Genomic DNA, 54,950 nt, shown 5'->3' with positions numbered 1-54,950 from the left:
GGGCGTCATCTTCGTCGACACCGACACCGCGCTGAAGGAGCACGAGGAGCTCTTCAAGGAGTACTTCGGCACCGTCATCCCGGTCGGCGACAACAAGTTCGCCTCCCTGAACACGGCCGTGTGGTCCGGCGGCTCGTTCATCTACGTGCCGAAGGGCGTGCACGTCGAGATCCCGCTCCAGGCCTACTTCCGCATCAACACGGAGAACATGGGCCAGTTCGAGCGGACGCTGATCATCGTCGACGAGGACGCCTACGTCCACTACGTCGAGGGCTGCACCGCCCCGATCTACTCCTCGGACTCGCTGCACAGCGCCGTGGTCGAGATCATCGTCAAGAAGGGCGGCCGCTGCCGCTACACGACCATCCAGAACTGGTCGAACAACGTCTACAACCTGGTGACCAAGCGCGCCGTCGCCTACGAGGGCGCCACCATGGAGTGGGTCGACGGCAACATCGGCTCCAAGGTCACCATGAAGTACCCGGCCGTCTACCTGATGGGCGAGCACGCCAAGGGCGAGACCCTGTCCATCGCCTTCGCGGGCGAGGGCCAGCACCAGGACGCCGGCGCCAAGATGGTCCACATGGCCCCGAACACCTCCTCGAGCATCGTCTCGAAGTCGGTGGCGCGCGGCGGCGGCCGCACCTCCTACCGCGGTCTGATCGAGATCGGCGAGGGCGCCCCCGGCGCCAAGTCGAACGTCCTCTGCGACGCGCTGCTCGTCGACACGATCTCCCGCTCGGACACGTACCCCTACGTGGACGTGCGCGAGGACGACGTGACCATGGGCCACGAGGCCACCGTCTCCAAGGTCTCCGAGGACCAGCTCTTCTACCTGATGCAGCGCGGCCTGACCGAGCAGGAGGCCATGGCGATGATCGTGCGCGGCTTCGTCGAGCCGATCGCCAAGGAGCTGCCGATGGAGTACGCGCTGGAGCTGAACCGGCTGATCGAGCTGCAGATGGAAGGCGCGGTCGGCTAAGAGCCCCGCCTCCTCGCACGCAGCGACCGATTTCTTTTTGACGCAGGAAGAGAGCAACACGACAGCCATGGCTGACGCCCAGAACATCCCCGCGGGCTCCACCACCGCGGGCTCGATCGCGGTGGCCGCCGAGTCCACCGTCGCCACGCGCATGAGCGCCCCGCCGTCCTTCGACGTCGCGGACTTCCCCGTCCCGCACGGCCGCGAGGAGGAGTGGCGCTTCACCCCGCTGGAGCGGCTCCGCGGCCTGCACGACGGCACCGCAGTCGCCACCGGCGAGGGCGTCCGCGTCGAGATCGAGGCCCCCGAGGGCGTCACCGTGGAGACCGTGGGCCGCGACGACGCGCGCCTCGGCAAGGCCGGCAAGCCGGTCGACCGCGTCGCCGCCCAGGCGTACTCCTCCTTCGAGAAGGCGTCGGTCGTCACCGTCGCCAAGGAGGCCGTGCTCACCGAGCCGATCCGCATCTCCGTGCACGGCCAGGGCGGCGTCGCCTTCGGCCACCAGGTGATCGAGCTCGGCGCCTTCGCCGAGGCCGTCGTCGTCATCGACCACACCGGCGACGGCGTGCTCGCCGCCAACCTGGACTACGTCCTGGGCGACGGTGCCAAGCTCACCGTCGTCTCCGTCCAGGACTGGGACGAGAAGGCCGTCCACGTCGCCCAGCACAACGCCCTGGTCGGCCGCGACGCCTCCTTCAAGTCGGTCGTCGTGACCTTCGGCGGCGACGTGGTCCGCCTCCACCCGCGTGTCGAGTACGCGGCCCCCGGCGGCGAGGCCGAGCTCTTCGGCCTGTACTTCACCGACGCCGGGCAGCACCAGGAGCACCGCCTCCTGGTCACCCACAACACCCCGCACTGCAAGTCCAACGTGGCCTACAAGGGCGCGCTGCAGGGCCAGGACGCGCACGCCGTGTGGATCGGTGACGTCCTCATCGAGGCCAAGGCCGAGGGCACCGACACCTACGAGCTCAACCGGAACCTCGTCCTCACCGACGGCGCCCGGGTCGACTCGGTCCCGAACCTGGAGATCGAGACCGGCGAGATCGCCGGCGCCGGCCACGCCTCCGCCACCGGCCGCTTCGACGACGAGCAGCTCTTCTACCTGATGGCCCGCGGCATCCCGGAGACCGAGGCCCGCCGCCTCGTCGTCCGTGGCTTCTTCGCCGAGCTGGTCCAGCAGATCGGCATCGCCGACGTCGAGGAGCGCCTGATCGCCAAGATCGAGGCCGAGCTGGAGGCGTCCGTCTGATGGCCTTCGTCCGCGCCTGTGCGCTGAGCGAGCTGGCCGAGGACACCCCGAAGCGGGTGGAGCTCGACGGCACGCCGGTGTCCCTCGTCCGCACCGAGGGCGAGGTGTTCGCCATCCACGACATCTGCTCGCACGCGAACGTCTCCCTCTCCGAGGGCGAGGTCGAGGACTGCCAGATCGAGTGCTGGCTGCACGGCTCCGCGTTCGACCTGCGCACCGGCAAGCCGTCCGGCCTTCCCGCGACGCGCCCCGTCCCCGTATACCCCGTAAAGATCGAAGGGGACGATGTGCTCGTCTCCGTCACCCAGGAGTCCTGAGTCACCCATGGCAACGCTTGAAATCCGCGACCTGCACGTCTCCGTCGAGGCCGAGAACGGCCCCCGGGAGATCCTCAAGGGCGTCGACCTGACCGTGAAGCAGGGCGAGACCCACGCCATCATGGGCCCCAACGGCTCCGGCAAGTCGACCCTGGCGTACTCGCTGGCCGGCCACCCGAAGTACACGATCACCGGCGGCACCGTCACCCTCGACGGCGAGGACGTCCTGGAGATGTCGGTCGACGAGCGCGCCCGCGCCGGCGTCTTCCTGGCCATGCAGTACCCGGTCGAGGTCCCCGGCGTCTCGGTCTCCAACTTCCTGCGCACCTCGGCCACCGCCATCCGTGGCGAGGCCCCGAAGCTGCGCCTCTGGGTGAAGGAGGTCAAGGAGGCCATGGAGAAGCTCCAGATGGACCCGGCCTTCGCCGAGCGCAACGTCAACGAGGGCTTCTCCGGCGGTGAGAAGAAGCGCCACGAGATCCTCCAGCTCGAGCTGCTCAAGCCGAAGATCGCGATCCTCGACGAGACCGACTCCGGCCTCGACGTCGACGCCCTTCGCATCGTCTCCGAGGGCGTCAACCGCGTCCGCGAGACCGGCGAGGTCGGCACCCTGCTGATCACGCACTACACGCGCATCCTGCGCTACATCAAGCCCGACTTCGTGCACGTGTTCGCGAACGGCCGCATCGTCGAGTCCGGCGGCGCCGAGCTCGCCGACCAGCTGGAGAACGAGGGCTACGACAAGTACGTGAAGGGTGGCGCATCCGCGTGACTTCCGCCCATCAGGGGCTGACCGGCCTCCTCGACACCGAGGCGATCCGCAAGGACTTCCCGCTGCTGGATCGTCTGGTCCACGACGGCAAGAAGATCGTGTACCTGGACTCCGCGGCGACCTCGCAGAAGCCGCGCCAGGTCCTCGACGCTCTCAACGCCTATTACGAGCGGCACAACGCGAATGTCCACCGTGGCGTCTACACCGTCGCCGAGGAGGCCACCGCGCTGTACGAGGGCGCCCGCGACAAGGTCGCCGCCTTCATCAACGCGCCGAGCCGCGACGAGGTGATCTTCACCAAGAACGCCTCCGAGTCGCTCAACCTCGTGGCCAACATGCTGGGCTGGGCCGACGAGCCCTACCGCGTGGACCACGAGACCGAGATCGCCATCACGGAGATGGAGCACCACTCCAACATCGTGCCCTGGCAGCTGCTCGCGCAGCGCACCGGCGCGAAGCTGAAGTGGTTCGGCCTCACCGACGACGGTCGCCTCGACCTGTCGAACATCGAAGAGGTCATCACCGAGAAGACCAAGATCGTCTCCTTCACGCTGGTCTCGAACCTGCTGGGCACGATCAACCCGGTCGAGACGATCATCCGCCGTGCCCAGGAGGTCGGCGCCCTCGTCTGCATCGACGCCTCGCAGGCCGCCCCGCACATGGTGCTCGACGTGCAGGCGCTGCAGGCCGACTTCGTGGCCTTCACCGGCCACAAGATGTGCGGCCCGACCGGCATCGGCGTGCTGTGGGGACGGCAGGAGCTCCTGGAGGACCTGCCGCCGTTCCTCGGTGGCGGCGAGATGATCGAGACCGTATCGATGCACTCGTCCACCTACGCGCCGGCCCCGCACAAGTTCGAGGCGGGTACGCCCCCGATCGCCCAGGCCGTCGGCCTCGGCGCGGCCGTGGACTACCTGTCGGCGATCGGCATGGAGAACATCGCGCGCCACGAGCACGCGATCACCGAGTACGCCGTCCAGCGCCTCCAGGAGGTGCCGGACCTGCGGATCATCGGCCCGACCACGGCCGAGGACCGCGGCGCCGCGATCTCCTTCACGCTCGGTGACATCCACCCGCACGACGTGGGCCAGGTCCTCGACGAGCAGGGCATCGCCGTCCGCGTCGGTCACCACTGCGCGCGCCCGGTCTGCCTGCGGTACGGAATTCCGGCGACCACGCGAGCGTCGTTCTATCTGTACTCCACTCCGGCCGAGGTCGACGCCCTGGTCGAGGGCCTGGAGCACGTCCGTAACTTCTTCGGATAGGGCGGCTGACCTGTGAAGCTGGATTCGATGTACCAGGACGTCATCCTGGACCACTACAAGCACCCCCACGGGCGGGGCTTGCGGCCCGGCGACGCCGAGGTGCACCACGTCAACCCGACCTGCGGTGACGAGATCACGCTCCGGGTGAAGTACGACGGCGAGCGCATCGAGGACGTGTCGTACGAGGGCCAGGGCTGTTCCATCAGCCAGGCGTCGGCCTCCGTGCTCAACGAGCTGCTCGTCGGCAAGGAGCTGGCCGAGGCGCAGAAGATCCAGGGCACCTTCCTGGAGCTGATGCAGTCCAAGGGCCAGATCGAGCCGGACGACGCCATGGAGGAGATCCTGGAGGACGCGGTCGCGTTCGCCGGCGTCTCCAAGTACCCGGCCCGGGTGAAGTGCGCGCTGCTCAGCTGGATGGCGTGGAAGGACGCGACCGCCCAGGTCCTGGGTGGGGACGACCAGAAGTCTGTGAGGAAGTCGGCATGACCGAGAACGCCGAGGCCGTCATGAAGCCGGCCTCCGAAGAAGAGATCCGCGAGGCGCTGTACGACGTCGTCGACCCCGAGCTGGGCATCGACGTGGTCAACCTGGGCCTGATCTACGGCATCCACATCGACGACTCGAACGTCGCGACGCTGGACATGACCCTGACGTCGGCGGCCTGTCCGCTGACCGACGTGATCGAGGACCAGGCGAAGGCCGCGACCGACGGCATCGTCAGCGAGCTGAAGATCAACTGGGTCTGGATGCCTCCGTGGGGCCCGGACAAGATCACGGACGACGGGCGCGAGCAGCTGCGCGCGCTGGGCTTCAACGTCTGACGGTCGCAGGTCGTACGAAAGGGCCGCACTCCTGTGGGAGTGCGGCCCTTCGTGCTGTTCGGACGGCGCTGTTCAAACGGCGCTGTTCGGACGGCGCTGTTCAGACGGCCTGCTGGGCCAGGACCGGGCCCAGGTTCTCCTTGCGGATGCGCTGGTCGACGTAGAGCAGCGCGTTGACCAGCGGCTGGAACGGGGCGAGGACGGCCTGTACGAGCATCTGGACGAAGCCGAGGACCAGCATCGAGCCGAACACGGCGGAGAGCACCTCGCCGGGGGTGGCGGTCCGGCCGGGCGCGTACACGGGCATCGAGAACGCGCTGCCCAGGGAGAGGACCTGCTGCAGCAGGAAGCTGACGAGGCCCACGATCAGGGCGGCGACCAGGCCGTAGCCGAAGATCCGCCACCAGTCGCCGCGCACCAGGGTGGAGGAGCGGCGCAGCGAGGCCATCGGGCCCTGGTTCTCGATGACGGCGACGGCCGGGGCCAGGCTGAACTTCACCCAGAGCCACAGGCAGACCGGGACGGTCAGCAGGGCGAGGAGGAAGAGCAGGCCGCCGACGCCCGCCAGGGCTGCCGCGGGCGGGGCGTCGGACTCCGAGGAGCCGATGCCCGCGATCATGCCCACGATCAGCAGGACGAAGCCGGCCATGAAGAGCAGCATCGGGACGAGCGTGGCCAGCGCCGAGAGCAGCACCGAGCCGATCACCGAGCCGAGCCGCGACCAGGCGCGGCGCCAGACCGCCACGAAGCCGATGGGGCGGCCGAGCACCGCCTCCTGGACCACGGCGGGCGCGGCGGCGCCGACGAGACCGGTGGTGACGAGCAGACCGAGCATGCCCACGAACCAGACGCAGCCGAAGGCGACGACCAGCGACTGGACGTCGGCGAAGTCCGGGCTCGTGTGCGCGGGCAGGTGGGTCAGCCGGTCGAGGTCGTCCTTGACCGCGTTGTAGGCGAGCAGCAGGCCGCCGCCGACCAGGACCGCCTCGCCCGCGTACGCCGCCACCGCGACCCCGATCAGCGGCTTCCAGTAGCGGCCGTAGGTGCTGAAGGCCCCGGTCAGGAGCTCGCCGAGGCCCAGCGGGGCCAGGGGTATCACGCCGGGCTTCGGCGGGGGCGGCGGAGGCGGGTAGCCGTAGCCGTACGGTCCTGGGGCGTATGTCATGGGCACACCGTATCGGCAGCCCATGCGTACGGGCGTACACATGCATGCGTACACTCGTACACATGGGATACGGACTGCTCGCGGGCGCCATCGCGGCGGAGATATTCGCCACCACCTCGATGAAGTACAGCGAGGGCTTCAGCAGGCTCTGGCCCTCACTGCTCACCGGCGCCGGCTATCTCGTCTCCTTCGTGCTCCTCTCCCGGGCGCTCAAGACGCTCCAGGTCGGCACCGCCTACGCCATCTGGTCCGGCGTCGGCACCGCCGTCGTCGCCGCCATCGGCTACCTCTTCCTCGGCGAGAGCCTGGGCGCCGCCAAGATCGCCGGCATCGTGCTGATCATCGCCGGCGTCGCCGTCCTCAACCTCGGCGGCGCGCACTGATGGCCCGCCCCCGCCGCCACGACCCCGACCGGCGCGAGCGCATCGTCGACGCCGCGCTGCGCGTGGTCGGCCGGGCCGGACTCGCGGGCCTCAGCCACCGCACCGTCGCCGCCGAGGCCGACGTGCCGCTCGGCTCCACCACGTACCACTTCGCCTCCCTCGACGAACTCCTCGTCGCGGCGCTCCACCGGGTCAACGGCACCTTCGGCGCCCGCCTCCGGCAGGGCCCCGAGATCGCCGCGCCCGATCTGGCCGCCGGCCTGGCCGCGCTCATGGGGGAGTGGCTCGCCGCCGAACGCACCGGCGTGGAGCTGGAGTACGAGCTCTACCTCGCCGCCCTGCGCCGCCCCGCCCTGCGCCCCGTCGCCGCCGAGTGGGCCGACGAGGTCGTCTCCGCACTCGCCCCGCGCACCGGACCCGCGACCGCCCGCGCCCTGGTCGCCCTCGTGGACGGCATCAGCCTCCAGGTGCTGCTCACCGGTGCGCCGTACGACGAGGAGTACGCCCGGGAGATGCTCGCCCGGATCCTGAACGAAGACCCGAAGGCGCGGGCCGGGACCTCGTCGGAACCGCCCACGGAGCCGACCGCCACCTGAGACCGGTTGGCCCGCGCCCGGCCCCGACCGTTAGGTTTTCCGTCATGACCACTGCTCCTCGCTCCACCGGCGCCGTCGCCGCCGGCCTCGCCACCATCGCCGGTGACGGCACCGTTCTCGACACCTGGTTCCCCGCCCCCGAGCTGACCGACGCCCCCGGCCCGGCCGGCACCGAGCGGCTCGACGCCGACGCGGCCGTGAACGCCCTCGGCGAGGGCGCCGCCAAGGCCCTCGGCGTGGACGCCCGCCGCGGTGTCGAGGTGGTCGCCGTCCGCACCGTCATCGCCTCCCTGGACGACAAGCCGCTCGACGCGCACGACGCCTACCTGCGTCTGCACCTGCTCAGCCACCGCCTGGTCAAGCCGCACGGCCAGAGCCTGGACGGCGTCTTCGGCCTGCTCGCCAACGTCGCCTGGACCTCGCTCGGCCCGGTCGCCGTCGACGACATCGAGAAGGTGCGGCTCAACGCCCGCGCCGAGGGCCTGCACCTCCAGGTCACCTCGATCGACAAGTTCCCCCGCATGACCGACTACGTCGTGCCCGCCGGCGTCCGCATCGCCGACGCCGACCGCGTCCGCCTCGGCGCCCACCTCGCCGCCGGCACCACCGTCATGCACGAGGGCTTCGTCAACTTCAACGCCGGCACCCTCGGCACCTCCATGGTCGAGGGCCGCATCTCCGCCGGCGTCGTGGTCGGCAACGGCTCCGACATCGGCGGCGGCGCCTCCACCATGGGCACCCTGTCCGGCGGCGGCAACGTGATCATCTCCATCGGCGAGCGCTGCCTGATCGGCGCCGAGGCGGGCGTCGGCATCGCGCTCGGCGACGAGTGCGTCGTCGAGGCCGGTCTGTACGTCACCGCCGGCACCCGGGTCACCATGCCCGACGGCGAGATCGTCAAGGCCCGCGAGCTCTCCGGCGCCTCCAACATCCTCTTCCGCCGCAACTCGGTCACCGGCGCCGTCGAGGCCCGCCCGAACAACGCGGTCTGGGGCGGCCTGAACGAGATCCTGCACAGCCACAACTGAGGCTCGGCGCCGTGAGACGGCCCGTCGCCCCCGGAAATTCACCGCCGGGGGCGGCGGGCCGTCTGGCATGATCCCCCTGCGCGACAGGAGGACATGGAGAAACTGCAATGAGTGAACAGCGCGTCGCCCTCGTCACCGGTTCGTCCTCCGGGATCGGAGCCGCCGTCGCCCGCCGTCTCGCCGCCGCCGGCTACCGGGTCGTCGTCAACTCCGCGCGCTCCGTCGAGGCCGGCGAGAAGCTCGCCGCCGAACTGCCCGGCGCCCACTACCTCCAGGCCGACGTCTCCGACGAGGCGCAGGCCGCCCGGCTCGTCGAGGAGACCGTGGCCCGTTTCGGCCGGCTCGACCTCCTGGTCAACAGCGCCGGGACCACCTGCTTCATCCCGCACGACGACCTCGCCGCCGCCTCGCCCGACGTGTGGCGGCTCCTCTACGACGTCAACGTCATCGGCGTCTGGCAGACGATCACCGCCGCCGTCCCGCACCTGCGCGCCACCCGTGGCGCGATCGTGAACATCTCGTCCCAGGCCGGCGTCCGGCCCGGCGGCAGCTCGATCCCGTACGCGGTGAGCAAGGCCGCCGTCAACCACATGACGAAGCTGCTCGCCAAGACCCTCGGCCCCGAGCTGCGGGTCAACGCGGTCGCGCCCGGGCTCGTCGACACCCCGTGGTTCGACGGCGTCGAGGGCGCCGACGCCGCCAAGGAGCACGTCGCCTCGGTGGTGCCGCTGCGCCGGGTGGGCCGCCCCGAGGACATCGCCGAGGCCGTTCACGACCTGGCGAACGCCTCGTACATCACGGGCGAGGTGCTGCTGGTGGACGGCGGCGGGCACCTGCTGGGCTAGCCCGGTCAGAGCAGCAGCTTGAAGCCGTCGTGGCTGCGGGCGAAGCCCAGGGAGTCGTAGAAGCGGTGGGCCTCGGTCCGGGACTTGTTGCTGGTCAGCTGGACCAGCCCGCAGCCACGGTCGCGGGCCCGGGCGATCGCCCGGCGCATCAGTTCGCGGCCGAGCCCGCCGCCGCGGCGGTCGGCCCGGACGCGTACGGCCTCGATCAGGGCCCGCTCGGCGCCGGCCTTGCCGAGGCCCGGGATGTACGTGGCCTGGAGACACCCGACGACCAGGCCGTCGTCGTCGACGAACACCAGCATCTCGTTGCGCGCGTCGGCCTCGATGTCCGCGAACGCCCGCTCGTGGGCGGGCGTCACGGTCACCGAGGCCGGGTCCACCACCCGCTCCTCGTCGGCGAGCAGGGCGAGGACGGCGGGCAGCTCGGCACGGGTGGCGGGGCGCAGGATCACGGCCGCAGTCTCGCACACCCGTGCGTTTCGCCTCCGGTTACGGGCGGAAGCGGAGCACCTGCGGGTCGTGGTCGCTGTTCTGGTCCGCGAACTCCGCGTTGATGTGCACCGAGTCGTACTCGAAGTGGTGCACGCCGGGGCTGGTCAGGATCTGGTCGAGGACCTGGCTGTTGCCCTGGTAGACGTACGAGTAGCGCTCGCTCTCCGGCAGCGACAGCATGGCCGGGTAGAGCGCGCCGCCGTCGGTCATCGCCTGCGTGGTGCCGGAGAACTCGAAGTCGTTCATGTCGCCGACCACGAGCACGTTCGCCTGCTTGTCGACGGCCTCGATGTCCTTGACGAAGGCGTTGACGGCCTGCGCCTGGAGCAGGCGCTTGGCGTCGGAGGAACGGTTCGGCGGCTGGTGCTGGGAGACGATCGACTCGTCGCCGCCCTTCGAGGTGAGGTGGTTCGCGACCACGATCACCGTGCGGCCGCGGAAGCGGAACTCACCGGCGAGCGGCTTGCGGCTGTTCTCCCAGGCGGTGTTCGCCGGGTCGATGCGGCCGGGGGAGAGGGTGAGGTGGGCGTCGCCCTTCGTGCCGGTGACCGCGACCGGGGTGGTCGCGTCGCCGCCCGGGCGGTCCACGAAGGAGACCCGCGCGGGGTTGAAGAGGAAGACCTGACGGATGTTGCCGCCGGGCTCGCCGCCGTCCTTGCCGTTCTGTGGGTCGATCGAGCGCCACTCGTACGCCGGGCCGCCCGCCGCCGCGATCGCCGCCGTGAACTTCTTCAGCGTCTCGCCGGCCGTGACCGTGCCGTCGTTCTTGGCGCCGTTGTCGTCCTGGATCTCCTCCAGGGCGACGATGTCGGGCGAGGCGAGGTTCTCGACGACCGCCTTCGCGAGCGCGTCGAACTTCTCCTGCGGGTCGGTCGGGTCGAGGTTCTCCACGTTGTACGTGGCGACCGCCAGCTCGTTCTTGTGCTGGCGCTCCGTCACCTCGCGCTCCAGGCCCATGTCCACGTGCTCGCCGAGCGTGCGGGCCACCAGCGTGTAGCCGCCGAACTGGTTGAAGTCCAGCGGGCCCTCGGTGGTGCCGGTCAGCCAGTCGCCGACGTTCGCCTTCGGGAAAGGCGCTTGCGAGATCGGGGCGAGCTGCTGGATCTGGAGCCGGCCCGTGTTCTGCGCGTCGTACGAGCCGTAGACCGTGCCGCCGCGGCTGTTGTCGTTCTCGAACGGCTTCACCGTCACCCACAGCTCGGAGTACGGGTCGGTGGCGCCGACCACGCGCGAGGAGCCGATCTCGACGTTCATGCCCTCCAGGGACTCGTAGTAGTCCAGGGCATACGTCTCCGGGTCCAGGGTCAGCCCGTTGATCGAGCCGCCGGCCGCCGGGTCGCCCGCCGGGGCGTACGCCTCGGGCACCGAGCCGGACCAGATGGTGACCGGGGCCGGGACCGCGTTGCCCTTGGAGACGACCTTGATGACCGGCTTGGAGATCTGGGTCAGCGACTGGTTGCCGGAGTTCAGGCCGCCGGGCACGTACTCGGTCACCGTGCCGTTGACGCTCACCGCGTCGCCGACGGCGACGGTCGGGACGGAGCTGGTGAAGACGAAGATGCCTTCGCTGGTGGCCGGGTTGTCATCGGCGTCCGGGTCCTGGATCCAGAATCCACGCGAACCGTAGGTGCGCACCCCGGTGACGACACCGGTCACCCCGGTCACCTGCTTGCCGACCAGCGGCGAGGTGCGGGTGGTGCCCTGGATGTCGTGGATCCGGGCGGGCACGGCCGCGCCGGCGACGGTCGCGGCGGTCACCGCCTCGTCGGCGGAGGCCGCCGTGCCGCCGAGCAGACCGGCGGCGAGGGCGGCGGAGACGACGGCGGCGACGGCCGCGGATCTCGGTATGGAGGAAGGCATCAAGGCACTCCGTGGGGATTTGGACGAACGATCGAAAGATCTACGCGCGTCAATTTCGATGCAGAGCAGCCCCCTTGTCAAGGGTCGACGGGTGTACGAAGGCTGACGCCCCGATGAACCGGCGGACCGCCCCCGGAATGCGTCTACGCTGAAGGCCGCGCCGCCCTGCCGCCGCGCCGGCGCGCGACCGTCCCGTCCCCGCCCTCCCCCGTGGCCTCAACGGCACGGGAGGTACCCCATCGCCGAGGAGAACACCCGACATGGCACCGGACCACCCGACCCTTCCCCCCGTTCGGCTGCCCTCGGACGCGGAGCTGGCGCGGGAGGCCCTGGCCGCCCCCCTCCTCACCCGCGCCGTGCGGCTCGCCCGCTGGGCCGGCCCGGAGACCCGGGTGGGCGCCGGCGGCGAACTCGTCGACGAGCAGCTGCCCGCCGCCGCCGAGGCCCTCGGCCTGGCCGGCGACGAGGACGGCGAGGCGTACGCCAGCGAGGCCTGGCGGGTCGCCGTCGACACCGGACTCGTCGAGGTCCACGACCCCGAGGACGCCGACGACACGGCCGACGGCGAGGGCCCCGCGGGCAGCGGGGAGGAGGAGGCCGGCACCGTCACCGTCGGCGAGAACCTCGGCCTGCTCACCGCCGGTTCGCCGCAGGACGTCCTCGCCATCTGGCTCGACGGCTTCGACGCCGTCTTCTCCGACGCCGCCGCGCCCTACTTCGACGACCTCGACGCGCTCGTCGGCCCCGACGGCGAGATCGACTTCGAGGCCCTCGACTGGGACCCGGAGGGCGAGGCCGAGTTCCTGGAGGGCGTGCTCGGCAACCTCTACCTGCTGACCGTCACCGAAGGCGGCGCAGGCGACGGGCCCGTGCCGCTGCCCGCGCTCGCCGCCTCGATGGTCGTCCCCGACGACATGAGCGAGCCCACCGACGCCGTCCTGGAGCAGGTCTCCGACGCGATGATGCGGCTCGACGAGCAGTTCCGGATCCTGGAGCCGATCGGCCTCGTCGAGTACCGGCCCGTCGACGAGGCCCTGATGGTCGAGGAGGGCGAGCAGGGCACGGCGGAGGCCGCCGCGCCCTTCGACGACGAGGACGTCAGCCGCTACGGCATGGTCCGGCTCACCCCGCTCGGCCTCTACGGCGTCCGCGCCCGGATGCTGGAGGCCGGCCTCACCGCTCCCGCCGTCGGCGAACTCGCCGACAAGGGCGCCGACGTGCTGCTCGACGGCCTCGCCCACTACCCGCAGGCCGCCGCCCGCGCCGAGACCGCCGGCTGGCTCGCCGCCCGCGACGCCGCCACCGCGGCCGGCGAGCTGCTCGCCGCCGCCCGCGGCAGCGACCCCGGCGCCCCGCTGCGCCGGCTCCACGCCCAGCAGGCCCTCTCCCTCGTCGGCCCGGACGCCGAACCGGCCGTTCGGGAGGTCCTCGGCGACCCCGAACTCGGCGGCCTCGCCCGGGTCTGGCTCGCCGAGCGCGGCGCGGCGGACATCCCGGCCCCGCCCGAGTCGATGATCTTCTGGCTGGCCGTCGACACCATCGCCGCCCACCTCGACGCGGACGGCGACCTGGAAGAACTCCAGGACCTCATCGAGGGCCTGACCGGCCGTCACGGCGGCTTCTTCGAGGAGGTCTGGCGCGTCGACCACCCGGCCACCGCCGACGTCCTCGACGCCATGGGCCGCCTCCACCGCGACAAGCCGTCGGCGAAGGAGGCCCGCAAGGCGGCCTTCAAGGCGAGGTCGCGGGGCTGACGGTCGGGGTGTAGCAGGGCCCGACCCCCGGCTCGTGGGCCGGCGCCGTGAGGCCGTCGCGCTGCACGTACGAGGGGACGGGCACCGTCCGTCGTGGGTTGTGCCCACCCGTCCCTCCCCCTAGGGCTTCGCCCTGGGGGGGACCCCCAGCGGGACGAATGCCCACAACACGTGGACGGGCGCCCTCCCTCGTCACGTCCGCAGGTACGACGCCCCGTTCATGTCGAGCACCGTCCCCGAGGCCCACTCGGCCTCCGGGGACGCCAGCCACAGCACCGCCGCGGCGATCTCCTCCGGGCTCGCCACCCGGCCGAACGGCGACTGGGCGAGGATGGCCTCGCCCTCCGGGCCGCTGAGCCTCGGCGCCACCCGCTCCGTCGCGAAGAAGCCGGGCGCCACCGAGGCGACCGCGATGCCGTGCGGGGCGAGGGCGACGGCCAGGGACTGGCCGAGCGCGTGGACGGCGGCCTTCGTGGCGCCGTACGCCGGGTGGTCGGGCTCGCCGCGGAAGGCGCCGCGCGAGCCGATGTTGACGATGCGGCCGCCCGCGCCGGCCTCGATCATCCGGTGCGCCGCGCGGTGGCTGAGGTACGCGGTGCCGAGCAGGTTCACGGAGACGTGCCGTTGCCACAGCTCCGCCCACTCCTCGTACGGCGTCGTCGCCGGAGGGTGCGGCAGGTTCACGGCCGCGTTGTTGACCAGGACGTCCAGGCCGCCGAGCGCCTCGGCCGCCGCTTCCGCGACCCGGGCGGCCTCCGCCGGGTCGGCGAGGTCGCCGGAGACCAGGGTGTGGCCGGTGCCGTCGAGGGAGTCGAGGGTCGCGCGGGCCTCGTCGGCGCGCGAGCCGTAATGCACGCACACCCGGTCGCCGTTGGCCGCGAAGGCCCGGGCCACCGCCCGGCCCAGGCCGCGCGACGCGCCGCTGACCAGTACGCGCCTACCGTGCGGGGGCAGGTTCATGGAGGATCGCCTTTCTGTTCAAGTGCCGTTTATACGGGGGCGCGACCGTGTGCCGCGACACCGGGTGACGACAGGGAGAAGACCGTCATGTCCCTCAACCGCAGAGAGTTCGCCAAGCAGTCCGCCGCGGCGGGCGCCGGCCTCGCCCTCACCGGCGCCGTCGGTGCGCTCGCCACCGCGCCGCAGGCCCTGGCCGCCGACGAGTACGAGGTGAGCAGCGGCGCCGCAGACGGCAACGGCCATGGCCGTCCCCTCGGCTACGGCGAGCTGGTCGCCGACCCGGAGGGCATCCTGGCCCTCCCCGAGGGCTTCACCTACCGGATCATCACCCACAGCGGCGTCACCCGCCTGGAGACCGGCGAGTTCACGCCGTCCAACCACGACGGCACCGCCACCTTCGACGGCCCGCGCGGCACCACGTACCTGGTCAACAACCACGAGCTCAAGGGCCCGCGCGCCAAGTGGACCTACCCCGTCCCGCTCACCGAGGGCCTGGTCTACGACCCGGCGGCCGCGGGCGGCTGCACGGTCGTCGAGGTGCACCGCGACGGCACGGTCGCCGAGTGGGTCGGCATCGCCGGCACCTCCACCAACTGCGCGGGCGGCCGCACCCCCTGGGGCACCTGGCTCACCTGCGAGGAGACCGAAGACCTGGCCGGCAAGAACGGCATGACCAAGGACCACGGCTACGTCTTCGAGGTCGACCCGCACGACCAGGGTGCGAACCTCGACCCGAAGCCCGTCAAGGCCTTCGGGCGGTACGCCCACGAGGCCGTCGTCATCGACCCCAAGCGCGGCCACGTCTACCTCACCGAGGACGCCGCCGGCCCCAACGGCCTGTTCTACCGCTGGGTCCCGCCGCAGGGCTTCGAGCACGGCCGCGGACAGCTGGCGACCCTCGCCGACGACGCGGGCCGGCTCCAGGCGCCCAGGTGCTTCGACTCCGCCGGGCAGTACGTCGACGACCTCTCCCGCGCCACGAGGATCGGCACCGTCTACGGCGTGGACTGGGTCGACGTCGAGGACCGCGACGCCCGTACGGTCCCGGTGCGCAAGCAGTTCGGCGAGGGCGAGGTGACCCGCGCCCGCAAGCTGGAGGGCATGTGGTGGGGCGACGGCGGCGCGTACGTCGTCTCCTCGTACGCCCGCGCGGAGAGCCCCGTCGCGCACGACGGCCAGGTCTGGTTCTACGACCCGAAGCGCCGCACGCTCACCCTCCAGGTGCTGCTCGGCGTCAACGCCGCCCCGGAGCAGGACGGCGCCTTCGACGGCCCCGACAACATCACCGTCTCCCCGTACGGCGGCCTCGTCATCGCCGAGGACGGCGAGGGCATCAACCACCTCTTCGGCGCGACCGAGAGCGGCCGCACCTACCCGATCGCCCGCAACGACCTCAACGACAGCGAGTTCACGGGCGTGACCTTCTCGCCCGACGGCGAGACCCTCTTCGCCAACATCCAGACCCCGGGCATCATGCTCGCGATCACCGGCCCCTGGCGCCGCCAGCCCCGCCGCTGAGCCGACCGCCCGCCGGGCCTCGCGCACGCCCGCGCGAGGCCCGGAGCGCCTCAGAGCACCTGGGCGGCGGGCTTCACCATGCCCCGCACGGTGCGGGACTTCACGAAGTCGCCGATCGCCGTCATCTCCCACTCGCCGGAGAACTGGCGGATGAGCTTGGCCATCATCACGCCCGTCTGCGGCTCCGCCGTGGTCAGGTCGAAGCGGACCAGCTCCTCGCCGGTCGTCCCGTCGATCAGCCGGCAGTACGCCTTGGCGACCTCGGTGAACTTCTGGCCGGAGAAGGAGTTGACGGTGAAGACCAGGCCCGTGGTGTCCGCGGGCAGCCGGCCGAGGTCGACCACGATGACCTCGTCGTCGCCCGCGCCCTCGCCGGTCAGGTTGTCGCCGGAGTGCTTGACGGCGCCGCCCAGGATGGACAGCTTGCCGAAGTAGCAGCTGTCGATGTGGTTGCGCTGCGGGCCGTACGCGATGACGGAGGCGTCCAGGTCGATGTCCCGGCCGCGGTAGGCGGGCTCCCAGCCGAGGCCCATCTTGACCGTGGAGAGCAGCGGGCGGCCGCCCTTGACCAGGGACACGGTCTGGTTCTTCTGCAGGCTCACCCGGCCCTTGTCCAGGTTGATCTTCCCGGCGCCGACGGGCGGCGCGGGCGGCGCCGCCGGGGGAGCGGGGGGAGCCGGGGGCGCGGTCGGCGGAGTCGGCGGGGTCTGCCAGGACGGCGGCGCCGACGGCGGGGCGGCCGGGGCCTGCGGGGGCGCGGGGACGGCGGCGGGCGCGGGTGCCGGCGTGGGCTCCTCGTCCACCGACACACCGAAGTCGGTCGCGATCCCGGCGAGCCCGTTCGCGTACCCCTGACCCACCGCGCGGGCCTTCCAGGCCCCGCCCCGCAGATAGATCTCCATGACCACGAGCGCCGTCTCGGTGGCGAGCCGCGGCGGGGTGAAGGTGGCGAGGACGCTGCCGTCGTCCGCGTTCCGCAGCGTCGCGGTGGGCTCGATGCCCTGGAAGGTCTGGCCCGCGGCGTCCGGGCTCGCGGTCACCACGATCTTCTCGACGCCGGCCGGCACGGCGGAGGTGTCCACCAGGATGGCGTCCGGCGCCGCGCCGCCGCCGGAGCGGTACGTGACACCGGGGCCTGACGGCTGGTTGTAGAAGATGAAGTCGTCGTCGGAACGCACCTTGCCGTTGGCGCCGAGCAGCAGGCCCGAGACGTCGAGCCGCACCGGGGCGGCGACGTCCACCGCCACGCGCGCGGCGGTGAGAGGGATGTTCGAGCCGGGGGTCATAGCGGTCATGCCCCGGGTAACGAACGACCTCCCTTTGCCGTTCCCTTACCTGCGCCCGGTTCGGCCACCCCGGTGAAATATTCTTTCGACTCGTGGGTGGGAGCTCTTTTCGGACACGGGACGTGGACGAGGCGCGCGAGGAGATCGCGGCGCGCTATTACGCCAACTTCATGGATGTCATCGACGGGCGCGAGGGACGTCCCTTCGCCGCGCGCTTCGACACCGTCGCCCTCGGCCCGCTGATGATCGGCGACCTGAGCTGCGGCGCGGACGTGCGGATGCGCTTCGGTGAACTCGGCGCGTTCCACCTCAACGCACCGATGAGCGGGACCATGGAGGTGCGCCAGGGCAGGAGCGGACGCCGGCTGCTCGCCACCCCCGAGGAGGCGATGCTGCTCGACCCGTCGGGCGACACCTTCCTCGACCGCTGGACCGGGGACTGCCGCTCGCTTTCGGTCAAGATCAGTGCGGCGGCCCTCGAAGAGCGTCTGGAGGCGCTGCTCGGGCGCCCGCCGGGCGCCCGGCTCACCTTCGGCCCCGGGCTCGACATCACCCGCGGCCCGGGACTCAGCTGGGTGACCTTCGCCCGGCAGGTGGCGGCCGGGGCGCTCGTCGGCGACGGTCTCGCCACGCACGAACTGGTCGCCCGCCCGCTCCAGGAGGCGCTGCTCAACGGCCTGCTGCTGGCCGCCGACCACGCCTGGCGCGACGAGCTGGACCGTCCCGCCGGCCCGGCCAGGCCGGCGCCCGTCAAGCGGGTGATGGACGCGGTGCGGGCTCGCCCCGAGCACCCCTTCACCACCACCGAACTGGCCGCCCTCGCCCGCGTCAGCGTGCGCCGGCTCCAGGAGTCGTTCCGCGAGTACGTGGGGATGTCCCCGATGGCGTACGTGCGCCAGGTGCGCCTCGACCGGGTCCACGAGGAGCTGCGGACGGGCGACCCGGACGGGCTGGCCGTCGGCGAGGTGGCCTGGCGCTGGGGCTTCACCCACCCGGGCCGGTTCGCGGCGCAGTACCGCGCCCGGTTCGGCGAGCCGCCGTCGCGCACCCTGCGCGGCTGAGGGGGCAGGACCGCGGGCCGGGGCCTGCGCCTGGGGTCTGAGGGTGACCGGGATGTCCGTGGCGCGATCGGATTCGTACTTGGCACGGCCAGTCATGACCGATTCGATCTCGTTCGATGACCGCTCGGGAGCGAATCCGTCGCGTTTTGTGGACAGTGGCCGCGCTTCGCGGCTCGCGACGATCTTGACCGCGTCCTATCGTCGCTTTGTCCGCGTGCCTCCGAGCATGCGTCGACCCGGGCCCCGGCCGGCTCCCCCGCATTGTCCGGCCGGGCCTGTGCTTTCCTCTCCCGGCTTCGCCCGCGCCAGCAGCGCCGCACCGGCGAGCCCCGCGGCCCCGAGGACGGGCAGCAGCACCGTGACGTCCACCACTGCCAGCAGGCCCGCGCCGAGCGCGATGGCCACCGCGTTCGGCACGAAGACCAGGGTGTTCGCGGTCCCGGCCGCGCGGCCCACGGCCTCCGCCGGAACGTTCCGCTGGACGGCCGTCATCGCGGCGATCAGGACCCACGGCAGGCCCACGCCGACGAGCACGCTCGCGGCCCAGGCGGTCGTGTCGTACGGCAGCGCCCGCCCCGCCGCGCCCAGGGCGAAGAGCCCGAGGCCGGCCGCCGCGAGCGCGCGCTCCGGAAGGCGCCGCAGCAGCGGCCCCGCCGTGAGGCCGGCCGCGACGGACCCGGCGCCCTGCACCGCGTAGAGGACGCCCGCGTACGCCGGGGAGTGGCCGAGGCCCCGGTCGACGACCGCGTAGACGGCGGCCCCGTTGAGCCCCGCGAGCAGCATCGTGAAGCCGCCCGCCGCGACGAGCAGCCGCAGGAGCGGCGACTCCCACAGCAGCCGGGCGCCGTCGGAGACCCGGGGCCGCCGCTCCGGCGCGGGCGGCTCCTCCCGCACCCGCAGGAGCGCGAACACCCCGGCCGCCAGGGCGAAGGTGACCGCGTCCAGGACGGCGACGGGACCGCCGCCGAAGCGGGCGAAGAGCCCGGCCGCGACGAGCGGGGCGAGCAGCTTCATCGCCTCGTTGACGGTCATCCGCAGCCCGTTGAGCTCCCCGAGCCGCCCGGGGTCGAGAGCGCCCGCCGCGAGCGCGGCCTCCGCCGCGTCGTGGACGGCGCCCTGTGTCCCGTACGCCAGGAGCACGACGAACAGCAGCCACACCCTCCCGGGCCGGTCGACCCAGAGCAGCAGGGGCAGCAGCGCCGCCATGGTCAGGTTCACGGCGACGAGCAGCGGCCGCCTGCGCACCCGGTCGACGAGCGAGCCGAGCAGCGGCCCGAGCAGCGCGGGCGCCCACAGGGCGAAGGCGGTGAGGGCGGCCAGGCTGTCGGAGCCGGTGAGCGACTTGACCCAGATGCCGGAGACGAGCCACATCGCGGTCGTGCCGAAGCCGGACACGAGCACGGCGGTCAGATAGAGAGGAACGGAGAGAGGAACACGCATGTCGGCAGGCTGGCGTCTGAGGTGCCCGCGCCGGATCGGTCACCTGCCCTAATCCCGTCCGGAATCCCGTCCTACCGCGTTCCGTAGGACTGCAGCTCGATCAGCTGCCCGTCGGGGTCCCGCAGATGGGCGCTGCGCATGCCGGGGCCCCACTCGGGCCGGTCGGCCGGGGCGAGGACCGGGCTGCCGCCGTGGTCCAGGCAGTGGGCGAAGCGCCCGTCGACGTCGTCGACCACGAACACCAGCATCGCCGTGTCCTGGGCGGGCTGTTCGGGCCGGGCGGGCAGCGCCGCCGTGCCGAGGGCGGCGGCCATCGCGCCGCGGTCGAACAGCGCGAGCACGGGCCGGCCGCCCTCCGCCTCCCAGTTGGCGTAGGGACCGTCCGGCGTGCCCTTGTCGAGGGCGGCGCCGGACAGCTCCGGCAGGACGGCGTCGTAGAAGCGGAAGCAGGCGGAGAAGCGGGTGACGAGCAGACGGGGGTACGGGGCGAGGGCATCCACGAACGGCTCCTGGGAACGACGGGCGCGCACGCGCGCGCCAAAAATAGTGGGTGGAGACCCACTATAGGGACGCACCCTAGAATCCGTGCCATGGTTTCCGAGCCCGCCGCCACCCCACCCGCCCCGCCGACCCTCCTCGGCCTGACCATCTATCTGCTCTCCCGCGTCGGCAAGACCGCCCGCGGCCGGCTCGCCGAACGTCTCGCCCGACGCGGGCTGCGGCTCTGGGACATGGCGGTGCTCGCCGCCCTCGCCGACTTCGGGCCGCACGCCCAGCGCGACCTGGTCCTGCGGCTCGGCGTCGACCCGAGCGACATGGCGAAGGTGGTCGACCACCTCGCCGCCGGGGGCTACGTGGACCGGGCCCGCGACCCGCACGACCGGCGACGCGTCTCCGTCACCCTCGCGCCCGCCGGCCGCACCCTCCTCGCCGACCTCGACGCCGAGGCCCGCGCCGTCCAGGACGAGGTGCTCGCCCCGCTCGACGACCGGGAGCGCCGGGTCCTGCAGGAGCTGCTGCTCCGCGTCCAGCGGGGGCTGGCGGAGGGCTGAGCCCCGCGCGCGGGGCCGGCGTGTCCGGGGAGCGGCCGGGTGGTCATGCCGCCGCGCCCTGCCGCGCCGCACGGCGCGTCTCGCACCACAGGGCCGCGCCCGTCACCAGCGCGCCCGTGCCCTCCCAGAGGCCCACGCCCAGGAAGCCGGACGGGGCGCGGTCCGTGACGACCGCGAGCGTGAAGACGGTGCAGGTGAGGAGACGGAAGGGGACCGTCCAGCGGAAGAAGGGCTTCCAGTCGGCGAGGGCGGCGAGGACGTAGTAGACGCCCATGTTGAGCGCCGCCATGGAGGACGCGGTCAGGAAGAGGAGGGTGTGGTCGTCGGCCGCGCGGCTCGCCTCGGATATGGGCGTCAGGCCCATGAGGCGGATGGTGGTGTCGGGCGAGACCAGGCCCACCACGCCGAGGACCGCGGCGAGGACGCCGAAGACGGCCATGGTCCAGCCGGACAGGGAACGGGGCAGACGCACGGCGGGTCCTCCGGGGGCATGAAGTGTCGCGAACATATGCGTGGGGCATGGACAGGACACCTGCATACCGTGCGGTGGGGGCCGATCCCGCATCGGCCCCCACTTTTACGTCACTTCAGCCCGTTGCTTCAGCCCGTCGCCTCAGTGCGTCACGTCAGCCCGTCACTTCAGAGCCGCCTTCATCATCTTCTGCGCCACCGGCGCCGCCAGACCGTTGCCGCTGACCTCCGAGCGCGCCGCGCCCGAGTCCTCGATCATCACCGCGACGGCGACCTCCTTGCCGGTGGCCGGGTCCTTCGCGTACGAGGTGAACCAGGCGTACGGCGTCTTGCTGTTGTTCTCGCCGTGCTGGGCCGTGCCGGTCTTGCCGCCGACCTCCATCCCGGCGATCGACGCGTTCGAGCCGGTGCCCTTCTCGACCACCGTCCGCATCGCGCTGCGCAGCTGCTCCGCCGTCCCGGACGACATGATCCGCCGGGTGTCGCCGTCCTTGTAGTTCTGGAGCGGGTCGCCGTCCGAGTCGACGACCTGCGACACCATGTGGGGCGCCGCCATGAGCCCGTCGTTGGCGATGGCCGCCGACACCATGGCCATCTGCAGCGGCGTGGCCGTCACGTCGAACTGGCCGATGCCCGTCAGCCCGGTCTGCGCCTTGTCCATGCCCGACGGGTACACGCTGGCGTAGGCCCGTACGGGCACGTCCAGCTCCTTGTCGTTGAAGCCGAACTTCTCCGCCATCGCCTTCACCTTGTCCTGGCCCAGGTCGACGGCCATCTTCGCGAAGACGTTGTTGCAGGAGTAGCGCAGCGCGGTGCGGATCGTCGCGTTCTCGCACGGCGCCGACGCGTTCTCGTTGGGCAGCACGGTCCGGGTGCCGGGGAGCGTGTACGGGTTCGGGCTGTCGGTCGCCGTGTCCACGGAGCCGTACAGCCCGTCCTCCAGCGCCGCCGCAGCGACGACCAGCTTGAACGTGGAGCCCGGCGGCAGTGGCTGCCGCAGCGCCCGGTTGACCAGCGGCTTGTCCTCGTCCGCCATCAGCCGCTGCCACTCCTTGCCGTCCGTGAGCCCGGCGATCTTCGACGGGTCGTACGACGGCGTGGAGACCATGCCGAGGATCCGGCCGGTCTTCGGGTCGATGGCGACGGCGGCGCCCTTCTTGTTGCCGAGCGCCTTGTACCCGGCCTTCTGCACGGCCGGGTCGATGGTCGTGAGGACCGTGCCCGGATCCGTCTGCTTGCGGGTCAGCGCGTCGAGCGGGTTCTGCAGCCGGGAGTCGGTGCCGTCGAGGACGTCGGCGTAGATGCCCTCCAGCTGGGTCGCCCCGTACGCCTGGGAGCTGTAGCCGGTGACGGCCGCGTAGAGCCTGCCGTCGGTGTAGTCGCGCTTGTACGCGAGGTCGCCGCCCTCCGTCCGTTTCGAGCCGGTGACCGGCGAACCGGCCACGACGATGTTGCCCAGCGGCTGCGCGTACTGCGCGATGGTCTTCCGCCGGTTCTTCTTGTCGTTCGCGAGGGCCTTGCCTTCGTACCCCTGCACCCAGGTGGCCCGGCCGAGCAGGGCCAGCACCAGGAGCAGCGCGAAGACCGAGGCGCGCCTGATCGTCTTGTTCATCCCGAATGCGGGACGAACGGGCGGCCGGGCGGCGTTCCGGGTCCGTCCGGTTTCTCAGGGAAACTTCATGCAGGATGCACGCACCGTCCCGGGCGCTCACCCCGGCGTGATGAACCCCGACTCGTACGCCGCGATCACCGCCTGCGTACGGTCCCGGGCGCCCGTCTTCGCGAGGACGGCGGCCACGTGCGTCTTCACCGTCGCCGCGCCCACGCCCAGCAGACCGGCGATCTCCGCGTTCGTCAGGCCCTTCGCCATGTGCCGCAGCACCTCCGCCTCCCGGTCGGTGAGCCGGGCCGCCCAGGCCGGTGCGGCCGGCGGATTGCGGCGGGCGTGCTCGGCGGCGAGGCCCCGCACCGCCGCCGGGTAGAGCAGCGAGTCGCTGCGGGCGACCAGCCGCACCGCGCTCACCAGCTCCTCCGGCGCGGCCCGCTTCAGCAGGAAGCCGGCGGCGCCGACGCGCAGCGCCTCGTACACATAGGCGTCGTTCTCGAAGGTGGTGACGACCACGATCCGGGGGCCGTCCGGGAGCCCCGCGAGGATCTGCTCGGTGGCCCGGATCCCGTCGATCTCCGGCATCCGCACGTCCATCAGGACCACGTCCGGCCGCAGCTCCCGCACCACCGACACCGCCTCCGCGCCGGTCGCCGCCTCGCCGACGACCGTGAGGTCCGGCTCGGCGTCCAGGATCACCCGCAGCGCCGTCCGCACCATCCGCTCGTCGTCGACGAGCACGATCCTGATCCGCGCGCCCGCAGTCCCCTCCGCCGTTCCGTCCGTCATCCCGTCCACCGTCCCCTCCGCGTTCCCGCCTGTTGTCGCCCCCGTCATCCCGCCCGCCGTCCCGCCCGCCGTCCCGGCCGCCATCCCGCCCGCCGTCCCGGCCGCCATCCCGCCCGCCGTCCCGGCCCCCATCCCGCCCGCAGTCCCCGCCGCCTCCGCCTCCGCCGCCGCCTCCGCCTCCGTCGTCCCGCCCGTCATCGCGCGCCTCCCACCGGCAGCCGGGCCGCCAGCCGCCACACGCCGTCCACCGGGCCCGCCTCGGCCGTGCCGCCGAGCAGCCGGGCCCGCTCGGCGACGCCGCGCAGCCCGCGCCCGCCGTCCGGGCGGGCCACCGGCGCGGTGCGGCCGCCGTCGGGCAGCGGATTCTCCATGGTGATCTCCAGTTCGTCCCCCGACAGCGCGATCCGCGCCGTCACCGTCTCCTCGCGCGCGTGGCGCACCGCGTTGGTCAGGCCCTCCTGCACGATCCGGTACGCCTCCCGCGACACCGCCTCCGGCAGGTCGGCCAGCTCCCCGCGCACCGTCAGCGCCACCCGCGCGGCGCCCGGGTCCGCGCCCCGCACGAGCGCGTCGAGCGCCTCCAGACCGGGCGCCGGCAGCGTGCCGTCGTCCTCGCCGCTGCGCAACAGGCCGAGGACGGCGTCGAGTTCGCCGACAGTGCGCCGGGTGGTCTGCTCGATGGCGGTGAGCGCCTCCCGTACGAAGTCCAGGTCGGCCGCCGCCGAGCGCGCGCCGGAGTCCAGCACCCGGCGGGCCGCGCCCGCCTGGAGGGTGACGGCGCTGAGCGCGTGTCCGACGGAGTCGTGCAGCTCGCGGGCGAGCCGGTTGCGCACGGCCAGTTCGGCCGCCCGGCGCTCGGCCGCGGCCAGCCGGTCGGCCGGGCTCGGCCCGAGCAGCCGGGGCGCGGCGGCGGCGAGCAGCCTGCCGGTGGCGGCCGCCACGGCCGCCAGCGCGAGCAGCATCAGGATCCCGAGCGGCAGCCCCGCCCAGGCGAGCCAGCCCTGGTCCAGATGCCACAGGCGGCCGAGTTCGGAGCGGCGCAGCCCGGCCGAGAACGACAGCGCCGCCACGGACACCGCGAACGGCGGCAGCGCCAGGCTGGCCCCGCTGAGCAGCGCGCCCGCGCCCAGGTGCAGCGTGTACCAGCCCGCCGTGCGGGCCCGCGCGCTCCGCCCGCGCGCCGGGCCCTCCGCGAACCGCCCGGCCTCCACCCCGCACAGCGCCCGCGCCGCCGCCACCGACATCGGCCGGGTCAGCGGGAAGAGCGCGGTGACGGCGGCCAGCGGCAGGCCGACCCCGTACGCCCCGAACTGCACGGTGAGGCTGCCGGCGAACAGTCCGCCGCCGCCGGTGAGCGCGCCCACGACGACGGTGCCGACCAGCCAGTACGGCATGAACAGGGCGCCGCCCAGGATCAGATGGAGCCAGCGCCGCCGGGCCGTCTGCCCGAACAGGGTGCCGCAGAGGCGTCTCATGCGGTTCCGCTCCGGCGGCGGTCCAGCCGGGCGAGGACCACGGTCAGGCAGCCGGCCAGCAGGAATCCGGTGATCATCTCGCCAGCGTAGGCGGTGATCATCTGCGCCGACGGGCGTTTTCCGGCTTCGTTCACGGGCAGCAGCATCACCAGCGTCATGTACGCGCCCCAGCACCCCGCCGCGCCGGACCCCACCCAGGCCGCGGCGAGGACCGTCCGCAGCCGCAGTCCGGCGGGCCGCCGCCAGACCAGGCAGAGGGACGCCGCCGCGGCGAGGACGAGGAACAGGACCCGTACGACATCGACGGTCGCGTGGTCGCTGTCGTACTCCGCCGCGAAGGCGGGCGAGAGTCCGGCGGTCACGCCACAGGCCCACAGGGCGTGCAGCGCGGCCGGTACGAGCGCGAGGACGGAGCCGGCCACGGCGACGGCCCGGGTGCGCGGGCCCACGAGTCCCGCGGGCAGTCCGCCGAGCCGCCCGGCCCAGACATGGCCCCAGCGGTCGCGGGCGTACAGGACGAAGAGGGTGCCGAGGCTCAGGCCCTGGAGGATGAACCCGCCGTACACGACGGGGAAGACCCACGCGTCCAGGAAGGGCTCCCGGGTGGCGGCCGGCGTGGACACGGGCCCGGACCCGCCGAGGAGGGAGGCGATCAGCTGGCCCGGATAGCCCGTCATGATCGGCGCGAGCAGCCCGGTCGCCGCCCACATCGGGAAGGCGAGCAGCCAGGCCCGCACCCGCGTGCCCCACGGCCGGGTGAGCAGCAGCGCGAGCAGCACCACGATGGCGTCGGCGAGCACGGAGAGGGAGTTGGCGACGACCATCAGCGTGTGATGGTCGAGCAGTACGCTGCCGGCCGGGATGCCGACCCGGCTGCCGGCCACCCAGGCGACCTTCAGGCCGATGTACGGGAGGCAGGCGACCATGGCGAGGACGCGCAGCGCCGGGCGGAGGGCGCGGGTGCGCCCGGTGGGTGCGGTGGTTGTCGTCATGCCCTCACCCTCGCGTCCGGACCGGGTCCGCCGCGTCCTGCCGTACGGCGAACCGCCTCCGCCGCACGGGGGAGAGGCGCGACCGCACGGACTAGAGCCGGCGGGTCGCGAGGGCGAGCCGGTCGCGGGCCTCGAACAGCGCTTCCTTGACGGCCCGTTCGCGCTCGGGCGACAGCCGGGCCACCGGAACCGAGCAGCTGATCGCGTCGCGCGCCGGGGAGCGGTAGGGGATCGCGATGCCGAAGCAGCGCAGGCCGAGGGTGCTCTCCTCGCGGTCCACCGCGTACCCCTGCTCGCGGATGCCGCGGAGCTCCTCGATCAGCCGCTCGCGGTCGGTGACCGTGTGCTCGGTGACCGCGGGCAGCGCCTCCGGCAGCAGCCTGCGCACCTGCTCGTCGCCGAGGGTGGCGAGCAGCGCCTTGCCGAGCGCGGTGGAGTGCGCGGGCAGCCGGCGGCCGACGCGGGTGGACGGCCGCAGATGATGCCGTGACTGACGGGTCGCCAGGTAGACGACGTCGGTGCCGTCGAGCCGCGCCAGATGGATGGTCTCGGTGGTGTCGTCGGAGAGCCGGTCGAGGGTGGGCCCGGCGGCGGCCACCACCTCGTCGCCGTCCACGTACGACGTGCCGACGAGCAGCGCCCGCACCCCGATGCCGTACCGGGTGCCGGTCGCGTCCGTCTCCACCCAGCCGAGCTCGACCAGGGTGCGCAGCAGCATGTAGAGGCTGGACTTGGGGTAGCCGACGGCTTCCTGGACGGTCGCGAGCGAGTGCATGCCGGGCCGGCCGGCCAGCCACTCCAGCAACTCCACCGTCCGCACCGCGGACTTGACCTGGCCCCCGCCCGACTGGCCCCCGCCCGACTGGCCCGCGCCCGTCTGGCCTTCGCCCGCCCGGCCCCCGCCCGTGTCGTTGCCCGGCATCACGTCCGCCCCCCTCAGGCCCCTTGGGGACAAGCCCCTTGTGGAGACGGCTGGGCCGTCTCTAGAGTCCCTGGCATATTCACCTACTGGGACGTTGTTCAGAATAGCGAACGAGGTGCGTGGCGTGGTGGCGACGGCGGAACCAGTGTGGAGCGTGGACCCGAGGACGGGAAAGCCGCGCGAACAGGTCGCGGTGACGGCCGACGGCGAGGAGCTCGACCGGGTCGTACGGGCCGCGCACGCCACCCTCGGCGCGCTCGCCGCCCGCCCCGCCCGCGCCCTGCTGCTGCGCACCGCGGCCGACCTCCTCGACGAGGCCCGTGACTCGGTCGTCGAGGCCGCCGACGCCGAGACCGCGCTCGGCCCGGTCCGGCTCACCGGCGAACTGGCCCGCACCACAGCCCAGTTGCGCTTCTTCGCCGACATCGTCGACGAGGGCGCCTTCCTCGACGTGCGGATCTCCCGGCCCGACCCCGCCACCACGCCGCCCACGCCCGACCTGCGGCGCATGAAGATCCCGCTCGGCGTCGTCGCCGTCTACTCCGCGAGCAACTTCCCGCTCGCCTTCTCCGTTCCCGGCGGCGACACCGCGAGCGCGCTCGCCGCCGGCTGCCCCGTCGTCGTCAAGGCGCACCCGGACCACCCGGCCACCGCCGAGCTGTGCGCCGCCCTGCTGCGCCGGGCCGCCGCCAGGGCCGGCCTCCCGGAGGACGTCGTCTCCCTCGTGCACGGCTTCGACGCGGGCGTGGAGCTGATCCGCCACCCGCTGGTCGCCGCCGCCGGATTCACCGGTTCGGTACGCGGCGGGCGCGCGCTCCACGACGCGGCCGCCGCCCGTCCCGTACCCATCCCCTTCCACGGCGAACTCGGCTCGCTCAACCCGGTGGTGATCACCGAGGCCGCCGCCGGGACGCGCGCCGAGGAGATCGGCGCCGGGCTCGCCGCCTCCATGACCCAGGGCCAGGGCCAGTTCTGCACGAAGCCGGGCTTCGTGCTCGCTCCGGCGGGCCCGGCGGGCGACCGCTTCGTGGCCGCGCTCACCGCGGCCGTCAGCGAGACCGAGCCCGGCGTGATGCTGGACCACCGGATGCGCGAGGCCTTCGTCGACGGCGTACGGGAACGGGCCGCGCTCCCCGGTGTGACCGCCGCCGTCACGCCCGGCGCGGGCGGCGAGCACACGGTCAGCGCCGGAGTTCTCACGGTGGCCGCGGGCCTGCTGCCCGAGGGCGGGCACGGGGCCCTTCTGGAGGAGTGCTTCGGGCCGGTGACGGTCGTCGCGCGGTACGCGTCGCGGGCCGAGATCGGCGCGGTGCTCGCCCTCGTGCCCGGCAACCTCACCGCCACCCTGCAGATGGCCGAAGGCCCGGCCGATGCCGATGCCGATGCCGATGCCGATGCCGACCCCCATTCCGGTGCCGACCCGGACGCCGCCTCCCTGCTCGCCGAACTCACCCCGCTGGCCGGGCGGATCCTCGTCAACGGCTGGCCGACCGGCGTGGCCGTGGCCGAAGCCCAGCACCACGGCGGCCCCTACCCGGCCACCACCTCCCCGTACACCTCCGTCGGCGGCACGGCGATCGAGCGCTGGCTGCGCCCGGTCACGTACCAGTCGACCCCGCGGCACCTGCTCCCGCCGGAGCTGCGGGACTGATCCGGCTCCCCGGTCTCACACCCGCACCACGATCTTGCCGGTGTGGGTGTTGGACTCCATCAGCCGGTGCGCGGCCGGCAGCGCCTCCAGACCCTCGAAGGTCTCGGCGACCACCGGCGCCAGCGAGCCGTCGCGCAGCCCGGAGCCGATGAACCCGGCCATCCGGGCGCGCCCCTCGGCCGACCGCACGACCGCGCCGTTCGCGTAGCCGCGCACGGTCAGCGGCCACTGCATCGGCACCTCGGCGGGCCGCTCGTCCAGCCAGCCGTAGAGCACGGCCGTGCCCTCCGGGCGCAGCGCCCCGCCGAGCCGGGCGAAGCCGGGCCCGCCGACCGCGTCGAAGACCACGTCGGCGCCCTCGCCGCCGGTGATCCGGCGCACCTCGGCGACCAGGTCCTGCTCGTCGGTGGCGACCACGTGCGGGGCGCCGAGCGCGAGCAGCCGCGCGCTCTTGGCCGCGCCACGGGTGGCGGCGATCGGGACCGCGCCGATCCGCAGCGCCGTCTGGATCGCGGCCGTGCCGACCCCGCTGGACGCGCCCGTGATCACCACATGGGCGCCGGGGCGGAGCCCGCCCGCCTCCACCATGCCGCCGTACGCCGTCGAGTACGCGAGCCAGGCCGCCGCCCCGGCCACCGCGTCCACCCCCGTGGGACGCGGCACCAGATACTCCTCGCGCAGCACCACGCGCTCCGCGTACACCCCGTGCACCCCGAAGTCGAAGTTGGCGGCCGCCATCACCGGGTCGCCCGGCGCGTACGCCGTGACGCCCTCGCCGACCTCCTCGACGACGCCCGCCGCCTCGTAACCGAGCCGCGAGCCCGGCAGCGTCGGCTGGTAGTAGTAGCCGCCCGAACGGAACAGCGCCTCGGCCCGGTTGAGCCCGATCGCCTCCACCCGCACCCGCAGCTCGCCCGGTCCGGGCGCCGGCAGCACGGTCTCCTCGACGGTCAGCACCTCGGGCCCGCCGAGCTCGTGGAAGAGAACCGCCCTGGTCTTCATGTCGTCTCGCTTGTCATTTCCCATGCGTTCGAAAGTAGGCGCGGCCGGCGAGACGATCCATATCCAGCAGGCTTCCCACCATGTCCGATCGTCTCGGGCGGTACGGTGCGGGGCATGGACGTACTGAGCGATGCCATCGCCGCCATGCGCACCGGCCGCCCCCACTCCTCCCGCACCGTGCGCTTCGCGCCCTGGGGCATCCGCTTCCCCGACGGCAAGGGCGCCGGCTTCCACGTCGTCCTCCAGGGCACCGCCTGGCTGATGCCCCCGAAAGGCGCGGACGGCCCCGGCGACGACGCGCCCGTCCGGCTCGGCCCCGGGGACGTCGTCCTGCTCGCCCACGGCACCGGCCACGGCCTCGCCGACCGGCCCGACACCCCGCTCGTGGACGCCGTGCCCGCGCCCGACGGCTCCTGGCCCACCCCGCCCGACCGCGGGCCGGTCGGCGCCGAGGAGACCCTGCTGCTGTGCGGGGCCTACCAGTTGAACCGCACCCGCGCCCATCCGCTGCTCACCGAGCTGCCCCCGTACGTCCACATCCCCGCCCGGGTCGGCGCCCATCCGCGACTGCGCGCCGCCGTCGACCTGCTCGGCGCCGAGCTCGCCGAGCCGCAGCCCGGCTCCGACGCCGTCGTGCCCGCGCTCCTCGACACGCTGCTGCTCTACCTGCTGCGCACCTGGTGGCTGGCCGAGCGCGCCGACCGCTCCACCGGCTGGTCCGCCGCCCTCGCCGACCCGGCCGTCGCCGCCGCGCTGCGCGCCCTGCACGGCGACCCCGCCCGCTCCTGGACGGTCGAGGAGCTCGGCGCCCTCGGCGGTCTCTCCCGCGCCGCCTTCGCCCGCCGCTTCACCGCCCTGGTGGGCCGGCCCCCGCTCGCGTACCTCACCTGGTGGCGGATGACGACCGCCGGGCGGCTGCTCCGCGCCGACGACCTGCCGCTGCGGGCGGTCGCCCAACGCTCCGGCTACGCCTCGGAGTTCGCCTTCGCCAAGGCGTTCAAGCGGGAGTACGGGGTGGCGCCGGGCCAGTACCGGAAGGCTTCGTGAGCCGAAGGTGCGGCGCCGGGTCACCGGCGCCGAGGCACCGGCGGTGAGCCACCGGCGGCCGGTCACCGGCGGCGGGGGAGCTTCAGCGAGGCGAGCGCGGTGAGCGTCAGCAGTCCGGCGCTGATCAGGAGCGAGGTGCGCAGGGCGCCCGCCACGCCCGCGGCGGCGAAGGAGCCGAAGACCGCGACGGCCAGCGCGCCCGCCGTCTGCCGGATCGCGTTCAGGAGGCCCGCCGCCGTGCCCGCGCGCTCGGCCGGGACGGCCTCCAGCATCGAGGCGATCAGCGGCGGCAGCGCGAAGCCGCAGCCCAGCGCCAGCGGCACCAGCAGCAGGGCCTGTGCCACCCGCGGGGTGTCCGCGTCGACCACGAGCAGGCCGAGCAGCCCGGCCACCGAGACGACCTGGCCGACGACGATCGGCAGCCGGGCGCCGTACCGGGCCGCGACCTTGGCCGAGAGCACGTTCACACCGGCGAGCAGTCCGGTCATCGGCAGGAACATCAGGCCCGCGCCCAGCGCGGAGAGCCCGAGGACCTGCTGGAAGAAGAGGCTGAAGACGAACACCATGCCGTAGAACGCGACGGTGTTGGCCGCGCCCGCCGTCACCGCCACCACCACCGTGGTGTCGCGGAACAGCCCCAGCGGCACCATCGGGTGCTTCCGCCGCGCCTCGACCAGCAGGAACGCGGCGAAGAAGACCGCCGCGACCCCCAGCGCCCACCACGCCTCCGTACCGCCCTCGATCGCCGCGAAGGTGAGCGCCGCGAGCGCCACCACGGCCGTCAGCTGGCCGGGCAGGTCGAGCGGGGCGGGACGGCGCGCCGAGCGGGCGACGCGGGTGAGCAGGGCGAGCGCGAGCAGGCCGAGCGGCAGGTTGATGAAGAAGATCGCCCGCCAGCTCCACGCCGTGGTCAGCGCGCCGCCCGCGACCGGACCGAGCGCGACGGCGACCGTGCCGCCGGCCGCCCACAGCGACACCGCGCGGGCCCGCCGCGCCGGATCGCCGTACGCCTCCCGTACGAGCGCGAGCGAGGCCGGCAGCATCACGGCGGCCGCCACGCCCTGCACCGTGCGGGCCGCGAGCAGCGCCGGCAGGCCGGGCGCCAGACCGCAGGCGGCGGAGGCGAGGGTGAAGACGACGACTCCGACCGCGTAGGCGCGGCTCGCGCCGATCCGGTCGGCGAGCGCGCCGCTGGACAGCAGCAGCGCGGCGAAGGCGAGCGTGTAGGAGTCGACGACCCACTGCAGTCCGCTCATCCCGGCCCGCAGATCGGCTCCGATCGCGGGCAGGGCGACGTTGACGACGGAGGTGTCGAGGGTGATGAGGGCGAAGCCCAGCATGGCGGCGGCGAGCGCGGGGCCGGGGCGGGGGCCGCGGTGCGGGGCCGGACGGTATCGGCCGGGGTTCTCAACGGGGGCCGGGGAAAGGTCGGTTGAGGTCATGTCCCCAGCCTCGTGATCTCCGGAGCCGTAGAGTAGTGGCCTGAATGCCATATGACCGGAGGTTCTGGCCATGTCCGCTGTCCGGCGCGTCGCCGTCATCGCCGCCCCGCCCGTCTCGATGTTCAACCTCGCCATCCCGGAGATGCTCTTCGCCAAGGTCGAGGTCGACGGCGGACCGGGGTACGAGACGGTCATCTGCACCACCGATCCCGGACCCGTCACCACGTCCGGCGCCCTCGACCTGCACATTCCGCACGGCCTCGACGCGGTGGACGCCGCCGACACCGTGATCCTCGCCGGGACCGGTCAGTACACGGACCCCGACCCGCGCATCCTCGACGTGCTCCGCCGGGCCGCCGCCGACGGCAAGCGGATCGCCTCCATCTGCACCGGCGCCTTCGCGCTCGCCGCCGCCGGACTCCTCGACGGCCGCCGGGCCACCACGTACTGGGCCTACAGCGGACTGCTCGCCGAACGGCACCCGGCCGTCGACCTCCAGGACGACGTGCTCTTCGTCCAGGACGGCCCGCTGCTCACCTCGTCCGGCTACGCCGCCGGCATCGACCTGTGCCTGCACATCATCCGCACCGACCACGGCGCCGCCGTCGCCAACCAGGTGGCCCGGCTCGCCCTCGTCGCGCCCGTACGGCCCGGCGGCCAGGCCCAGTTCACCCACACGCCGCTGCCGCCCGAGCGCGGGGTCTCCTTCACCGACACCCGGGCGTGGGCCATGGCCCACCTCGACGAGCCGCTCACCCTCACCGACCTGGCCCGGCACGCCGGCGTCTCCGTCCGCACCCTCTCCCGCCGCTTCCACGCCGAGACGGGGGTCAGCCCGCTCCAGTGGCTGCTCCACCAGCGCGTCGAGCGGGCCAGGGAACTCCTGGAGACCACCTCGCTGCCCATGGACCAGGTGGCGCGGGCGTGCGGGCTCGGCACGGCGGACTCGCTGCGGCAGCACGTGCTGCGCCGGACCGGGCTGACGCCGAGCGCGTACCGGGCCTCCTTCAGCAGGCTGGCCGGAACCGCGTCGCCGGCCGTCGCGTCCTGAGGGAGCATGATCGAATCCAATATTCGTATCCAGTACGCAATATTCACGGACCTCGACGCCATCACCGATCTCCACACCGAGGCCCGCGCCACCTACTACCGCGGCCACATCCCGGACGCCGACTTCGAGGGCCCCGAGGAGCTGGCCCGGACCCGCGCGGGCTGGGCGGGCGCGATCGAGGAGGGCCGGGTCCTGGTCGCCCGCGTCGGCAGCGCCGGTGGCGCGGCTGGCGGCGGGGGTGGCGGTGGCGCGGCCGGCGGCGGGGCCGCGGGTGGCGCCGGTGGCGAGATTGCCGGCATCGCCGCGTACGGGATCCGCGACGGAATCATGAACCTCAGCCAGCTCCACGTCCGCCCCGCCCACTGGCGCGCCGGCATCGGCACCGCCCTCCACGCCGCCTGCGCCGACGCCTGGCGCACGGCCGGCGTCGCCACCGCGCGTCTGGAGGTCTACGAGCACAACCACCGCGCCCAGTCCTTCTACGCCGCCCACGGCTGGATCCCGGATCCGCACACCCCGCGCTCCGGCGCCCATCTGGTGCTCCGGCTCACACTCGCGCCCGGGACGGAATGAAAGCGGCGCGGTGGGGCGTTCCCGTCACGGAACACCCCGTCCGCACCGTCGTCCACCGTCCAGGAGAGAACACCACCATGCGCGTCGAGATCTGGAGCGACATCGCCTGCCCCTGGTGCTACATCGGCAAGGCCCGCTTCGAGAAGGGCCTCGCGGCCTTCGCCCACCGCGACGAGATCGAGGTCGTGCACCGCTCCTTCGAGCTCGACCCGCACCGCGCCAAGGGCGACACCGCGCTGGTCCTGGACATGCTGGCGCAGAAGTACGGGCGGACGCTCGACGAGGCCCGCGCCATGGAGGCGCACGTGGCCTCCAACGCGCAGGCGGAAGGCCTCGGGTACCGGGCCGAGGGCCGCGACCACGGCAACACCTTCGACATCCACCGCCTGCTGCACCTGGCGAAGGACCGCGGCCGGCAGAACGAGCTCCTGGACCTCGCCTACCGCGCCAACTTCGCCGAGGAGCGCTCCGTCTTCGACCCGGAGACCCTGGTGGCCCTCGCCGTCGAGGCCGGTCTCGACGAGACCGAGGTGCGCGCGGTGCTCGCCGACGAGACCGCGTACGCCGACGCCGTACGGGCCGACGAGCGCGAGGCGGCCGAACTGGGCGCCAACGGTGTGCCGTTCTTCGTCCTGGACCGGAAGTACGGCGTCTCCGGCGGCCAGCCCGCCGAGGTCTTCACCCAGGCCCTGGAGCAGGCCTGGGCCGGCCGCGCCCTGCAGCCGGTCGGCGGCGGCGACGCCGCCGCCTGCGACGTCGACGGCGGCACCTGCTGAGCCACGGCCGAGGCCCGAGGCGACGTCGCTGAGCAGCGCGCATAAGCAGTGCTTGGGGATTCCCCGCGATTTTTGTCAATTGACGTGAGATCGTGGGGAATCCAGGCTGGGACCATGGATTCCCCGGAGAGCACAGACCCCCTGGCCCCGCTCGGCGGCGCCGAGTTCGCGCCCACGCGGACCTATCTCAACACCTCGGCCTGCGGGCTGCTGCCCCGCCGCACGATCGAGGCCGTCACCCTCCTCGCCGAGGAGACCGCGGCCGGCCGCGCCGACGGCGCCGGCAGCTTCGACATCGTCGACGAGGCCCGGGCCGCCTTCGCCCGGCTCGCCCACGTCACCTCCGACCGGGTCGCGGTCGGCAGCTCGGTCTCCGTCCACGTCGGCATGGTGGCGCAGTCCATGCCGGCCGGGGCGGAGATCCTCTTCCCGGAGGGCGACTTCTCCTCCGTCATCACCCCGTTCACGATCCGCGGCGACCTCAAGACCCGCTTCGTGCCCCTGGAGCGGCTCGCCGAGTCCGTGCGGCCCGAGACCGCGCTCGTCGCCTTCTCCGCCGTCCAGTCGAAGGACGGCCGGACCGCCGACTTCGCCGCGATCCGCGCCGCGGCGGCCGCGCACGGCGCCCGGACGCTCTTCGACGCCACCCAGTCGGCCGGCTGGCTGCCGATGCGCGCGGGGGAGTGGGACTTCACCGTCTCCGGCGGCTACAAGTACCTGCTCTGCCCGCGCGGGGCGTCCTTCCTCACCGTCACCGAGGAGGCGCAGGACGCGCTGCTGCCCATCCACGCGGGCTGGGTCACCGGCGAGGAGCGGTGGGTCAACAGTTACGGTCCGGTGCGCGAACTGGCCCGCTCGGCCAAGCGGTTCGACGAGCCCGTGCCCTTCCTGTCGTACCACGGCGCGGCGCGGTCGCTCGCGCTCCTGGAGGAGATCGGCATCGAGCGGATCGAGGCCCACAACAAGGCCCTCGCCGCCCGCTTCCGCGCCGGACTCACCCGCTCGGCCACGCCCCGGTCGCGGACGACTCGACCGTCGTCGGCGTCCCCGGCCTCGGCGACCGGGCCGACGCGCTCCGTGAGGCCGGGGTGCTGCTCTCGGCCCGCGCGGGCAATCTGCGGGCCTCGTTCCACCTCTACAACTCCACGGCGGACGTCGACCGGGCCTTGAAGGTCATCGCCGCCTAGGACCCGTCCCCGGGGGCGCCAGCAGGCCGCCCCCGGGGACGCCGCTAGCAGGCCGTTCCCGGCTCCGCGCACTCGCCCGCCTCCGGGCACAGGTTCTCCTCCAGCCGGGCCAGCAGCCGGGAGAGGTCCGCGCGCTCGGCGGGGGCGAGGCCGGACAGGGAGCGCTCCTCCAGGTCGCGCCAGACGCCCTCGACGGCGGAGCGCAGCTCCTCGCCCTTCTCCGTCGGCTCGACGACCACGGCCCGCCGGTCGTCGGGGTCGGGCCGGCGGTGGACGAAGCCGCACTGCTCCAGGCGCTGGAGCATCTTGGTGACCGTCGACGGGTCGAGCCCGAGCCGTTCGATCAGTACGGACTGGCGGGCCGGCCCGCAGTCCCACAGCGCCATCATCAGGAACTCCTGCCCGGGGTGCAGGCCCAGCTCCCTGAGCAGCCGGCCGGCCGCGATCCGGTGCAGCCGGGCCACCCGGGACAGGGCGTGGCTGACCGGGCCGCCGCGGGCGGCGGACGGCAGGCGGTCCGCCGGGACGGTACAGACGGGGTCGGTTCCGGGCATGTGCGGCTCCTCGGGCTGGTTCTCCTCCAGAGAATATCTTGGCCAGCCAAACAATGCGCTACAGTGGCTCTCGCGGAGATAGTTGGCCGACCAATGGAATGAAATGGTTGGCCGACCACATACCTGCCTGTCTGCCTCGGAAGGACCCGTCATGACCACCGCCTTCGACGCCGTCGACCTCGCCGGCACCCGCCTCGCCAACCGCATCGCCATGGCCCCCATGACCCGCAGCCGGGCCGAGACCGCCGGCCGCCTCCCCACCCCGCTCGTCGCCGAGTACTACGCCCAGCGCGCCACCGCCGGCCTGATCATCACCGAGGGCGTCCAGCCCACCGCCGTCGGCCAGGGCTACCCCGACACCCCCGGCCTGCACAGCGCCGAGCAGATCGCCGCCTGGCGCGAGGTCACCGACGCGGTCCACGAGCGCGGCGGAAAGATCTTCGCCCAGCTGATGCACGCCGGCCGGATCAGCCACCCCGAGGTCCTCGGCAACGGCCTGCACCCCGTCGGCCCCTCCGCCGTCGCCCCGGCCGGACAGCTCTTCGCCGGCCCCGGCATGAAGGACTTCCTCACCCCGCGCGAGCTCACCGCCGACGAGATCCACGAGACGATCGAGGGCTTCGCCCAGGCCGCCCGCAACGCCGTCGAGGCCGGCTTCGACGGCGTCGAGATCCACGGCGCCAACGGCTACCTGGTCCACCAGTTCCTCGCCGACAACGCCAACCGGCGCACCGACGAGTGGGGCGGCTCCGTCGAGAACCGCATCCGCTTCGCCGTCGAGGTCGTCAAGGCCGTCGCCGCCGCCGTCGGTCCCGAGCGCACCGGCCTGCGCGTCTCCCCGGCCAACACCTACAACGACATCGCCGAGACCGACACCGACGAGATCTACCCGGCCCTCGTCACCGCGATCGAGCCCCTCGGCATCGCGTACCTGCACGTCACCGAGCCGAAGCCGGAGGTCCGCGAGCTGACCCTGGCCCTGCGCAAGGCGTTCTCCGGCGTCTTCATCCTCAACCCGGCCACCGAGGACCCCACCGGCCCCGATGACCTGGCCCTGATCGAGGACGGCACCGCCGACCTCGTCGCCTTCGGCGCGCTCTTCCTCGCCAACCCGGACCTCCCGGCCCGCCTCCGGGCCGGCGGCCCGTTCAACACCCCGGACCCCGCCACCTTCTTCGGCGGCGACCATCGCGGCTACACCGACTACCCGGCGCTGTAACCGCGGCCAGGACAAGCGAGGGCGTGGGGGCGGTGGGGGCTTACCGCCCCCACGCCTCCGTCACCGCGCGGCGCGCGCCCTCCAGGTCCACCGTGCGGCCCGTCTCCGCGAGGGCCGCGCCGAGCGCCGCCAGCGAGGACTGCACCGCGCCCGGGGTGGCGTCCACCCCGTAGTGGTTCACCCGGATCATCTCCTTCGCCAGCGCTCCTCCGCCCGCGATGAGCGGCAGCGACGGGTCGGCGGCGAGCGCCTTCGCCACCAGCTCCGAGGCGTCCACGCCGGCCGGCACGCGCAGCGTCGTCGCGACGGGGGCCGCGTCCTTCGCCTCGTACACGTACGGCTCGATCCCGCCGCCCAGGGCCGTCGCACCCGCGCGGGTCGCCGCGGCGGCGGCCGCGTGCCGGGCCATCAGCGCGTCCAGGCCCTCCGCCTCGATGCGGTCGAGGCACGCCTCCAGGGCCAGCATCTCCAGCTGCGCCGGGGCGTGCAGCAGCGCCTTGCGGCCGCCGTCGATCCAGCGCTCCTTCCAGTCGAGGAGGGAGAGGTACGAGCGGCGCGGCGCCGCCGGGTTCGCGGCGAAGCGCTCCCAGGCCCGCGCGCTCACCGACACCGCCGAGACGCCGGCCGGGCCGCCCATCGCCTTCTGCGCGCCGATGATGCACATGTCGACGCCCCAGGCGTCCGGCGTCACCGGCTCGGCGCCGACGGAGGCCACCGCGTCCAGGTAGAACAGCGCGCCGTGCGCCCGTACGACCTCGCCGATCTCCGCGACCGGGTTGGTGTTGCCGGTCGCGGCCTCCGCGTGCACGAGGGACACGAAGTCGATCTCCGGGTCCTCCTCGAAGGCCCGCGCCACCTGCTCCGCGGTCACCGCCGTGTGGAACGGCACCTCCAGGTCGACGACCGTGGCGCCGCAGTCCCGCAGCCAGTTGCCGAAGGTCTGCCCGTACGGGCCGGTGACGATGTTCAGCGCGGTCGAGCCCGCCCGCGCCCCGCTGCGGATGCAGCCCTCCAGCGGCAGCAGCGCCTCGCCCTGGGTGATCACCACGTCCTGCTCGGTGGAGAGCAGCGCGGCGACCCGGCGCTCGATCGACGCGAAGTGCGCGGCGGTCAGCGGGGCCAGGTCCAGGAGCGGGTGTGTCACGGTCACGGCGGTGCCTTCTTCGGAGTCGAGCTGTCGGAGTCGAGCTGTCGGAGCCGAATGCGTGTCGCATACATCGGGTTCGAGCCCGTGCCAGCGTAAAGGCTCGCCCGAGGCGACGCGCCGTCACGGCAGCGTCCGGAACGTGTCACAGACCTCGCACCGCCGGCTCCGGACGCTTCCCCCCGCGGCCCCGGCGGTGGGATGTTGCGGGGCGGAGCGGCCCGCGGGGGGCCGCAGGCAGGAAACGGGGTGGGCATCATGATCCGGAGAACGGGAAGAGACAGCAGAGGTACACGGGTGCGCCGGGCGGCCGTGGCCGCCGCCGCGCTCGCCGTCACCGCACCGCTGACCCTGGGCGCCGCGGGTGACGCGGGCGCCGCGCCGGGCATCGTGCGGCCGGTCGCGGACCACCCCATCGTCTTCGCCCGCTACAACGCGGCCGCGCCCGTCGAGGACCTGTGGGCGATCTCCCCGAGCGGCGGCGGGCCCGTCAGGCTCACCCACACCCCCGACATCAGCGACGTCATGCCCAGCTGGTCCCCGGACGGCACGCGGGTGGCGTTCCTTCGCTACGGCGCCGGCGGGGCCGTCGACGGCATCTGGACGATGAAGAGCAACGGCACCGACCTGCACTCCGTGCCCGGCACCAACGGCGCCTCCGACCCGGCCTGGTCCCCCGACGGCACGCGGATCGCCTACTCCAAGCCGGTCGGCACCCAGCGCGAGCTCTACGTGGCCGACGTCGACGGCAGCCCCGTCAAGCGGCTCACCCACACCACGGCGGACGAGTTCCACCCGACCTGGTCGCCGGACGGCGGGTCCCTCGCGTACAGCCGCGCGGACGCGTCCGGGCACAGCAGGCTGATGCGGATCGCGCTGTCCACCCTGGCGCAGACGCCGATCACGCTCGCCGGCTCCCAGGACTGGACGCCCGACTGGTCGCGCGGCAACCGGATCGTCTTCAGCCGCCTCGACTCCACCGGCTTCTCCCACCTCTACGTCGTCCGCCCCGACGGCGGGGGACTGCACCGCATCACCTCGGCCCGCGCCAACGACAAGTTCCCGTCCTGGTCGCCGGACGGCCGGCGCCTGGTCTTCACCCGCGGCGGCACCGACGACGCCGACCCCGAGCACCTCTTCCTCGTACGGGCCGACGGCACCGCGCTCACCCAGCTCACCCATGCCGCCACGCACGACCTGGAGGCCGACTGGCGCCCGTGACCTGCCTGCTCGACACGGCTCGTAGAGTGCGGGTATGAGCGATCACGTGGTGCTGCATGTGAAGGGGCGGGTGCTCGTCGGCCCGGAGGACGTACGGGACGAAGTGTGGTGCGTCGACGGGCGGATCACGTTCGAGCGGCCGCCCGCGGCCCTCGCCGCCGAGACCCTGACCGTCGAGGGCTGGGCGCTGCCCGGCCTCGTCGACGCCCACTGCCATGTCGGGCTCGACAAACACGGCCCGGTCGACGAGGGCACGGCCGAGAAGCAGGCCCTGACCGACCGGGACGCCGGCACGCTGCTGATCCGCGACGCCGGCTCGCCGTCCGACACGCGCTGGATCGACGCCCGCGAGGACCTGCCGAAGATCATCCGCGCGGGCCGGCACATCGCCCGCACCCGCCGCTACATCCGCAACTACGCCCACGAGATCGAGCCCGACGAACTCGTCGCGTACGTCGGCCGCGAGGCCCGGCGCGGCGACGGCTGGGTCAAGCTGGTCGGTGACTGGATCGACCGCGACCTCGGCGACCTGGCGCCGTCCTGGCCGCGCGCCGAGGTCGAGGCCGCCATAGCGGAGGCGCACCGGCTCGGCGCCCGCGTCACCGCGCACTGCTTCGCCGAGGACTCGCTGCGCGACCTCGTCGAGGCGGGCATCGACTGCATCGAGCACGCCACCGGCCTCACCGAGGAGACCATCCCGCTCTTCGCCGAGCGCGGGGTCGCCATCGTGCCCACACTCGTCAACATCGCGACCTTCCCGCACCTCGCGGACGGCGGCCAGGAGAAATTCCCGCGCTGGTCCGCCCACATGCGCCGGCTGTACGAGCGGCGGTACGACACGGTCCGCGCCGCCTGGGACGCGGGCGTCCCGGTCTTCGTCGGCACCGACGCGGGCGGCTCGCTCCCGCACGGCCTGGTCGCCGCCGAGGTCGAGGAGCTGACGAAGGCCGGCATCCCGGCGCTCGACGCCCTCTCCGCCACCACCTGGCACGCCCGCGCCTGGCTGGGCCGCCCCGCCCTCGAGGAGGGCGCCCCGGCCGACCTCGTCGTCTACGGCGAGGACCCGCGCGCCGACGTCCGCGTCCTCGCGGCGCCCCGCCGGGTCGTCGTGAACGGCCGGGTCATCGCCTAGTTCCTGGTGAAGAAGGCCAGCCGGGCCTTCTTCTCCGGGATGAAGACCTCCGGCAGGTCCACCTCCGGCAGCACGATCTCCGGACCGAGCTCGAAGCCGGTCCGGGCGAGCCGGGCGAGCACCTTCTCGTTGGCGGCGTCGGGCTCGCCGACGATCCGGGTCCGCCCGGTCAGCGCGAAGTCGAGCAGCGCCGTGAGCAGCCCCTCCGTGAAGCCCCGCTCGGGGGCGACCGTGGGCGCGACGAACAGGTGCACGCCGATGTCGCCGGGCCGGACCTCGTAGCACTCGGAGATCCGGTCGGCCTCGGGGTCGTAGGTCTGGAAGACAGCCACCGGCTCGTCGTCGCGGTGGACGAGGAAGCCGTGGTGGGTGGTGAGCGAGTCGAGGTGCGCGTAGACGTCCCGCACCTGCTCGACGGTGGTGCCGTTCATGCCCCAGAAGCGGGCGCGCTCCTCGTTCACCCAGCGGTGGATGAGGGGCGCGTCGGCGTCGGGGTCGACGCGGTCGACGCGGACGGTGCCGAATCCCTCGACGTGCTGAACGTGCTCAGTCCTGCTCATGGTCTTCCTTCACGAGGTCGTTCCAGTCGGTGGTGACGGGGGCGAGTTCGCCCCGCAGCCACAGGGGCAGCTGGTCGCGGTGGTGCGGGTCGCCGGCCACGCCGGAGGCGCCGAAGGGCACGACCCACAGGCTGCGGTCGCGGTCCGCCAGGTCCCACACGTAGCGGGCGGCGGAGGCGCGGGCGCTGCGGTCGGTCCAGCCGGGCACGCTGGAGGTCGAGAGCACGCAGTCGTGGTCGCCGCCGAGCCCCGGCCACTGGTCGTCGGCGGCGTCGTCCGCGTCCGGAAGCGCCTGCCAGGGCGCGAGCCGGTGCGTCACCCCCCAGGCCGGCGGCGCCTCGCCCGCGGCGACCTCCTCCAGCGCCTCCCGTACGATTCCGGCCACGTCCCCGTCCGGTACGGGCCCGGTGACGAGCAGCGTCTCCAGGGCGAGGCCCACCCGGGCGCCGAGCGCCAGCCACGGCCGGAACAGCGCCGGGTACGGGGCGGGTTCGCGCAGTTCCGTGAACGCCGGGTGCGCGGCCAGGCGCCGTACGACCGCGCCGCGCACCGCCGCGTAGAGCCCGGCGTCCGTGCTGTCGGCGTCCATCCGCCGGTCCCAGGCGAGGAGCACGGCCCGCACCCGGCGGGCGGCGGGGGAGAGAGCGGAGCCGTCCGTGGCGCGGACCCGCTCCAGGAGGCGGCGGGCGGACGGGTTGTCGGTGTCGGCGTGGACGGCGGCCATCGCCTCCGGCGTCCACGAGTCGGAGGCGTCGAGGAGAGCGGCTATGCGTTCGGCCCGGTGCGGTGGCGCGAACTCGACCCCGAGCGGCGCGGCGAGCCCGCGCGCGTTGGCCATCACCGCGTGTCCGTCGACGGCTGCCCTGGGCATGGCGGCCGCCCGGCCGGTCCAGGCGTGCGCGGCGTCCCAGGCGGGCACGACCCGCAGGGAGTTGGCCCGGTCGCGCACCGGAACGTATCCGGCCACCCGGTGCAGCAGCCCGCCGTCGACGTCGGCGGCCTGTACGACGTTCACCGGCTCGACCCACCGGTCGAGCGCCCGGTCCACGTCCGCGACGGTCCGCGCCCGCAGCAGCGCGGGCAGCGCGGAGAAGCCGGACTCGCCGGTGACGCGGGGCGGGTAGCGGAGGCTGACGGCTTCCCACTCCTGGACGGCGGCTCCGCCGGAGCCCGTCGCTTGGTCGGTGCCGGGGGTCTGCTCGGCGCCGGCCGCAGCCTCGGCCTCCGGGGCCGTGCCGTGGTCCGCCGTGCCGTGGCCCGCCGTGCTGTGGCCCGCAGTGCCGGCCGTTCCCGCGCCGGATGCGCCTGCGCCCTCCGGGTCGCCCGCGCCCTCCCGGTCGTCCGCGTCCTCCGGGTCGCCCGCGCCCTCCCGGTCGTCCGCGTCCTCCGGGTCGCCCGCGCCCTCCCGGTCGCCCGCACCCTCCGGGTCGCCCGCGCCCTCCAGGCTCTCCGCGCCGATGATCACCGGGCCTCGCGCCGTCTCGATCACCTCGATCACGGTCGGCGTGTCCGCGTCCTTCACCCGTACGGTCTCGGTGTGCGCCGTGGCCGGTTCCCAGCCGTCCTGGCCGAGGGCCTCGACGCGGCCGTCGGGGAGGCGGCGCAGGCGCTCGCGGTAGAGGTCCTGGCAGTCGGCCATGGCGTTGGTGATGGCCCAGGCGACCCGGCCGGCGTGGCCGAAGTGGGCGAGGCCCGGGACGCCGGGGACGGCGAGGCCGAGGACGTCGTAGTCGGGGCAGGAGAGACGTATCTGCTGGTAGACGCCGGGCGCCTCGATGAAGCGGTGCGGGTCGCCGGCCACGAGCGGCGCGCCGCTCGCCGTACGGGCGCCGGAGACGACCCAGCCGTTGGAGCCGGCGGTGCCGGGGCCGTCCGAGGCGAAGAGCTCCGTCCACTCCTCGCCGAGGTGCCGGGCGACCTCCTCGCGCCACAGCTTGGTGGGGAAGCCCGCGAAGAGGATGTGGGTGGAGAGCCACACCGCGAGCGGCGTCCACGGCTCCCAGCGTCCGGGCGTGAGCCCCGTCGCCGTGAACTCGGGTGCCCGCCGGGCCCCTTCGGCCAGGCGGTCGTTGACCCCGTCCACGTACGCCCGCAGCCACGCGGCCGTCTCCGCGTCGAGGCGGTCGTGGCAGCGGCGCGCGGTGTCGGCGAGCCGGGCCTGCCGGACGAAGATGTCCCAGCCGGTCTCCGCCGCGCCGAGGAACTCCGCGGTCGTGCCCTGCGCCCGGTGCCGCTCCACCTCCAGCTGCCAGGCCCGGTCGAGGGCGGTGACCCGGCCCTGGGCGCGGGCGAGTTCGCGCGGGTCGGCGGCGCGCAGATGAGGGACGCCGAAGGCGTCCCGGAAGACCTCGATGCTCACTGCGCTCCCCGCGCTCCCTGATCCGGTTCCGGTTAGGTTAGCCTGCCCTAAATTAACCTATCAGGAGTGGGATGCGGAGTCGTGCGGCGCGTTGACGATCCGTTACTCCGGCCCGGCACGTGTCGTTCTTGCTTCTCCGTCGCACGCGCCCCCGCGCCCGCTCGCGCCGTAACGCGCGGGGTTCGCGGCAACGGTTGTGTCGATTTCATTCGAAAATGAGCACGGAAACCACCCTTTAGGGTGAACTCACGCCAGGTGTCTGCCAGTTCACCCACAGTGCGTAAAGATTCCGGTGTCTCAAGTCGCCGGAGCCGCAACGACCCACAGTCCCCGTGGCGAGCGGCCGGCGACGCCATGTCTCCTGTGGGGGTTCCACCGTCTTGAACAGCAACACCTTCCGCCTGCCCGCACGCCGTTCCGCCGCCGCGGCCACCGTGGCCGCGCTCGCCGTCGGCCCCCTGGCCCTCGCCGCGCCGGCCGCCCACGCCGACGGCGGCACGAACGGCGGCGGACAGGGCCATGCCACCGCCGTCGTCCTGCGCACCACCCTCGACGTCGACCTGCTCGGCAAGACGGTGAACGTGCCCGTGCGCGCCTCCCTCAACGAGGTCGAGGCGCCGGCCAGCGCCGCGAAGACCGCGCTCAGCGTCAAGGTGCAGGGCGCGGAGAGCGGCCGGCCCGTCGACATCCTGAAGGCGAACGTCGCCACCTCCGAGGCGACCGTGGAGGGGAACACAGCCCAGGGCCACGTCAACCTCGCCAAGGCCCGGCTCCACGTCCCCGGCCTCCCGGCCCTGTCCCTGATCGAGCTGGAGAAGGTCACCTCCAAGGCCGTCTGCGAGGCCGGCAAGCATCCGGTCGCCGAGTCCAACCTGCTCGGCCACGTCACCGTCCTCGGCAAGAAGACCACCCTGTCCACCGGCGGTCAGACCAAGGTCAGCGTCCCGGGCGTCGGCGACGTGGTCCTCGACCTCTCCCGTACCTCCACCACCTCGAACACCGCCGCCGCCACCGCGCTCGAACTGTCCGTGGAGGTCAACCCGCTCAAGCTGGGCGTCGCCGAGGTCAAGGGCAAGGTCACACTCGCCGAGGCCACCTGCACCACCCCGGCCGGCAGCGAGCCGAGCCGGCAGCCCAGCGAACAGCCCTCGCACCAGCCCAGCACGCAGCCCTCGCACCAGCCGTCCGCCCAGCCCAGCCACGACACCGGCGTGACGACGCAGAACGGCGGCACCACCCCGACGCAGAACCTCGCCGAGACCGGCGGCAGCTCCATGACGCCGTACCTCGCCGGCGGCGCCGTGCTGCTGCTCGGCGCGGGCGGCGGCGCACTCCTCCTGGCGCGCGGCCGGGCCCGCGCCCGCGGCTGACCGGCCCGAGGGGGAAGAACAAGGGGACAGGCGAGGGGTGGTGCCGGCCCGGCACCACCCCTCACCGACACCGTCCGGGCGCTCAGCCCAGCAGCAGCAACGCCTGGTCGAGCGCCTGCAGGAAGCGGTTCGTCGTCACCCGGTCCCGCACCGCGAGCCGCAGCCAGTTCCGGTCGAGCCCCGGGAAGGTGTCCCCGCGCCGGGCCGCGAAACCGAGCGTCCGCAGATGCTCCCGCACCGCGTCCGCGCCCTCGATCCGGACCAGCACGAACGGGCCCTCGGCCGCCGCGACCGCTCGCACCTCGTCGAACTCCGCGAGCCCCGCCAGCAGGTGCGCCCGCTCGACCCCGATCCGGCGCGCCGCCTCCTCCGCCTCCGCGAGCGCCACCCGCGACATGCACGCCTCCGCCGCCACCAGAGCAGGCGTCGACACCGGCCACAGCGGCTGTACGCGCTCCAGCGCGGCGATCGTCTCCGGCTCCGCCAGTACGTAGCCGATCCGCAGCCCCGCCAGACCCCAGGTCTTCGTCAGGCTCCGCAGCACCACCAGACCGGGCACGTCCGTCCGCGAGGCCAGCGACTCCCGCTCGCCCGGCACCGCGTCCATGAACGCCTCGTCGACCACCAGCCAGCGCCCCGGCCGGGCGAGCGACGCGATCGCCGCCGCCGGGTGGAGCACGGACGTCGGGTTGGTCGGATTGCCGATCACGACCAGATCCGCGTCCTCCGGCACCGCCGCCGGATCGAACCGGAAGCCGTCCTGCTCGCGCAACAGCACCCGCTCCACCTCGTGCCCGGCGTCCCGCAGCGCCGCCTCCGGCTCCGTGAACTGCGGATGCACCACCACCGGCCGTCGCGCCGGCAGCGCCCGCGCGAGCAGCACGAACGCCTCCGCCGCGCCCGCCGTCAGCAGCACCCGCCGGCCCGGCAGATCGTGCCGCTCGGCCACCGCCGCCCGCGCCGCCCGCCCGTCCGGATAGGCCGCGAGCCCCGTCAGCGAGTCCGCGATCCGCTCCCGCAGCCAGGCGGGCGGGGTGTCCGTCCGCACGTTGACCGCGAGGTCGGTCAGCTTCTCGTCCCGCACCTCGGCGTCGCCGTGGTGTCTGAGGTCGTGCGTGTCAGCGGAACTGTCAGCGGAACTGTCCGCGGAAGTGTGAATGTCCATGGCCGCCGTCTTGTGGGGGAGTGGGGATGAGAGTGGGGGTGGTGCGGGTGGGGGAAGGGTGGCGCTCCTCAGCGAGATACCCCGTGAGTATCGGGCAACAAGTGTGCGGCTGGGGAGACTTCGTTCGGACGAAACGGTGCGGAACGGGCAATGGCGCAGGTCACACGGGTGCTCTTCCGCTTCGGCAGCACCAGAACCGCCCCCGGCAGCCCCGCCCCGCGCAGCGCCGCCGCCTCCGCCACCGACGCCGTCCCCGTCGCCGCCAGCGGCACCGCCGACGGATGCGGTACGGCCACGCCGGCCAGCTCCTCGCTCCCGAACGCCCGCACCGGCACCCCGAGCAGCGAAGCCGCCCCGGTGATCCCCGGCTCGCCCGCGCGCACGTCCAGCGTCGCCAGCGCCGTCACGTCCGCGCCCGTCAGCCCCGCCTCCCGCAGCGCCGCCTCCACCAGAGCGAACACCTCCGAGGCCGCGACCCCGGACCGGGCGCCGACCCCGACGACGACCGCGGCGACGACCGCGGCGGGGCCACCCGGTCCGAGGTGCGGGGAAGAGGGCGCATCGGATAGCAAGGGCCCATGGCTGTAGTCGTCGCGCTCGGCGCGTTCCTCATGACGCTGTTCGGCGGCTGGACCGCCCAGCGCGTCACCGACCGCCGCCACCTCGTCCTCGGCCTCGCCGGCGGGCTCATGCTCGGCGTCGTCGGACTCGACCTGCTGCCCGAGGCCATCGACGCGGCGGGCGAGACGGTCTTCGGCGTCCCCCAGGCCCTGCTGCTCTTCGTCGGCGGCTTCCTCTTCGCCCACGTCGTGGAACGACTCCTCGCCACCCGCCGCGCCGCCCACGGTGCCGAGGCCGGGGACCGTGTCCCGCAGGTCGGCCTCACGGCCGCGGCCGCCATGGTGCTCCACAGCCTCATGGACGGCGTCGCCCTCGGCGCCGCCTTCCAGGTCAGCGGCGGCATGGGCGCCACCGTCGCGATCGCCGTCATCACCCATGACTTCGCCGACGGCTTCAACACGTACACGATCACGACGCTCTACGGGAACGCCCGCCGCAAGGCGATCGCCATGCTCCTCGCCGACGCCGTCGCCCCGATCGTCGGCGCCGGCCTCGCCACCCTGTTCACCCTCCCGGAGGAACTGCTCGGCAGCTATCTCGGCTTCTTCGGCGGCGCCCTGCTCTACCTCGCCGCCGCCGAGATCCTGCCCGAGGCCCACCACGAACACCCCGCCCGCACCACCCTGCTCTGCACGGCGGCGGGCGTGGCCTTCATCTGGCTCGTCGTGGGCCTCTCCGGCGGCTGAACTCACGCCCCAGGCCCGCCCCCGGTGCCGGCGCAGTGCGCCACGAACCGGGCGGCCACCTCCGGAGAACCCGCCCAGTGCGTGTGCAGATAACTGGCGTGCACACCGCCCTGTACGAAGCCCTCGACGCGCATCTGGGGCTGCCGGAGCCCCCACGCCGCCTGCTCCCCGGCGCCCGGCTCGATCACCGTCCGGTGGAACTCGTGCCCCCGCATCCGCGTCCCGGCCGCCGCCAGCACGCTGTCGCTCACCGCGACCGCGTCGCGGTACCCGAGCGTCAGCCGCGGCGACATCCGCGCGTCCGCGTCGAGGACCCCGCACATCGGCCGCCCGTCCAGCGATCGCGCGAGGTACAGCAGCCCGGCGCACTCGGCGGCGACGGGCGCGCCCGACGCGGCGAGCTCGGCCACGGCCTTGCGCAGCGGCTCGTTGGCGGACAGCTCCTCGCCGTACACCTCGGGGAACCCGCCGCCTATGACGAGGCCGGACGTGCCCTCGGGGAGGGTTTCGTCGCGCAGCGGGTCGAAGGTGACGACGTCGGCGCCGGCGGCCGTGAGCAACTCGGTGTGCTCGGCGTACGAGAAGGTGAACGCGGCGCCACCGGCGACGGCGACGACCGGCCCGTGGCCGGGCTCGTTCGCCGACTGCGGCCCGGTGGTCGGGTTGTGCCCACCCGTTCCTCCCCCAGAGCTTCGCCTGGGAGGGACCCCCAGCGGAACGCCTGCCCACAACCCGGCGGGATCCCACGCCTCCGCGTGCAGCTCCGGGGCGCTGCGGGCGAGGGCCAGCAAGCCCTCCAGGTCGCAGCCCTGGAGAACCTGCTCCGCCTGCGCCGTCACCGCGGCCACCGCCTGCCCCTGCCGCTCCGCCACCGGCACCAACCCGAGGTGCCGCGACGGCGTCTCCACCGCCGGCGCCCGCCGCAGCACGCCGAGGACCGGCACGCCCGACTCCTCCAGCGCCTCCCGCAGCAGCTGCTCGTGCCGGTCCGTCGCGACCTTGTTGAGGATCACCCCGCCGAGCCGCACCTCCGGGTCCCAGGACGCGAAGCCGTGCACGAGCGCGGCGACCGAACGGGACTGCGACGAGGCGTCCACGACGAGGACCACCGGCGCCCGGAGGAGCTTGGCGACTTGCGCGGTGGAGGCCAGCTCGCCCTGGCCGGCGGCGCCGTCGTACAGGCCCATCACGCCCTCGACGACCGCCAGGTCGCAGCCGCGCGCGCCGTGCGCGAAGAGCGGCGCGATCAGCTCCGTACCGCACATGAACGCGTCGAGGTTGCGGCCCGGACGCCCGGTGGCGAGCGCGTGGTAGCCAGGGTCGATGTAGTCCGGGCCCACCTTGTGCGGGGACACCGCGAGACCACGGCCGGCGAACGCGGCCATCAGGCCGGTCGCGACCGTGGTCTTGCCCGCGCCCGAGGACGGGGCGGCGATGACGAGACGTGCTACCACTCGATGCCCCGCTGGCCCTTCTGACCCGCGTCCATCGGGTGCTTCACCTTCGACATGTCGGTCACGAGGTCCGCGAAGTCCATCAGCTCCTGCGGGGCGTTGCGGCCGGTGATGACGACGTGCTGCTGCCCCGGACGGTTCGCGAGCACCTCGATCACCTCCTTGGTGTCGATCCAGCCCCAGTGCAGCAGGTACGCGAACTCGTCGAGGACGTAGAACCGGTACTTCTCCTCGGCCAGGTCACGCTTGACCTGCTCCCAGCCCTCGCGCGCCTTCTCCTCGTGCGACTGCTCGCCCTCGGCGACCTCGCGCTGGATCCAGGACCAGCCCTCGCCCATCTTGTTCCAGACGACCGTGCCGCCCTTGCCGGTCTCGCCGAGCGCCTTCAGCGCGTTCTCCTCGCCGACCCGCCACTTCGCGGACTTGACGAACTGGAACACCCCGATCGGCCAGCCCTGGTTCCAGGCGCGCAGCGCCATGCCGAACGCGGCGGTCGACTTCCCCTTGCCGACGCCCGTGTGCACCATCACCAGCGCGCGGTTGCGGCGCTGGCGGGTGGTGAGACCGTCGTCCGGAACGACGGTCGGCTGTCCCTTAGGCATTACGCGGCCCTCCTGGCGGCAGAGTGGTTGTCCTGTGCGTGACGGACGGTACGGACGAGCCCGGCGATCGAGTCGGCGCGCAGCTCGTCCAGGGTGACGGCGGTGCCGCCGAGTTCACGGGCGAGGTTCCCGGCGAGACCGAGCCGCACCGGGCCCGACTCGCAGTCCACGACCACCGCGGCCGTGCCGTCGGCGGCGTGCAGCCGCGCGGCCCGCGCCGCGAGCCCCACCGGGTCCGCGCCGCCGCCGGTGGCCCGGCCGTCGGTCACGACGACGAGCAGCGGACGGCGCGAGGGGTCGCGCAGCCGCTCCACGCGCAGCACGTCGTGCGCCTTGAGCAGGCCGGCGGAGAGCGGGGTGCGGCCCCCGGTGGGCAGCTGTTCGAGCCGGGCCGCGGCGGCGTCCACCGACGAGGTCGGCGGCAGGGCGAGTTCGGCGCCCTTGCCGCGGAAGGTCACCAGACCGACCTTGTCGCGCCGCTGGTACGCGTCGAGCAGCAGCGAGAGCACCGCGCCCTTCACGGCGCTCATCCGCTGCCGCGCCGCCATCGACCCGGACGCGTCCACGACGAACAGGACCAGATTGCCCTCCCGGCCCTCGCGGACCGCCTGCCGCAGATCGTCCCGGCGCACCACCAGACCCCGGCCGTCGCGGCCGCGCGCCCTCTGGTGCGGGGCGGCGGCCTGCACGGTCGCCGCCAGGTGCAGCTTGGTCAGCGCACCCTTGGGGCGGGTCGCGCCGGTGGTCCGACCGTGCTCCGTACGGGCCCGGGAACGGCGCCCGGCCGCGCCCTCGCCGAGTCCGGGCACGCTGAGCATCCTCGTACGGAAGGGCTCGCCGGCCTTGACGGCGGCGCGCTCACCGGAACCGGCGCCGGAGCCGCTGTTCTGCGGCGCGGGCGCGTTGTCCGGCGCGGGCGCGGGGGAGTCCTCGGGCGCGGGTGCCTCCTCGGGTGCGGGTGCGTTCCCCTGCGGCGGAATCCCGCCCCCGCCCCCGTCGCCGCCACCGCCGGGACCTCCGTCGCCCGGACCGTCCGGCTCGGGCTCGTCATCGGGCTCGTCGTCGCCCTTGAACTGCTCAAGGGTCTCGTCGAGCTTGTCCTCGTCCAGGCCCGGCGCGTCGAACGGATTGCGCCGACGGCGGTGGGGGAGCGCGAGCAGCGCCGCCTGCCGTACGTCCTCGGAGGTGACCTCCGTCCGCCCCGCCCACGCGGCGAGCGCGGTGGCCGTGCGGGCCATGACGATGTCGGCGCGCATGCCGTCGACCTCGAAGGCGGCGCAGGTCGCGGCGATCTGCAGCAGCACCGCGTCTCCGAGCACCACCCGCGGCAGCAGCTCCCGCGCGGCGACGATCCGCTCCCGCAGCGCCGCCTCCTCGCCGGCCCAGCGGCCCACGAACCCGGCCGGGTCGTCCTCGAACGCCAGCCGCCGCCGCACGACCTCCACCCGCTGCTCGGGCTCGCGTGACGCGGCCACCTCCACGGTCAGCCCGAACCGGTCGAGCAACTGGGGCCGCAGCTCGCCCTCTTCGGGATTCATCGTGCCGACGAGCAGGAAGCGGGCCGCGTGACGTACGGAGACGCCTTCGCGCTCGACGTACGAGGAGCCCATGGCGGCGGCGTCGAGCAGGTGGTCGATGAGGTGGTCGCTGAGGAGGTTGACCTCGTCGACGTACAGGATCCCCCGGTGCGCCGCCGCGAGCAGTCCCGGCTCGAACGCCTTCACGCCCTCGGCGAGCGCCTTCTCGATGTCGAGCGAGCCGACGAGCCGGTCCTCGGACGCGCCGACGGGCAGCTCGACCATCCGAGCGGGCCGCGCCTCCCGCCCGCCTTCCCCGTGCGGCCCGTCCGGGCACCCCGGGTCGGGCGCGGCCGGATCACAGCTGAACCGGCACCCGGCGACCACCGCCACCTCGGGCAGCAGCTCCGCCAGCGCGCGTACGGCCGTGCTCTTCGCGGTCCCCTTCTCGCCGCGCACGAGGACACCGCCCACCGCCGGGCTCACGGCGTTCAGCAGCAGCGCGAGCCGCAGATCGTCCATGCCGACGACGGCGGTGAACGGATAGCGGGTGCTCATCGGTGGGTAGCTCCTTCGGTTCGCGATGACGCGTCGTCAACATGCCGTCCCGGCACACTTCCTGCCCAGCGAGCAAGGGGATTCCCCCTGGCCGCCACAGCCCGGCCGGAGGCCGGGCGCAGTCCCCGCACGGCCCCGCCGGCGCTCACGGCGCCCCCGGCGGCACGAACGGCAGCCCCTCCGGCGCGCCCTTCTCGATCAGCCGGAGCAGCGCGTCCGTGTCGGCGTGTTCCTCGATCAGGTCGCCGAGGCGGTCCAGCTGCTCCTCGCGCAGGGCGCCGAACGACGTGTCGGGCGCGGGCACGAAGCGCCGCCCGGCCGCCGCCGCGACCTGCCGCAGGAAGGCGCGGCGGAAGCCGTCGCTCTCCAGGGAGCCGTGCCAGTGGGTGCCCCAGACCGCGCCCACGCGGCAGCCGTCGAGGAACGCCTCCCCGCCCCGTACGTCCGCGACGCCGTGGTGGATCTCGTACCCCTCGACGGGCTCGCCGAGCGCCTCGCCGACCGGGCGGGCCAGCGTCTTCTCGGGCGCGAAGCGGACCCGTACGGGAAGGAGGCCGAGCCCCTCGACGGAGCCGACCTTCGACTCGACCTCGTCGTCGATGTGTTCGCCGAGGACCTGGAAGCCGCCGCAGATGCCGAGGACCGGCCGGCCTTCGGCGGCGCGCCGGGCGAGCGCGTCGGCCAGGCCGCGTTCGCGCAGCCAGGCCAGCGCCCTGACCGTGCCGCGGGTGCCCGGCACCACCACCAGGTCCGCGTCGGCCAGCTCCTCCGGGCGGTCGACGAAGCGCACGACCACGCCCGGCTCGGCGGCCAGCGCGTCGACGTCGGTGAAGTTGGACATGAGGGGTACGGCGCAGACGGCGACCCGCAGCACGTCCTCGCCGACCGGCGGCGCGACGACGGACTCGCGGACCGTGCCGCGCAGCGAGACGCGCAGGCCGTCCTCCTCGTCGATGCCGAGGCCGTGGGCGTACGGCAGGACGCCGAAGGTACGGCGGCCGGTGAGGCCGTGCAGCATGTCGAGGCCCGGTTCGAGCAGCGTGACGTCGCCGCGGAACTTGTTCACCAGGTAGCCGGCGACGAGCCGCTGGTCCTCGGGCGCGAGGAGCGCGGTCGTGCCGAAGAACTGGGCGAAGACGCCGCCGCGGTCGATGTCGCCGACCACGACGACGGGGAGCCGCGCCGCCCGCGCGATGCCCATGTTGACGATGTCGGTGCGCCGCAGGTTGATCTCGGCCGGGCTGCCGGCGCCCTCGCAGATCACCGCGTCGTGGGTGGCGCGCAGCTCTTCCAGGCAGCCGAGGACCGGCTCGAAGAGCTGCTGCTGCCGGCCGCCGTGGTAGCCGCGGGCGCTGAGCTCGCCGACCGGCTTGCCCATGAGGATCACCTGGCTGGAGCGGTCGCTGCCGGGCTTGAGCAGCACCGGGTTCATCAGCGCCGTCGGCTCGACGCGCGCGGCCTGCGCCTGCATGGCCTGGGCGCGGCCGATCTCGGCGCCCTCCCGGGTCACGAAGGAGTTCAGGGACATGTTCTGTCCCTTGAACGGCGCGACCTTCAAGCCCTGCCGGACCAGCCACCGGCAGATGCCGGCCGTGACGACGCTCTTGCCCGCGTCGGACGTGGTCCCGGCGACGAGCAGCCCCCCGCCCTTCATGCGCCCCTCCGCTTCCTGCCGCGTACGGCACTGATGATGGTCCGGCCGCCAACACAGGCGGCCAGGGTCAGCCAGGTCACCCGGCGGGACAGTGTGACGGCCCGCTCGATGTCCGCCACCTCGACGGCCCGCCCGTCCGCGTTGAGGACCGGCCGGTGTTCGACCCGGCCGCCGTACGACAGGGTGCCGCCGAGCCGTACGCCGAGCGCCCCGGCGAAGGCGGCCTCCACCGGGCCGGCGTTGGGGCTCGGGTGCTTGCCCGCGTCCGCCCGCCAGGCCCGTACGGCGCCCCGCGGGTCGCGGCCCGCCACGGCGGCGAGCGCGGCGGTGAGCCGGGCGCCGGGCCAGCCGGCGAGGTCGTCGAGCCGGGCCGAGGCCCAGCCGAAGCGCCGGTAGCGCGGTGACCTGTGGCCGACCATCGCGTCCAGGGTGTTGACCGCGCGGAAGCCGAGCAGGCCCGGCACGCCCGCGACCGCGCCCCAGAAGAGGGCGCCCACGACGGCGTCGGAGGTGTTCTCGGCGACCGACTCGACGACCGCGCGGGCCATCGCGGGCCCGTCGAGCGCCTGCGGGTCGCGGCCGACCAGGTGCGGCATCCGTTCCCGGGCGACCTCCAGGTCGCCGGCGGCGAGCGCGCCGCCGATCGCGCGGGCCTCGCGGCCCAGGGTCGTACCGCCGACCACGGCCCACACGGAGGCGGCGGTGAGGGCGGCGGAGGCGGCCCGGCTGCCCCGTACCGTACGGGCGGCGAGGGCGCCGAGAGCGACGGTGCCGCCGGCGCAGACGGCCGTGTGCAGGGCGCCCCAGGCGCGGTGGTCGCGGTGCAGGCGCTGCTCGACGGCGGCGGCTGCGCGGCCGAAGGCGGCGACGGGATGGGCGCGCCGGGGGTCGCCGACGAGCAGGTCGACGGCGAGGCCGGCGGCCGCTCCGTACGCGAAGACGGCTGTGGTGCGGGACGGGCTCGGGCCGCGGCCGGGCATGGCGCTGTGTCCTCACTCAGGGTCCGCGCCCTGGATCGACGTGACCGGCGGGGAGAGTTCCTGACTCCCGGCCCTCGGGGGCCGGTCACAGTGGCGGGACCGCGCCGGAATCGCACCGGACTTCCTCTACTTGCCGCCGTAATGGCTCCGGCAGTCCACCACGCCCCGCGAACACCCGTCAACTCACCCTTGACCTGCGTCGGGTCACTGTGCGAAGCACCACAAACACGGCAGCGCACACAAGCGGCCGGGGGGGGGGCCGGGGGGGGGGGGGGGGCGCCGCGCGGGGGGGGGGGGGGGGGGGGGGGGGGCGGGCGCAGCCGC

51 protein-coding genes, 1 pseudogene and 1 riboswitch (1 of these 53 only partly in view) are annotated in these 54,950 nt (G+C 73.7%); of the genes and pseudogenes, 26 read left to right on the top strand and 26 right to left on the bottom strand.

Translation table 11 applies throughout. The features are described from left to right. The 7 genes from sufB to ACIRSU_RS28370 all read left to right on the top strand — a co-directional run. On the top strand, positions 1–982 hold the 3' portion of the coding sequence (sufB, locus tag ACIRSU_RS28400) for a Fe-S cluster assembly protein SufB (protein WP_403797825.1). Its footprint begins 434 nt before the window's first position; the window shows 982 of its 1,416 coding nt (coding positions 435–1,416); its start codon lies off the left edge, out of view; the stop codon is at positions 980–982. A 67-nt stretch (positions 983–1,049) separates the two neighbouring features. Further along, positions 1,050–2,231, top strand: coding sequence for a Fe-S cluster assembly protein SufD (gene sufD, locus ACIRSU_RS28395; protein ID WP_403797822.1), 1,182 nt, complete (start codon positions 1,050–1,052; stop codon positions 2,229–2,231). Next, positions 2,231–2,548: a non-heme iron oxygenase ferredoxin subunit gene (locus ACIRSU_RS28390; RefSeq protein WP_403797819.1), complete on the top strand. Its 318-nt coding sequence runs from the start codon at positions 2,231–2,233 to the stop codon at positions 2,546–2,548. The genes sufD and ACIRSU_RS28390 overlap by 1 nt, the downstream gene beginning before the upstream one ends. 7 nt (positions 2,549–2,555) lie before the next feature. Beyond that, positions 2,556–3,320 carry a Fe-S cluster assembly ATPase SufC gene (gene sufC, locus ACIRSU_RS28385; RefSeq protein ID WP_403797816.1) on the top strand — a complete coding sequence of 255 codons (765 nt, stop codon included), beginning with the start codon at positions 2,556–2,558 and terminating at the stop codon, positions 3,318–3,320. After that, positions 3,317–4,585, top strand: coding sequence for a cysteine desulfurase (locus tag ACIRSU_RS28380; RefSeq protein ID WP_403797813.1), 1,269 nt, complete (start codon positions 3,317–3,319; stop codon positions 4,583–4,585). Before sufC ends, ACIRSU_RS28380 begins: the two co-directional genes overlap by 4 nt. A 12-nt stretch (positions 4,586–4,597) precedes the next feature. Further along, a complete protein-coding gene (gene sufU / locus ACIRSU_RS28375) occupies positions 4,598–5,071 on the top strand; it encodes a Fe-S cluster assembly sulfur transfer protein SufU (RefSeq protein ID WP_403797810.1) in 474 nt (157 codons plus the stop codon). Then, positions 5,068–5,406 carry a metal-sulfur cluster assembly factor gene (locus ACIRSU_RS28370; protein WP_403797807.1) on the top strand — a complete coding sequence of 113 codons (339 nt, stop codon included), beginning with the start codon at positions 5,068–5,070 and terminating at the stop codon, positions 5,404–5,406. Before sufU ends, ACIRSU_RS28370 begins: the two co-directional genes overlap by 4 nt. A gap of 100 nt (positions 5,407–5,506) precedes the next feature. On the opposite strand, the gene ACIRSU_RS28365 is transcribed toward ACIRSU_RS28370, so the two are convergent. Then, the gene (locus tag ACIRSU_RS28365; protein WP_403797804.1) at positions 5,507–6,571 is read right to left on the bottom strand and encodes an oxidoreductase; all 1,065 of its coding nucleotides are present in this window, start codon (positions 6,569–6,571) and stop codon (positions 5,507–5,509) included. Between the two features lie 62 nt (positions 6,572–6,633). Between ACIRSU_RS28365 and ACIRSU_RS28360 the strand changes: the two genes are divergently transcribed. From ACIRSU_RS28360 to ACIRSU_RS28345, 4 genes are all read left to right on the top strand, one after another. Next, positions 6,634–6,954, top strand: a complete 321-nt coding sequence (locus tag ACIRSU_RS28360) for a DMT family transporter (RefSeq protein ID WP_403797801.1) — start codon at positions 6,634–6,636, stop codon at positions 6,952–6,954. Further along, entirely contained in the window at positions 6,954–7,550 is a 597-nt protein-coding gene (locus tag ACIRSU_RS28355) for a TetR/AcrR family transcriptional regulator (RefSeq protein WP_403797798.1), read from the top strand. Before ACIRSU_RS28360 ends, ACIRSU_RS28355 begins: the two co-directional genes overlap by 1 nt. A 44-nt stretch (positions 7,551–7,594) precedes the next feature. After that, positions 7,595–8,578, top strand: coding sequence for a 2,3,4,5-tetrahydropyridine-2,6-dicarboxylate N-succinyltransferase (gene dapD, locus ACIRSU_RS28350; RefSeq protein WP_403797795.1), 984 nt, complete (start codon positions 7,595–7,597; stop codon positions 8,576–8,578). A 107-nt stretch (positions 8,579–8,685) separates the two neighbouring features. Continuing rightward, a complete protein-coding gene (locus tag ACIRSU_RS28345; RefSeq protein WP_403797793.1) occupies positions 8,686–9,423 on the top strand; it encodes an SDR family NAD(P)-dependent oxidoreductase in 738 nt (245 codons plus the stop codon). Between the two features lie 5 nt (positions 9,424–9,428). On the opposite strand, the gene ACIRSU_RS28340 is transcribed toward ACIRSU_RS28345, so the two are convergent. Together ACIRSU_RS28340 and ACIRSU_RS28335 are read right to left on the bottom strand one after the other, a co-directional pair. Next, positions 9,429–9,875: a GNAT family N-acetyltransferase gene (locus ACIRSU_RS28340; protein ID WP_403797790.1), complete on the bottom strand. Its 447-nt coding sequence runs from the start codon at positions 9,873–9,875 to the stop codon at positions 9,429–9,431. 37 nt (positions 9,876–9,912) lie between these two features. After that, positions 9,913–11,775 (bottom strand): endonuclease/exonuclease/phosphatase family protein, encoded by a 1,863-nt coding sequence (locus tag ACIRSU_RS28335; protein ID WP_403797787.1) that lies wholly within the window; start codon positions 11,773–11,775, stop codon positions 9,913–9,915. A gap of 260 nt (positions 11,776–12,035) precedes the next feature. Between ACIRSU_RS28335 and ACIRSU_RS28330 the strand changes: the two genes are divergently transcribed. Further along, positions 12,036–13,529 (top strand): hypothetical protein, encoded by a 1,494-nt coding sequence (locus ACIRSU_RS28330; RefSeq protein WP_403797784.1) that lies wholly within the window; start codon positions 12,036–12,038, stop codon positions 13,527–13,529. A gap of 192 nt (positions 13,530–13,721) precedes the next feature. Here ACIRSU_RS28330 and ACIRSU_RS28325 read toward each other — a convergent pair whose 3' ends face one another. Continuing rightward, entirely contained in the window at positions 13,722–14,489 is a 768-nt protein-coding gene (locus ACIRSU_RS28325; RefSeq protein WP_403797782.1) for an SDR family NAD(P)-dependent oxidoreductase, read from the bottom strand. Positions 14,490–14,576: 87 nt separating this feature from the next. Here ACIRSU_RS28325 and ACIRSU_RS28320 point away from each other — a divergent pair, with 87 nt between their 5' ends. Beyond that, a complete protein-coding gene (locus tag ACIRSU_RS28320; RefSeq protein WP_403797780.1) occupies positions 14,577–16,007 on the top strand; it encodes an alkaline phosphatase PhoX in 1,431 nt (476 codons plus the stop codon). A gap of 50 nt (positions 16,008–16,057) precedes the next feature. Here the strand turns inward: ACIRSU_RS28320 and ACIRSU_RS28315 are convergent, their stop codons facing one another. Beyond that, on the bottom strand, positions 16,058–17,293 hold the full coding sequence (locus ACIRSU_RS28315; RefSeq protein WP_403798584.1) for a TerD family protein: 1,236 nt from the start codon (positions 17,291–17,293) through the stop codon (positions 16,058–16,060). 122 nt (positions 17,294–17,415) lie between these two features. On the opposite strand from ACIRSU_RS28315, the gene ACIRSU_RS28310 reads away from it, so the two are divergent. Then, positions 17,416–18,354: an AraC family transcriptional regulator gene (locus tag ACIRSU_RS28310; protein WP_403797777.1), complete on the top strand. Its 939-nt coding sequence runs from the start codon at positions 17,416–17,418 to the stop codon at positions 18,352–18,354. A gap of 195 nt (positions 18,355–18,549) precedes the next feature. Here ACIRSU_RS28310 and ACIRSU_RS28305 read toward each other — a convergent pair whose 3' ends face one another. Together ACIRSU_RS28305 and ACIRSU_RS28300 are read right to left on the bottom strand one after the other, a co-directional pair. Continuing rightward, on the bottom strand, positions 18,550–19,794 hold the full coding sequence (locus ACIRSU_RS28305) for an MFS transporter (protein WP_403797774.1): 1,245 nt from the start codon (positions 19,792–19,794) through the stop codon (positions 18,550–18,552). Between the two features lie 71 nt (positions 19,795–19,865). Further along, complete coding sequence (locus tag ACIRSU_RS28300) at positions 19,866–20,294, bottom strand: VOC family protein (RefSeq protein ID WP_403797771.1); 429 nt, start codon at positions 20,292–20,294, stop codon at positions 19,866–19,868. Positions 20,295–20,384: 90 nt separating this feature from the next. Between ACIRSU_RS28300 and ACIRSU_RS28295 the strand changes: the two genes are divergently transcribed. Next, positions 20,385–20,846 (top strand): MarR family winged helix-turn-helix transcriptional regulator, encoded by a 462-nt coding sequence (locus tag ACIRSU_RS28295; RefSeq protein ID WP_403797768.1) that lies wholly within the window; start codon positions 20,385–20,387, stop codon positions 20,844–20,846. Between the two features lie 43 nt (positions 20,847–20,889). Here ACIRSU_RS28295 and ACIRSU_RS28290 read toward each other — a convergent pair whose 3' ends face one another. The 6 genes from ACIRSU_RS28290 to ACIRSU_RS28265 form a co-directional block, all read right to left on the bottom strand. After that, positions 20,890–21,285, bottom strand: a complete 396-nt coding sequence (locus ACIRSU_RS28290; protein WP_403798581.1) for a hypothetical protein — start codon at positions 21,283–21,285, stop codon at positions 20,890–20,892. A gap of 195 nt (positions 21,286–21,480) precedes the next feature. After that, complete coding sequence (locus ACIRSU_RS28285) at positions 21,481–22,929, bottom strand: peptidoglycan D,D-transpeptidase FtsI family protein (RefSeq protein ID WP_403797765.1); 1,449 nt, start codon at positions 22,927–22,929, stop codon at positions 21,481–21,483. Between the two features lie 96 nt (positions 22,930–23,025). Beyond that, positions 23,026–23,712: a response regulator gene (locus ACIRSU_RS28280; protein ID WP_403798579.1), complete on the bottom strand. Its 687-nt coding sequence runs from the start codon at positions 23,710–23,712 to the stop codon at positions 23,026–23,028. A gap of 194 nt (positions 23,713–23,906) precedes the next feature. After that, entirely contained in the window at positions 23,907–25,187 is a 1,281-nt protein-coding gene (locus tag ACIRSU_RS28275) for a sensor histidine kinase (protein ID WP_403797762.1), read from the bottom strand. After that, on the bottom strand, positions 25,184–26,179 hold the full coding sequence (locus ACIRSU_RS28270) for a hypothetical protein (RefSeq protein WP_403797759.1): 996 nt from the start codon (positions 26,177–26,179) through the stop codon (positions 25,184–25,186). Before ACIRSU_RS28270 ends, ACIRSU_RS28275 begins: the two co-directional genes overlap by 4 nt. A gap of 91 nt (positions 26,180–26,270) precedes the next feature. Beyond that, on the bottom strand, positions 26,271–27,101 hold the full coding sequence (locus ACIRSU_RS28265) for an IclR family transcriptional regulator (protein ID WP_403797756.1): 831 nt from the start codon (positions 27,099–27,101) through the stop codon (positions 26,271–26,273). Between the two features lie 124 nt (positions 27,102–27,225). Between ACIRSU_RS28265 and ACIRSU_RS28260 the strand changes: the two genes are divergently transcribed. Beyond that, the gene (locus ACIRSU_RS28260) at positions 27,226–28,752 is read left to right on the top strand and encodes an aldehyde dehydrogenase (NADP(+)) (RefSeq protein WP_403797753.1); all 1,527 of its coding nucleotides are present in this window, start codon (positions 27,226–27,228) and stop codon (positions 28,750–28,752) included. Between the two features lie 15 nt (positions 28,753–28,767). On the opposite strand, the gene ACIRSU_RS28255 is transcribed toward ACIRSU_RS28260, so the two are convergent. After that, on the bottom strand, positions 28,768–29,778 hold the full coding sequence (locus ACIRSU_RS28255; protein ID WP_403797750.1) for a zinc-dependent alcohol dehydrogenase family protein: 1,011 nt from the start codon (positions 29,776–29,778) through the stop codon (positions 28,768–28,770). Positions 29,779–29,868: 90 nt separating this feature from the next. Here ACIRSU_RS28255 and ACIRSU_RS28250 point away from each other — a divergent pair, with 90 nt between their 5' ends. Then, the gene (locus tag ACIRSU_RS28250; protein ID WP_403797747.1) at positions 29,869–30,801 is read left to right on the top strand and encodes an AraC family transcriptional regulator; all 933 of its coding nucleotides are present in this window, start codon (positions 29,869–29,871) and stop codon (positions 30,799–30,801) included. Between the two features lie 62 nt (positions 30,802–30,863). Here the strand turns inward: ACIRSU_RS28250 and ACIRSU_RS28245 are convergent, their stop codons facing one another. Next, positions 30,864–32,243, bottom strand: coding sequence for an MFS transporter (locus tag ACIRSU_RS28245; protein ID WP_403797744.1), 1,380 nt, complete (start codon positions 32,241–32,243; stop codon positions 30,864–30,866). Between the two features lie 70 nt (positions 32,244–32,313). On the opposite strand from ACIRSU_RS28245, the gene ACIRSU_RS28240 reads away from it, so the two are divergent. The 4 genes and pseudogenes from ACIRSU_RS28240 (at position 32,314) to ACIRSU_RS28225 (ending at position 35,830) form a co-directional block, all read left to right on the top strand. After that, entirely contained in the window at positions 32,314–33,294 is a 981-nt protein-coding gene (locus tag ACIRSU_RS28240; RefSeq protein WP_403797742.1) for a GlxA family transcriptional regulator, read from the top strand. A gap of 6 nt (positions 33,295–33,300) precedes the next feature. Beyond that, positions 33,301–33,867, top strand: a complete 567-nt coding sequence (locus tag ACIRSU_RS28235) for a GNAT family N-acetyltransferase (RefSeq protein WP_403797739.1) — start codon at positions 33,301–33,303, stop codon at positions 33,865–33,867. Positions 33,868–33,944: 77 nt separating this feature from the next. After that, positions 33,945–34,643: a DsbA family oxidoreductase gene (locus tag ACIRSU_RS28230; protein WP_403797737.1), complete on the top strand. Its 699-nt coding sequence runs from the start codon at positions 33,945–33,947 to the stop codon at positions 34,641–34,643. Between the two features lie 114 nt (positions 34,644–34,757). Beyond that, a pseudogene (locus ACIRSU_RS28225) lies at positions 34,758–35,830 on the top strand (aminotransferase class V-fold PLP-dependent enzyme). Between the two features lie 44 nt (positions 35,831–35,874). Here the strand turns inward: ACIRSU_RS28225 and ACIRSU_RS28220 are convergent. After that, on the bottom strand, positions 35,875–36,384 hold the full coding sequence (locus tag ACIRSU_RS28220) for a MarR family winged helix-turn-helix transcriptional regulator (protein WP_403797735.1): 510 nt from the start codon (positions 36,382–36,384) through the stop codon (positions 35,875–35,877). A gap of 151 nt (positions 36,385–36,535) precedes the next feature. Between ACIRSU_RS28220 and ACIRSU_RS28215 the strand changes: the two genes are divergently transcribed. Continuing rightward, entirely contained in the window at positions 36,536–37,603 is a 1,068-nt protein-coding gene (locus ACIRSU_RS28215; protein WP_403797732.1) for an alkene reductase, read from the top strand. Positions 37,604–37,643: 40 nt separating this feature from the next. Here the strand turns inward: ACIRSU_RS28215 and ACIRSU_RS28210 are convergent, their stop codons facing one another. Continuing rightward, positions 37,644–38,747 carry a pyridoxal-phosphate-dependent aminotransferase family protein gene (locus ACIRSU_RS28210; protein WP_403798576.1) on the bottom strand — a complete coding sequence of 368 codons (1,104 nt, stop codon included), beginning with the start codon at positions 38,745–38,747 and terminating at the stop codon, positions 37,644–37,646. 297 nt (positions 38,748–39,044) lie between these two features. On the opposite strand from ACIRSU_RS28210, the gene ACIRSU_RS28205 reads away from it, so the two are divergent. Together ACIRSU_RS28205 and ACIRSU_RS28200 are read left to right on the top strand one after the other, a co-directional pair. Continuing rightward, positions 39,045–39,968 carry a hypothetical protein gene (locus ACIRSU_RS28205; protein WP_403797729.1) on the top strand — a complete coding sequence of 308 codons (924 nt, stop codon included), beginning with the start codon at positions 39,045–39,047 and terminating at the stop codon, positions 39,966–39,968. A gap of 34 nt (positions 39,969–40,002) precedes the next feature. Then, positions 40,003–41,100, top strand: coding sequence for an amidohydrolase family protein (locus tag ACIRSU_RS28200; RefSeq protein ID WP_403797726.1), 1,098 nt, complete (start codon positions 40,003–40,005; stop codon positions 41,098–41,100). On the opposite strand, the gene ACIRSU_RS28195 is transcribed toward ACIRSU_RS28200, so the two are convergent. Both ACIRSU_RS28195 and ACIRSU_RS28190 read right to left on the bottom strand, forming a co-directional pair. Beyond that, positions 41,097–41,660 carry a GNAT family N-acetyltransferase gene (locus ACIRSU_RS28195; RefSeq protein WP_403797723.1) on the bottom strand — a complete coding sequence of 188 codons (564 nt, stop codon included), beginning with the start codon at positions 41,658–41,660 and terminating at the stop codon, positions 41,097–41,099. The genes ACIRSU_RS28200 and ACIRSU_RS28195 overlap by 4 nt on opposite strands. Beyond that, positions 41,647–44,019: a penicillin acylase family protein gene (locus tag ACIRSU_RS28190; protein WP_403797722.1), complete on the bottom strand. Its 2,373-nt coding sequence runs from the start codon at positions 44,017–44,019 to the stop codon at positions 41,647–41,649. The genes ACIRSU_RS28195 and ACIRSU_RS28190 overlap by 14 nt, the downstream gene beginning before the upstream one ends. 380 nt (positions 44,020–44,399) lie before the next feature. Between ACIRSU_RS28190 and ACIRSU_RS28185 the strand changes: the two genes are divergently transcribed. After that, entirely contained in the window at positions 44,400–45,389 is a 990-nt protein-coding gene (locus ACIRSU_RS28185; protein ID WP_403797720.1) for an SCO1860 family LAETG-anchored protein, read from the top strand. An 82-nt stretch (positions 45,390–45,471) separates the two neighbouring features. On the opposite strand, the gene cobC is transcribed toward ACIRSU_RS28185, so the two are convergent. Then, entirely contained in the window at positions 45,472–46,554 is a 1,083-nt protein-coding gene (cobC, locus tag ACIRSU_RS28180; protein WP_403797717.1) for an Rv2231c family pyridoxal phosphate-dependent protein CobC, read from the bottom strand. A 68-nt stretch (positions 46,555–46,622) separates the two neighbouring features. Continuing rightward, a complete protein-coding gene (locus ACIRSU_RS28175; protein ID WP_403797714.1) occupies positions 46,623–47,003 on the bottom strand; it encodes a cobalamin biosynthesis protein in 381 nt (126 codons plus the stop codon). A gap of 129 nt (positions 47,004–47,132) precedes the next feature. Between ACIRSU_RS28175 and ACIRSU_RS28170 the strand changes: the two genes are divergently transcribed. Further along, positions 47,133–47,861: a ZIP family metal transporter gene (locus ACIRSU_RS28170; protein ID WP_403797711.1), complete on the top strand. Its 729-nt coding sequence runs from the start codon at positions 47,133–47,135 to the stop codon at positions 47,859–47,861. A 2-nt stretch (positions 47,862–47,863) separates the two neighbouring features. Here the strand turns inward: ACIRSU_RS28170 and ACIRSU_RS28165 are convergent, their stop codons facing one another. The 5 genes from ACIRSU_RS28165 to ACIRSU_RS28145 form a co-directional block, all read right to left on the bottom strand. Further along, complete coding sequence (locus ACIRSU_RS28165; protein ID WP_403797709.1) at positions 47,864–49,315, bottom strand: cobyrinate a,c-diamide synthase; 1,452 nt, start codon at positions 49,313–49,315, stop codon at positions 47,864–47,866. Continuing rightward, positions 49,309–49,917, bottom strand: a complete 609-nt coding sequence (gene cobO, locus ACIRSU_RS28160; protein ID WP_403797707.1) for a cob(I)yrinic acid a,c-diamide adenosyltransferase — start codon at positions 49,915–49,917, stop codon at positions 49,309–49,311. Before cobO ends, ACIRSU_RS28165 begins: the two co-directional genes overlap by 7 nt. Next, a complete protein-coding gene (locus ACIRSU_RS28155) occupies positions 49,917–51,992 on the bottom strand; it encodes a putative cobaltochelatase (RefSeq protein WP_403797705.1) in 2,076 nt (691 codons plus the stop codon). Before ACIRSU_RS28155 ends, cobO begins: the two co-directional genes overlap by 1 nt. 145 nt (positions 51,993–52,137) lie before the next feature. Next, positions 52,138–53,646, bottom strand: coding sequence for a cobyric acid synthase (locus ACIRSU_RS28150; RefSeq protein ID WP_403797702.1), 1,509 nt, complete (start codon positions 53,644–53,646; stop codon positions 52,138–52,140). Next, a complete protein-coding gene (locus ACIRSU_RS28145; RefSeq protein WP_403797699.1) occupies positions 53,643–54,626 on the bottom strand; it encodes a cobalamin biosynthesis protein in 984 nt (327 codons plus the stop codon). Before ACIRSU_RS28145 ends, ACIRSU_RS28150 begins: the two co-directional genes overlap by 4 nt. Before the next feature lie 32 nt (positions 54,627–54,658). Continuing rightward, a riboswitch (cobalamin riboswitch) is annotated at positions 54,659–54,793 on the bottom strand. Between the last annotated feature and the right edge of the window lie 157 nt (positions 54,794–54,950).

The sequence above is a fragment of the Streptomyces sp. NPDC101160 genome, assembly GCF_044768205.1.
Lineage (GTDB): Bacteria > Actinomycetota > Actinomycetes > Streptomycetales > Streptomycetaceae > Streptomyces.
Note: the sequence above shows the minus strand (reverse complement) of the source record. Positions and strands in the feature narration are given on the sequence as shown.

What these genes read in the sequence shown, in the direction of transcription:
- sufD (WP_403797822.1), top strand. Translation starts at nt 1,050, where the DNA reads ATGGCTGACGCCCAGAACATCCCCGCGGGCTCCACCACCGCGGGCTCG.
- ACIRSU_RS28390 (WP_403797819.1), top strand. Translation starts at nt 2,231, where the DNA reads ATGGCCTTCGTCCGCGCCTGTGCGCTGAGCGAGCTGGCCGAGGACACC.
- sufC (WP_403797816.1), top strand. Translation starts at nt 2,556, where the DNA reads ATGGCAACGCTTGAAATCCGCGACCTGCACGTCTCCGTCGAGGCCGAG.
- ACIRSU_RS28370 (WP_403797807.1), top strand. Translation starts at nt 5,068, where the DNA reads ATGACCGAGAACGCCGAGGCCGTCATGAAGCCGGCCTCCGAAGAAGAG.
- ACIRSU_RS28365 (WP_403797804.1), bottom strand. Translation starts at nt 6,571, where the DNA reads ATGACATACGCCCCAGGACCGTACGGCTACGGCTACCCGCCTCCGCCG.
- ACIRSU_RS28360 (WP_403797801.1), top strand. Translation starts at nt 6,634, where the DNA reads ATGGGATACGGACTGCTCGCGGGCGCCATCGCGGCGGAGATATTCGCC.
- ACIRSU_RS28355 (WP_403797798.1), top strand. Translation starts at nt 6,954, where the DNA reads ATGGCCCGCCCCCGCCGCCACGACCCCGACCGGCGCGAGCGCATCGTC.
- dapD (WP_403797795.1), top strand. Translation starts at nt 7,595, where the DNA reads ATGACCACTGCTCCTCGCTCCACCGGCGCCGTCGCCGCCGGCCTCGCC.
- ACIRSU_RS28345 (WP_403797793.1), top strand. Translation starts at nt 8,686, where the DNA reads ATGAGTGAACAGCGCGTCGCCCTCGTCACCGGTTCGTCCTCCGGGATC.
- ACIRSU_RS28335 (WP_403797787.1), bottom strand. Translation starts at nt 11,775, where the DNA reads ATGCCTTCCTCCATACCGAGATCCGCGGCCGTCGCCGCCGTCGTCTCC.
- ACIRSU_RS28330 (WP_403797784.1), top strand. Translation starts at nt 12,036, where the DNA reads ATGGCACCGGACCACCCGACCCTTCCCCCCGTTCGGCTGCCCTCGGAC.
- ACIRSU_RS28325 (WP_403797782.1), bottom strand. Translation starts at nt 14,489, where the DNA reads ATGAACCTGCCCCCGCACGGTAGGCGCGTACTGGTCAGCGGCGCGTCG.
- ACIRSU_RS28320 (WP_403797780.1), top strand. Translation starts at nt 14,577, where the DNA reads ATGTCCCTCAACCGCAGAGAGTTCGCCAAGCAGTCCGCCGCGGCGGGC.
- ACIRSU_RS28315 (WP_403798584.1), bottom strand. Translation starts at nt 17,293, where the DNA reads ATGACCCCCGGCTCGAACATCCCTCTCACCGCCGCGCGCGTGGCGGTG.
- ACIRSU_RS28305 (WP_403797774.1), bottom strand. Translation starts at nt 19,794, where the DNA reads ATGCGTGTTCCTCTCTCCGTTCCTCTCTATCTGACCGCCGTGCTCGTG.
- ACIRSU_RS28295 (WP_403797768.1), top strand. Translation starts at nt 20,385, where the DNA reads ATGGTTTCCGAGCCCGCCGCCACCCCACCCGCCCCGCCGACCCTCCTC.
- ACIRSU_RS28290 (WP_403798581.1), bottom strand. Translation starts at nt 21,285, where the DNA reads ATGGCCGTCTTCGGCGTCCTCGCCGCGGTCCTCGGCGTGGTGGGCCTG.
- ACIRSU_RS28285 (WP_403797765.1), bottom strand. Translation starts at nt 22,929, where the DNA reads ATGAACAAGACGATCAGGCGCGCCTCGGTCTTCGCGCTGCTCCTGGTG.
- ACIRSU_RS28280 (WP_403798579.1), bottom strand. Translation starts at nt 23,712, where the DNA reads ATGACGGACGGAACGGCGGAGGGGACTGCGGGCGCGCGGATCAGGATC.
- ACIRSU_RS28275 (WP_403797762.1), bottom strand. Translation starts at nt 25,187, where the DNA reads ATGAGACGCCTCTGCGGCACCCTGTTCGGGCAGACGGCCCGGCGGCGC.
- ACIRSU_RS28270 (WP_403797759.1), bottom strand. Translation starts at nt 26,179, where the DNA reads ATGACGACAACCACCGCACCCACCGGGCGCACCCGCGCCCTCCGCCCG.
- ACIRSU_RS28265 (WP_403797756.1), bottom strand. Translation starts at nt 27,101, where the DNA reads ATGCCGGGCAACGACACGGGCGGGGGCCGGGCGGGCGAAGGCCAGACG.
- ACIRSU_RS28255 (WP_403797750.1), bottom strand. Translation starts at nt 29,778, where the DNA reads ATGGGAAATGACAAGCGAGACGACATGAAGACCAGGGCGGTTCTCTTC.
- ACIRSU_RS28250 (WP_403797747.1), top strand. Translation starts at nt 29,869, where the DNA reads ATGGACGTACTGAGCGATGCCATCGCCGCCATGCGCACCGGCCGCCCC.
- ACIRSU_RS28245 (WP_403797744.1), bottom strand. Translation starts at nt 32,243, where the DNA reads ATGACCTCAACCGACCTTTCCCCGGCCCCCGTTGAGAACCCCGGCCGA.
- ACIRSU_RS28240 (WP_403797742.1), top strand. Translation starts at nt 32,314, where the DNA reads ATGTCCGCTGTCCGGCGCGTCGCCGTCATCGCCGCCCCGCCCGTCTCG.
- ACIRSU_RS28235 (WP_403797739.1), top strand. Translation starts at nt 33,301, where the DNA reads ATGATCGAATCCAATATTCGTATCCAGTACGCAATATTCACGGACCTC.
- ACIRSU_RS28230 (WP_403797737.1), top strand. Translation starts at nt 33,945, where the DNA reads ATGCGCGTCGAGATCTGGAGCGACATCGCCTGCCCCTGGTGCTACATC.
- ACIRSU_RS28220 (WP_403797735.1), bottom strand. Translation starts at nt 36,384, where the DNA reads ATGCCCGGAACCGACCCCGTCTGTACCGTCCCGGCGGACCGCCTGCCG.
- ACIRSU_RS28215 (WP_403797732.1), top strand. Translation starts at nt 36,536, where the DNA reads ATGACCACCGCCTTCGACGCCGTCGACCTCGCCGGCACCCGCCTCGCC.
- ACIRSU_RS28200 (WP_403797726.1), top strand. Translation starts at nt 40,003, where the DNA reads ATGAGCGATCACGTGGTGCTGCATGTGAAGGGGCGGGTGCTCGTCGGC.
- ACIRSU_RS28195 (WP_403797723.1), bottom strand. Translation starts at nt 41,660, where the DNA reads ATGAGCAGGACTGAGCACGTTCAGCACGTCGAGGGATTCGGCACCGTC.
- cobC (WP_403797717.1), bottom strand. Translation starts at nt 46,554, where the DNA reads ATGGACATTCACACTTCCGCGGACAGTTCCGCTGACAGTTCCGCTGAC.
- ACIRSU_RS28170 (WP_403797711.1), top strand. Translation starts at nt 47,133, where the DNA reads ATGGCTGTAGTCGTCGCGCTCGGCGCGTTCCTCATGACGCTGTTCGGC.
- cobO (WP_403797707.1), bottom strand. Translation starts at nt 49,917, where the DNA reads ATGCCTAAGGGACAGCCGACCGTCGTTCCGGACGACGGTCTCACCACC.
- ACIRSU_RS28155 (WP_403797705.1), bottom strand. Translation starts at nt 51,992, where the DNA reads ATGAGCACCCGCTATCCGTTCACCGCCGTCGTCGGCATGGACGATCTG.
- ACIRSU_RS28150 (WP_403797702.1), bottom strand. Translation starts at nt 53,646, where the DNA reads ATGAAGGGCGGGGGGCTGCTCGTCGCCGGGACCACGTCCGACGCGGGC.
- ACIRSU_RS28145 (WP_403797699.1), bottom strand. Translation starts at nt 54,626, where the DNA reads ATGCCCGGCCGCGGCCCGAGCCCGTCCCGCACCACAGCCGTCTTCGCG.